This window comes from Celeribacter arenosi, assembly GCF_039539485.1.
Classification (GTDB): Bacteria; Pseudomonadota; Alphaproteobacteria; order Rhodobacterales; family Rhodobacteraceae; genus Celeribacter; species Celeribacter arenosi.
In genome coordinates this window covers 1,070,285-1,126,995 of record NZ_BAABDF010000007.1, presented here as the reverse complement: position 1 = coordinate 1,126,995, position 56,711 = coordinate 1,070,285, and the positions used below count along the sequence as shown (strand labels likewise).

General features: G+C 59.5%; 55 protein-coding genes and 2 tRNA genes (2 of these 57 running past the window's edge). 31 read left to right on the top strand and 26 right to left on the bottom strand.

Features of this window, described 5'->3' with window-relative positions; genetic code table 11:
- Positions 1–993, bottom strand: partial view of an ATP-binding protein gene (locus ABD815_RS13110; RefSeq protein WP_344847738.1) — the 5' portion only. Its footprint begins 330 nt before the window's first position; only the first 993 of its 1,323 coding nucleotides appear in the window; its start codon is at positions 991–993; the stop codon falls past the left edge of the window.
- Positions 994–1,034: 41 nt separating this feature from the next.
- On the opposite strand from ABD815_RS13110, the gene ABD815_RS13105 reads away from it, so the two are divergent.
- Both ABD815_RS13105 and ABD815_RS13100 read left to right on the top strand, forming a co-directional pair.
- Complete coding sequence (locus ABD815_RS13105) at positions 1,035–1,931, top strand: MBL fold metallo-hydrolase (RefSeq protein WP_344847737.1); 897 nt, start codon at positions 1,035–1,037, stop codon at positions 1,929–1,931.
- A gap of 80 nt (positions 1,932–2,011) precedes the next feature.
- Positions 2,012–2,086 (top strand) — tRNA-Asn (locus ABD815_RS13100).
- 208 nt (positions 2,087–2,294) lie between these two features.
- Here the strand turns inward: ABD815_RS13100 and ABD815_RS13095 are convergent.
- Positions 2,295–2,510 carry a YjiS-like domain-containing protein gene (locus ABD815_RS13095; RefSeq protein WP_344847736.1) on the bottom strand — a complete coding sequence of 72 codons (216 nt, stop codon included), beginning with the start codon at positions 2,508–2,510 and terminating at the stop codon, positions 2,295–2,297.
- A 239-nt stretch (positions 2,511–2,749) separates the two neighbouring features.
- On the opposite strand from ABD815_RS13095, the gene kdsA reads away from it, so the two are divergent.
- From kdsA to ABD815_RS13080, 3 genes are all read left to right on the top strand, one after another.
- A complete protein-coding gene (gene kdsA / locus ABD815_RS13090; protein ID WP_344847734.1) occupies positions 2,750–3,577 on the top strand; it encodes a 3-deoxy-8-phosphooctulonate synthase in 828 nt (275 codons plus the stop codon).
- A 270-nt stretch (positions 3,578–3,847) separates the two neighbouring features.
- Entirely contained in the window at positions 3,848–4,198 is a 351-nt protein-coding gene (locus ABD815_RS13085; protein ID WP_344847732.1) for a TfoX/Sxy family DNA transformation protein, read from the top strand.
- A gap of 64 nt (positions 4,199–4,262) precedes the next feature.
- Positions 4,263–4,439 (top strand): YqaE/Pmp3 family membrane protein, encoded by a 177-nt coding sequence (locus ABD815_RS13080; protein ID WP_344847731.1) that lies wholly within the window; start codon positions 4,263–4,265, stop codon positions 4,437–4,439.
- A 79-nt stretch (positions 4,440–4,518) separates the two neighbouring features.
- Here the strand turns inward: ABD815_RS13080 and ndk are convergent, their stop codons facing one another.
- The gene (gene ndk / locus ABD815_RS13075) at positions 4,519–4,941 is read right to left on the bottom strand and encodes a nucleoside-diphosphate kinase (RefSeq protein WP_344847730.1); all 423 of its coding nucleotides are present in this window, start codon (positions 4,939–4,941) and stop codon (positions 4,519–4,521) included.
- 197 nt (positions 4,942–5,138) lie between these two features.
- Between ndk and ABD815_RS13070 the strand changes: the two genes are divergently transcribed.
- From ABD815_RS13070 to ABD815_RS13060, 3 genes are read left to right on the top strand one after another with little or no spacing between them, the layout of a single operon-like run.
- A complete protein-coding gene (locus ABD815_RS13070) occupies positions 5,139–6,977 on the top strand; it encodes an ABC-F family ATP-binding cassette domain-containing protein (RefSeq protein ID WP_344847728.1) in 1,839 nt (612 codons plus the stop codon).
- 2 nt (positions 6,978–6,979) lie between these two features.
- Positions 6,980–7,606, top strand: a complete 627-nt coding sequence (locus ABD815_RS13065) for a MarC family protein (protein WP_344847726.1) — start codon at positions 6,980–6,982, stop codon at positions 7,604–7,606.
- A gap of 31 nt (positions 7,607–7,637) precedes the next feature.
- Positions 7,638–8,216, top strand: coding sequence for a retropepsin-like aspartic protease family protein (locus ABD815_RS13060; protein ID WP_344847725.1), 579 nt, complete (start codon positions 7,638–7,640; stop codon positions 8,214–8,216).
- 10 nt (positions 8,217–8,226) lie between these two features.
- On the opposite strand, the gene ABD815_RS13055 is transcribed toward ABD815_RS13060, so the two are convergent.
- Positions 8,227–8,670 carry a DNA polymerase III subunit chi gene (locus ABD815_RS13055; RefSeq protein WP_344847723.1) on the bottom strand — a complete coding sequence of 148 codons (444 nt, stop codon included), beginning with the start codon at positions 8,668–8,670 and terminating at the stop codon, positions 8,227–8,229.
- Between the two features lie 3 nt (positions 8,671–8,673).
- Positions 8,674–10,137, bottom strand: coding sequence for a leucyl aminopeptidase (locus ABD815_RS13050; RefSeq protein ID WP_344847721.1), 1,464 nt, complete (start codon positions 10,135–10,137; stop codon positions 8,674–8,676).
- Between the two features lie 153 nt (positions 10,138–10,290).
- Between ABD815_RS13050 and lptF the strand changes: the two genes are divergently transcribed.
- From lptF to ABD815_RS13015, 7 genes are all read left to right on the top strand, one after another.
- Positions 10,291–11,436 (top strand): LPS export ABC transporter permease LptF, encoded by a 1,146-nt coding sequence (lptF, locus tag ABD815_RS13045; protein ID WP_344847720.1) that lies wholly within the window; start codon positions 10,291–10,293, stop codon positions 11,434–11,436.
- Complete coding sequence (lptG, locus tag ABD815_RS13040; RefSeq protein ID WP_344847718.1) at positions 11,433–12,530, top strand: LPS export ABC transporter permease LptG; 1,098 nt, start codon at positions 11,433–11,435, stop codon at positions 12,528–12,530. The genes lptF and lptG overlap by 4 nt, the downstream gene beginning before the upstream one ends.
- Positions 12,527–14,653 carry an LPS-assembly protein LptD gene (locus ABD815_RS13035; protein ID WP_344847716.1) on the top strand — a complete coding sequence of 709 codons (2,127 nt, stop codon included), beginning with the start codon at positions 12,527–12,529 and terminating at the stop codon, positions 14,651–14,653. Before lptG ends, ABD815_RS13035 begins: the two co-directional genes overlap by 4 nt.
- Positions 14,654–14,759: 106 nt before the next feature.
- Positions 14,760–16,040 carry a peptidylprolyl isomerase gene (locus ABD815_RS13030; RefSeq protein WP_344847714.1) on the top strand — a complete coding sequence of 427 codons (1,281 nt, stop codon included), beginning with the start codon at positions 14,760–14,762 and terminating at the stop codon, positions 16,038–16,040.
- The gene (pdxA, locus tag ABD815_RS13025; RefSeq protein WP_425549861.1) at positions 16,041–17,039 is read left to right on the top strand and encodes a 4-hydroxythreonine-4-phosphate dehydrogenase PdxA; all 999 of its coding nucleotides are present in this window, start codon (positions 16,041–16,043) and stop codon (positions 17,037–17,039) included.
- Entirely contained in the window at positions 17,026–17,868 is an 843-nt protein-coding gene (gene rsmA, locus ABD815_RS13020) for a 16S rRNA (adenine(1518)-N(6)/adenine(1519)-N(6))-dimethyltransferase RsmA (RefSeq protein ID WP_344847712.1), read from the top strand. The genes pdxA and rsmA overlap by 14 nt, the downstream gene beginning before the upstream one ends.
- A 2-nt stretch (positions 17,869–17,870) precedes the next feature.
- A complete protein-coding gene (locus ABD815_RS13015; protein ID WP_344847711.1) occupies positions 17,871–18,299 on the top strand; it encodes a VOC family protein in 429 nt (142 codons plus the stop codon).
- A 15-nt stretch (positions 18,300–18,314) separates the two neighbouring features.
- Here ABD815_RS13015 and ABD815_RS13010 read toward each other — a convergent pair whose 3' ends face one another.
- The 6 genes from ABD815_RS13010 to ABD815_RS12985 form a co-directional block, all read right to left on the bottom strand.
- Positions 18,315–18,935, bottom strand: coding sequence for a DUF4167 domain-containing protein (locus ABD815_RS13010; protein ID WP_344847709.1), 621 nt, complete (start codon positions 18,933–18,935; stop codon positions 18,315–18,317).
- A gap of 249 nt (positions 18,936–19,184) precedes the next feature.
- Complete coding sequence (gene prmC, locus ABD815_RS13005; protein ID WP_344847708.1) at positions 19,185–20,042, bottom strand: peptide chain release factor N(5)-glutamine methyltransferase; 858 nt, start codon at positions 20,040–20,042, stop codon at positions 19,185–19,187.
- Positions 20,039–21,088 carry a peptide chain release factor 1 gene (gene prfA / locus ABD815_RS13000; RefSeq protein ID WP_344847707.1) on the bottom strand — a complete coding sequence of 350 codons (1,050 nt, stop codon included), beginning with the start codon at positions 21,086–21,088 and terminating at the stop codon, positions 20,039–20,041. The genes prmC and prfA overlap by 4 nt, the downstream gene beginning before the upstream one ends.
- A 57-nt stretch (positions 21,089–21,145) precedes the next feature.
- On the bottom strand, positions 21,146–21,559 hold the full coding sequence (locus ABD815_RS12995) for a DUF1499 domain-containing protein (RefSeq protein WP_344847705.1): 414 nt from the start codon (positions 21,557–21,559) through the stop codon (positions 21,146–21,148).
- Positions 21,560–21,564: 5 nt separating this feature from the next.
- Positions 21,565–22,527, bottom strand: a complete 963-nt coding sequence (gene speB, locus ABD815_RS12990) for an agmatinase (protein ID WP_344847704.1) — start codon at positions 22,525–22,527, stop codon at positions 21,565–21,567.
- A gap of 113 nt (positions 22,528–22,640) precedes the next feature.
- Positions 22,641–24,461 (bottom strand): ABC-F family ATP-binding cassette domain-containing protein, encoded by a 1,821-nt coding sequence (locus tag ABD815_RS12985; RefSeq protein WP_344847702.1) that lies wholly within the window; start codon positions 24,459–24,461, stop codon positions 22,641–22,643.
- Positions 24,462–24,613: 152 nt separating this feature from the next.
- Between ABD815_RS12985 and ABD815_RS12980 the strand changes: the two genes are divergently transcribed.
- On the top strand, positions 24,614–24,934 hold the full coding sequence (locus tag ABD815_RS12980) for an Hsp20/alpha crystallin family protein (RefSeq protein ID WP_344847700.1): 321 nt from the start codon (positions 24,614–24,616) through the stop codon (positions 24,932–24,934).
- Between the two features lie 56 nt (positions 24,935–24,990).
- Here ABD815_RS12980 and ABD815_RS12975 read toward each other — a convergent pair whose 3' ends face one another.
- Positions 24,991–25,737 (bottom strand): GNAT family N-acetyltransferase, encoded by a 747-nt coding sequence (locus ABD815_RS12975; protein WP_344847698.1) that lies wholly within the window; start codon positions 25,735–25,737, stop codon positions 24,991–24,993.
- Between the two features lie 143 nt (positions 25,738–25,880).
- Between ABD815_RS12975 and msrB the strand changes: the two genes are divergently transcribed.
- Positions 25,881–26,288 carry a peptide-methionine (R)-S-oxide reductase MsrB gene (gene msrB, locus ABD815_RS12970; RefSeq protein WP_344847697.1) on the top strand — a complete coding sequence of 136 codons (408 nt, stop codon included), beginning with the start codon at positions 25,881–25,883 and terminating at the stop codon, positions 26,286–26,288.
- Positions 26,289–26,299: 11 nt separating this feature from the next.
- On the opposite strand, the gene ABD815_RS12965 is transcribed toward msrB, so the two are convergent.
- On the bottom strand, positions 26,300–26,773 hold the full coding sequence (locus ABD815_RS12965) for an outer membrane protein assembly factor BamE (protein WP_344847695.1): 474 nt from the start codon (positions 26,771–26,773) through the stop codon (positions 26,300–26,302).
- Between the two features lie 80 nt (positions 26,774–26,853).
- Between ABD815_RS12965 and ABD815_RS12960 the strand changes: the two genes are divergently transcribed.
- From ABD815_RS12960 to ABD815_RS12925, 8 genes are all read left to right on the top strand, one after another.
- Positions 26,854–27,414, top strand: coding sequence for a YceD family protein (locus ABD815_RS12960; RefSeq protein ID WP_344847693.1), 561 nt, complete (start codon positions 26,854–26,856; stop codon positions 27,412–27,414).
- Positions 27,415–27,628: 214 nt separating this feature from the next.
- On the top strand, positions 27,629–27,835 hold the full coding sequence (gene rpmF / locus ABD815_RS12955; RefSeq protein ID WP_344847691.1) for a 50S ribosomal protein L32: 207 nt from the start codon (positions 27,629–27,631) through the stop codon (positions 27,833–27,835).
- A 15-nt stretch (positions 27,836–27,850) separates the two neighbouring features.
- Positions 27,851–28,981: a phosphate acyltransferase PlsX gene (gene plsX, locus ABD815_RS12950; protein WP_344847689.1), complete on the top strand. Its 1,131-nt coding sequence runs from the start codon at positions 27,851–27,853 to the stop codon at positions 28,979–28,981.
- A 17-nt stretch (positions 28,982–28,998) separates the two neighbouring features.
- Positions 28,999–29,973 (top strand): beta-ketoacyl-ACP synthase III, encoded by a 975-nt coding sequence (locus ABD815_RS12945; protein ID WP_344847687.1) that lies wholly within the window; start codon positions 28,999–29,001, stop codon positions 29,971–29,973.
- Positions 29,974–30,076: 103 nt separating this feature from the next.
- Positions 30,077–30,376: an integration host factor subunit alpha gene (gene ihfA / locus ABD815_RS12940; protein WP_344847685.1), complete on the top strand. Its 300-nt coding sequence runs from the start codon at positions 30,077–30,079 to the stop codon at positions 30,374–30,376.
- Between the two features lie 14 nt (positions 30,377–30,390).
- Positions 30,391–31,401 carry a MerR family transcriptional regulator gene (locus tag ABD815_RS12935; RefSeq protein ID WP_344847683.1) on the top strand — a complete coding sequence of 337 codons (1,011 nt, stop codon included), beginning with the start codon at positions 30,391–30,393 and terminating at the stop codon, positions 31,399–31,401.
- 71 nt (positions 31,402–31,472) lie between these two features.
- Positions 31,473–31,549: transfer RNA gene (locus tag ABD815_RS12930), tRNA-Pro, on the top strand.
- A gap of 96 nt (positions 31,550–31,645) precedes the next feature.
- A complete protein-coding gene (locus ABD815_RS12925; protein WP_344847682.1) occupies positions 31,646–32,716 on the top strand; it encodes a 2'-deoxycytidine 5'-triphosphate deaminase in 1,071 nt (356 codons plus the stop codon).
- A gap of 16 nt (positions 32,717–32,732) precedes the next feature.
- Here the strand turns inward: ABD815_RS12925 and ABD815_RS12920 are convergent, their stop codons facing one another.
- From ABD815_RS12920 to ABD815_RS12880, 9 genes are all read right to left on the bottom strand, one after another.
- Positions 32,733–34,127 (bottom strand): GGDEF domain-containing protein, encoded by a 1,395-nt coding sequence (locus ABD815_RS12920; protein WP_344847680.1) that lies wholly within the window; start codon positions 34,125–34,127, stop codon positions 32,733–32,735.
- Between the two features lie 138 nt (positions 34,128–34,265).
- Positions 34,266–34,475 carry a hypothetical protein gene (locus ABD815_RS12915; RefSeq protein ID WP_344847678.1) on the bottom strand — a complete coding sequence of 70 codons (210 nt, stop codon included), beginning with the start codon at positions 34,473–34,475 and terminating at the stop codon, positions 34,266–34,268.
- Positions 34,476–34,509: 34 nt separating this feature from the next.
- Positions 34,510–35,157 carry an SMC-Scp complex subunit ScpB gene (gene scpB / locus ABD815_RS12910; protein WP_344847676.1) on the bottom strand — a complete coding sequence of 216 codons (648 nt, stop codon included), beginning with the start codon at positions 35,155–35,157 and terminating at the stop codon, positions 34,510–34,512.
- Positions 35,157–35,951, bottom strand: coding sequence for a segregation and condensation protein A (locus ABD815_RS12905; protein WP_344847674.1), 795 nt, complete (start codon positions 35,949–35,951; stop codon positions 35,157–35,159). The genes scpB and ABD815_RS12905 overlap by 1 nt, the downstream gene beginning before the upstream one ends.
- 20 nt (positions 35,952–35,971) lie before the next feature.
- Complete coding sequence (locus ABD815_RS12900; RefSeq protein WP_344847673.1) at positions 35,972–36,913, bottom strand: glycoside hydrolase family 3 N-terminal domain-containing protein; 942 nt, start codon at positions 36,911–36,913, stop codon at positions 35,972–35,974.
- Positions 36,914–36,960: 47 nt separating this feature from the next.
- On the bottom strand, positions 36,961–38,067 hold the full coding sequence (locus ABD815_RS12895; RefSeq protein WP_344847671.1) for an SPOR domain-containing protein: 1,107 nt from the start codon (positions 38,065–38,067) through the stop codon (positions 36,961–36,963).
- 128 nt (positions 38,068–38,195) lie between these two features.
- Positions 38,196–39,935, bottom strand: coding sequence for an arginine--tRNA ligase (gene argS / locus ABD815_RS12890; protein WP_344847669.1), 1,740 nt, complete (start codon positions 39,933–39,935; stop codon positions 38,196–38,198).
- Between the two features lie 63 nt (positions 39,936–39,998).
- Positions 39,999–41,984 (bottom strand): cation:proton antiporter, encoded by a 1,986-nt coding sequence (locus ABD815_RS12885; protein WP_344847667.1) that lies wholly within the window; start codon positions 41,982–41,984, stop codon positions 39,999–40,001.
- Positions 41,985–42,026: 42 nt separating this feature from the next.
- Positions 42,027–43,199: a deoxyguanosinetriphosphate triphosphohydrolase gene (locus tag ABD815_RS12880; protein WP_344847665.1), complete on the bottom strand. Its 1,173-nt coding sequence runs from the start codon at positions 43,197–43,199 to the stop codon at positions 42,027–42,029.
- Positions 43,200–43,316: 117 nt separating this feature from the next.
- Here ABD815_RS12880 and ABD815_RS12875 point away from each other — a divergent pair, with 117 nt between their 5' ends.
- The 4 genes from ABD815_RS12875 (at position 43,317) to xth (ending at position 46,495) form a co-directional block, all read left to right on the top strand.
- On the top strand, positions 43,317–43,649 hold the full coding sequence (locus ABD815_RS12875) for a HesB/IscA family protein (protein ID WP_344847663.1): 333 nt from the start codon (positions 43,317–43,319) through the stop codon (positions 43,647–43,649).
- Between the two features lie 328 nt (positions 43,650–43,977).
- Positions 43,978–44,325: a hypothetical protein gene (locus tag ABD815_RS12870; protein ID WP_344847662.1), complete on the top strand. Its 348-nt coding sequence runs from the start codon at positions 43,978–43,980 to the stop codon at positions 44,323–44,325.
- 78 nt (positions 44,326–44,403) lie between these two features.
- Positions 44,404–45,603: a BaiN/RdsA family NAD(P)/FAD-dependent oxidoreductase gene (locus tag ABD815_RS12865; protein ID WP_344847660.1), complete on the top strand. Its 1,200-nt coding sequence runs from the start codon at positions 44,404–44,406 to the stop codon at positions 45,601–45,603.
- Positions 45,604–45,664: 61 nt separating this feature from the next.
- On the top strand, positions 45,665–46,495 hold the full coding sequence (gene xth / locus ABD815_RS12860) for an exodeoxyribonuclease III (protein ID WP_344847658.1): 831 nt from the start codon (positions 45,665–45,667) through the stop codon (positions 46,493–46,495).
- A 42-nt stretch (positions 46,496–46,537) separates the two neighbouring features.
- Here the strand turns inward: xth and der are convergent, their stop codons facing one another.
- The 3 genes from der to ABD815_RS12845 all read right to left on the bottom strand — a co-directional run bounded on the left by der (position 46,538) and on the right by ABD815_RS12845 (position 50,111).
- Positions 46,538–48,025, bottom strand: a complete 1,488-nt coding sequence (gene der / locus ABD815_RS12855) for a ribosome biogenesis GTPase Der (protein ID WP_344847656.1) — start codon at positions 48,023–48,025, stop codon at positions 46,538–46,540.
- 66 nt (positions 48,026–48,091) lie between these two features.
- Positions 48,092–49,423: a PQQ-like beta-propeller repeat protein gene (locus ABD815_RS12850; RefSeq protein WP_344847654.1), complete on the bottom strand. Its 1,332-nt coding sequence runs from the start codon at positions 49,421–49,423 to the stop codon at positions 48,092–48,094.
- A gap of 28 nt (positions 49,424–49,451) precedes the next feature.
- Positions 49,452–50,111 carry a tetratricopeptide repeat protein gene (locus tag ABD815_RS12845; protein ID WP_344847652.1) on the bottom strand — a complete coding sequence of 220 codons (660 nt, stop codon included), beginning with the start codon at positions 50,109–50,111 and terminating at the stop codon, positions 49,452–49,454.
- A gap of 638 nt (positions 50,112–50,749) precedes the next feature.
- Here ABD815_RS12845 and ABD815_RS12840 point away from each other — a divergent pair.
- The gene (locus tag ABD815_RS12840) at positions 50,750–51,985 is read left to right on the top strand and encodes an efflux RND transporter periplasmic adaptor subunit (protein ID WP_344847651.1); all 1,236 of its coding nucleotides are present in this window, start codon (positions 50,750–50,752) and stop codon (positions 51,983–51,985) included.
- Entirely contained in the window at positions 51,982–55,899 is a 3,918-nt protein-coding gene (locus tag ABD815_RS12835; RefSeq protein WP_344847650.1) for an efflux RND transporter permease subunit, read from the top strand. Before ABD815_RS12840 ends, ABD815_RS12835 begins: the two co-directional genes overlap by 4 nt.
- A 29-nt stretch (positions 55,900–55,928) precedes the next feature.
- Here ABD815_RS12835 and dusA read toward each other — a convergent pair whose 3' ends face one another.
- On the bottom strand, positions 55,929–56,711 hold the 3' portion of the coding sequence (gene dusA, locus ABD815_RS12830; protein ID WP_344847648.1) for a tRNA dihydrouridine(20/20a) synthase DusA. The gene runs 204 nt beyond the window's last position; 783 of the gene's 987 nt are visible here — the last part of the coding sequence; its start codon lies off the right edge, out of view; it ends in the stop codon at positions 55,929–55,931.

The window sequence follows — 56,711 nt, the reverse complement described above, 5'->3', positions numbered from 1 at the left end:
CCGCGCCATCATGTCGAGCGCGTGCTGCGGCATCGGGCCAAAAGTCACAGAACCGCCTGCCCGCTCGGCGCTCCCCACGCAGGTGCGCACCAATTCCACCACATCGATTTCGCTTGGCTCTTCCACGGTCGCGGCACGGGAAAAATCGAGAAAACCGTCGATCAGACGCTCCATCTCGTCAATATCGCCCATCATATCCGCCACCTCGTCGGCTTTTTCCGGATCATCGGCGAGCATGGACAGGCCCAGCCGCAGCCGCGTCAGGGGCGTGCGCAAATCATGGGAAACACCCGACAGCATGAGGGTGCGTTGTTCGAGATGGCGTTCGATCCGCGCGCGCATGTTCAAAAACGCCGCCCCCGCAGAGCGGACTTCGACGGCGCCACGCGGTTTATAGGGTTTGCTCTCCCCGCGCCCGAAGGCCTCTGCGGCTTTGGCGAGGCGGCGGATCGGGCGGAGTTGATTGCGCAGGTAGACAAAGGCGATCAACGTCATCAGCACGCCGGTGCCGAGCGTCAGGACGAGCATCTGGTGCGGGTTCGACGCCGATGCGCGTTCACGCGGCAGATCCAGAACGAGGCGCCCACTCTCCAAGTTCAGCGAAAACCGCAAACGACGCGGGTCCATCACGTTCACACCATCGAGTGTGGGAAAGGCAGACCTCAGGTCGTCTTCGATCACCCGCGAGCTGACGTCATAGAAGGGGCGCGCGGTTGTGACCGGCTGCGCCTGCGCACCGAATTCACTGCGATAGCCCAAGGTCTGATCCAATTGCGCCAAACCCGCATCGTCGCCGCGATTCGCCGCTGTGACGAAGAGCGCTGTTTCGGCCTTTACGCCGCGCATCAATTGATGCGTGATGTCGTTGAAATAGCGCTGCGAGAACGCGACGATAACCACCAACTGGATCACCACCACCGGCACCAGCAGGATCAACGCGGCCCGCCCATAAAGCCCGCGCGGCACATATTTTTTGAGCCATCCAAAGAACATGGCTATTGGTAGCCCTGCACGCGAGCGGAGGGAAAGCAAAAATGGCACTAAAGCGCCCCGAACAGATTACGCAGATGGATCGCGGGCTATGGCGCGTCTTGGCCGACAACCCTTCCCCGATGACATTCTGGGGCACGAACAGTTTCGTTCTTGGCGACAGGGCATCCCGGATTGTCATCGACCCGGGTCCCGACCTTGCGTCCCACCACGACGCGCTCATTGAGGCCCTTTCGGGCGCGAAGGTCGATGCGATTCTGGTGACCCACGCCCATCTTGATCACTCCGCTGGTGCCTCAATGCTCGCGGAGGCGACAGGCGCACCAGTGTTGGCCTTCGGTTCAGCCACGGACGGGCGTTCGGATATCATGAATGATTTGGCCGCGTCCGGGGCGTTGGGCGGCGGTGAAGGTGTTGATCATGCCTTTCGCCCTGATCAGCGTTTGGGGGATGGCGAGATACTTGATACCCCGTGCGGCACCGTCACAGCATGGCACACGCCCGGGCATATGGCCGGCCATCTTTGTTTCGCGTGGCGCGACGTCCTGTTCTGCGGCGATCATATTATGGGATGGTCAAGTTCCCTCATTTCGCCCCCCGATGGCGATGCGGCTGCGTTTCGAAATAGCTGCATGCGGTTGAAAACCTTGGCACCCGCCCGAATGCTCCCCGCGCATGGTGACGAGATCGAGGATCCGGCCCAACGGATCGATGATTTGCTCGCCCATCGCGGCGCCCGAGAAGCCTCCATCATAGAAGCCTTGCGAGACGGCATGCGCACGCTGAATGAAATCACGATGCGTGTTTATACAGACATCCCGCAAAGCCACCTGCCCGCCGCTTCGCGCAACACCTTTGCCCATCTCATTGATCTGGTTGAACAAAACAGAGTGTCCGCCTCACCCACCCTCGGCGAAAGCGCCACTTTTACGCTGCTGTGAGGGGTCGGTAAAAAAGTGAAACTTTTGTCACAATAGGCTCTTGCGGGGCCTTGGGGGGATGAGTATACAGCCCGACATGTTCCGGCGTAGCTCAGCGGTAGAGCAGTTGACTGTTAATCAATTGGTCGTAGGTTCGATCCCTACCGCCGGAGCCAAAAAATTCTAGGACTTAGCGCTCGCCCGCTAAGTCCTTTTTCGTTTCAAGCTGGAAACATGTTTTGCCGAAACCGGAGACGACCGTGGCGCCGCGCAGGTGCGACATTGCCAGCACGCAGACCGCGTGAACCTTCGCAAGACACGAAAAAACCCGCGGAGGCCCCCGCGGGTTTTGTCAGTTAGTAAAATTCGTCAGGGTCTGAGGGATCAGACCATGCGGCCCGCTTCGCGAGCGACATCGCCAATCTGGACCCGCGAGAGGTTCAGGTCAGCCAAGTCACGGTCTGTCATCGAGGAGAGTTCCGCATAAACGCGGTTCTCTTCGGCGCGTTGGGCACGGCGACGCATCCAGACGTCACGGACAGCAGAGATACGCTGCGAAAAGTTTGCGCGCGGGGCGAGGAATTCAGAAACATAGGCCATATCAGGCTCCTTTCGGATGGGGCGTCTCGGTCGGCCCCGTTTGATGGGCCATTTAACCGCGGCCCTTTGCGTTCGAGAGGAATATGCGCCTCCAAGCGCTTTGGCACCAGTCACAGTTTGGTCTTCCCGCTATGCACTAGACGCATAAGTTGCCCTGTTAACGCATGGGTAACATTTCCGTGCTCTTGCCCCCTGCCCGTTTTTCCCGCAACAAGACACCAATTCCCAAGGAGGATCACATGACCCAGGCCCGCGACGTAAACATCGGCTCCGTTAGCTTTTCCAACGCCCGTCCAATCGGATTGATCGTAGGACCATGTCAGCTCGAAAGTCTCGACCACGCGCGCATGCTGGCCGACCGGATTGCGCAGGCCTGCGAGGCGACGGGAACGCCATTCGTCTTTAAAGGGAGCTACGACAAAGCGAACCGGTCATCTCTGTCGGGCAAACGCGGGCTTGGCGCGCAAAAGGGCCTCACCATTCTCTCGAAGATCCGCGACGAGTTCGGCTGCCCCGTTCTAACCGACGTCCACGAAACACATCACTGTGCGATGGCCGCCGAGGTTGTCGACATTCTCCAAATTCCCGCGTTCCTGTGCCGTCAAACCGACCTGCTTCTCGCCGCGGGCGAAACCGGCAAGGCGGTGAATGTCAAAAAGGGTCAATTCCTCGCGCCATGGGACATGGACAATGTCGCAGAAAAACTCGCCTCGACGGGCAACGACAAGATCATGCTTTGTGAACGCGGCACGTCTTTTGGCTACAACACACTGGTCAACGATTTCCGCGGCCTGCCCCGTATGGCGCAAACCGGCTATCCGGTGATTTTCGATGCCACACATTCGGTTCAGCAACCGGGCGGACAAGGCACCTCGACGGGGGGAGATCGCACAATGGTGCCGCCTCTCGCGCGTGCGGCCGTAGCTGTTGGTGTGGCTGGCCTGTTCATAGAAACCCACGAAGATCCCGACAATGCGCCCTCTGACGGGCCCAATATGATCCGCATCGAAGACCTCGCACCGCTCCTGGGGACTCTGACGGCCATAGACCGTATCACAAAGGGGTGACGGGGAAAAAACCGCGACAAATTCCCTTTCATTGTCTTATTCCTGCCGTCATATCGACCATGAGGCACGCGATGATCATTCGCGTAAGTGGTAAAAAAACAGGTTCGATATGTTCACAGCACAGAAACCGGCACCAACACCGAAACCGGACACACCGGAACAACCCGTTCCCGTGACATTCCGCGACTGGGCCGCGCTCTAAATACGCGCATCCAGTTGCCGTTTGCCTGTCCCCCGTGACATAATTCGGGGGGTGCAAAAGGTGTCTTTATGGCTGGATCCTCCGTCTCCTCCATCCGAAATCTCGGACCCTCGTCAGAGGCAGAGTTCGCACGCGCAGGCATCCATTCAGCCGAGGAATTGCATGCCATGGGCGCGAATGCCGCCTATGCGATGTTGCTCGCAAACGGCGCGAGACCCCATTTCATTGGCTACTATGCGCTCGTTATGGGATTGCAGGGACGGCCATGGAATGACTGCAAAGGCAAAGAGAAAGAAGACCTGCGCCGCCAGTTCGATGGCCTCGTCTCGCAGGTGCGCGCAGACCCACATTCGGCGCCGACAGGTATTGAGGCGGAACTCGACCGGATAGGTACCGGCCTCAAACGCAGCAAGACCTGAGTGGAACATTTGCGCCCCGAGATGCGTTGAACATCAAACGCAACAACGCAAACGGAGCCCTCACATGGATATTCTACGCATTATCGCCGCCGTTATTTTGCCCCCGCTGGGTGTCTTTCTTCAGGTCGGTCTGGGCAAACATTTCTGGCTGAACATCCTGCTGACCTTGCTTGGCTATATTCCCGGAATCATTCACGCCGTGTGGATCATCGCCCGCGAACCGCAGGCCCGCCGCATCTGATCGCGTTGCAATCTCGTCATGAAAAAACCCGGGACCACGTCATGTGATCCCGGGTTTCTCATTTTCAAACGTGGCGGGTTTAGCCGACCAGTTCGAGACCGGAGAAGAAATACGCGATCTCAACGGCTGCGGTTTCCGGAGCGTCCGACCCGTGCACGGAGTTTTCGCCGATCGAGAGGGCGAACTCTTTGCGGATGGTGCCGTCGGCAGCATCGGCAGGGTTGGTCGCGCCCATCACGGCACGGTTTTTAGCGATGGCATCTTCGCCTTCGAGAACCTGAACCACGATCGGCTCGGAAATCATGAATTCGCAAAGTTCGTCAAAGAACGGGCGACCTTTGTGGACGCCGTAGAATTCCTGTGCCTGCGCCAGCGTGAGCTGGATGCGCTTGGACGCGACGACGCGCAGACCGGCTTCTTCGAACTTGGCGACAATTTTGCCGGTCAGGTTACGTTTTGTGGCATCGGGTTTGATGATGGAGAAAGTGCGCTGGATCGCCATGGGAGCCTCTTCACGGTTGAGCAATTGCATAGAACGGCCGACGGGATCACCCCGACCGGATCGCGCGCCGGATATCATGGGGGTTGTGAATTGAAAAGCAATGATTGGATCGCGCATGGTGGCGGTATCGTTCCTGATGTCCCGTGAAACGCGCGACACGGCTGGACCCCCAACAATTGCCCTGATAAGCGGCGCACATGCTCAAGATACAAGACATCACCTACGCCATCGATGGCCGCACGCTGATCGAAAACGCCTCCGTCACGGTTCCCACCGGCCATAAGGTCGGCATTGTGGGCCGCAATGGCGCGGGCAAAACGACGCTTTTCCGCATTATTCGCGGGGAACTGGTGCTCGAAGGCGGCTCGATCGAGATACCGCGCGGCGCCCGCATCGGCGGCGTTGCACAGGAAGTGCCCGGAAACGAGGTGTCGCTGCTCGACACTGTTCTGGCCTCGGACACCGAACGCGCCGCCCTCATGGCCGAAGAATCAGACGACCCGCACCGGATTGCCGAAATCCAGACCCGTCTGGCCGACATCGATGCATGGTCCGCCGAAGGGCGCGCGGCATCCATCCTGCGCGGGGTCGGATTTACCGAGGAAGAAATCCACATGCCCTGCTCCGCCTTTTCGGGCGGTTGGCGGATGCGGGTTGCTTTGGCGGGCGTGCTGTTTTCGGCGCCGGACTTTCTGCTCCTCGACGAACCGACAAACTATCTCGACCTTGAAGGGGCTTTGTGGCTCGAAAACTATCTCGGGCGCTATCCCCACACCGTGCTGTTGATTTCGCACGACCGCGCGCTCCTCAATCGTGCGGTAGGCGCGATCCTGCATCTGGAATCCAAAAAGCTCACGCTTTACACCGGCAACTACGACACATTTGCCAAAACCCGCGCCGCCCAACGCGCGGTTCAGGCCGCAGCGGCGAAAAAACAGGCCGCGCATCGCGAACACCTGCAGAGCTTTGTCGACCGCTTCAAAGCCAAGGCCTCCAAAGCCAAGCAGGCGCAAAGCCGCGTCAAGATGCTCGAAAAGATGGAGACGATCACCGCGCCCGAAGATGCCGCGCGGGTGGTTTTCACCTTCCCCGAGCCCGAAGAATTGTCACCGCCCATTATCAACATCGAAGGCGGCTCTGTCGGCTATGACGGCAAGGCGATCCTGCAGAGATTGAACCTGCGCATCGATCAGGATGACCGCATCGCGCTCTTGGGGCGCAACGGCGAAGGCAAATCGACCCTGTCGAAACTGCTCTCCAACCGGCTCGACGCGATGGGCGGAACTATCACGCGTCACTCCAAATTGCGCATCGGGTTTTTCGCCCAGCATCAGGTCGACGAATTGCATCTCGACGAGACGCCTTTGGACCATGTCCGTCGCGAACTCTCTCATCTCGAACCGGTCAAGCTGCGTGCGAAACTGGCGAGCTTCGGATTGGGCGCCGAGCAGGCCGAAACAGCCGTAGGTCGCCTGTCGGGTGGGCAAAAAGCACGTCTGTCGCTGTTGCTGGCGACGCTGGATGCGCCCCATTTGCTGATCCTCGACGAACCGACCAACCACCTTGACATCGAAAGTCGTGAAGCCTTGGTCGAGGCGCTCACCGCCTATTCCGGGGCGGTTGTTCTTGTGTCTCACGACATGCACCTGCTGAGCCTTGTGGCTGATCGTCTCTGGCTGGTCAAAGACGGGGCCGTGACGCCCTATGAAGAGGATCTCGACGCCTATCGTCGTTTCCTTCTGAGCGGTGATGAAAAACCCAAAGCCGCCAAACAGGCCGCACCCGCGCGCCGCAAAGCGACCCGTGAGGAATTCATGGCCGCACGCTCCGAGGTGCGCAAAGCCGAGGCGCGCATTGAAAAGCTGACCGAAATGAGCGAGAAATTGCAGGTCAAACTCGCCCGTCCCGAACTCTACGAGAACAAGGGCGAGGCGATCATCTGGCAAAAGAAATACGCCGAAGTTGTCGAAGCAACCGAGCGCGCTGAGGCCCTATGGCTCGCCGCTCTCGACGCGCTGGAAAAGATGGAAAGCTAAGGGTGGACGTCCAAACACTCATCACGGCCTTCTTCACGCTCTTTGTGGTGATTGACCCCATTGGGCTGGCCCCTTTGTTCGTCGCTTTGACGGCAGGCGCGACGCGCGATCATCGCCGCAGCGTGGCGGTGCGCGCGGTGTTGATTGCGTTTGGCATTCTGCTCGCCTTTGGGTTTTTCGGTGAGGCTGTGTTGGGGTTTGCGGGCATTTCGATGGCTGCGTTCCGCATTGCCGGTGGGGCGCTGTTGTTTTTGACCGCGCTCGACATGTTGTTTGAACGGCGCACCAAACGGCGTGGCGAACAGGCGCACCGCGAAGAAGAAAACGACAACGACCCATCCGTCTTCCCCTTGGCCACACCGCTCATCGCGGGGCCTGGTGCGATTGCATCGCTGATCCTGCTGGTCGGTCAGTCGGGGTCGGCGCTCGAAACGGCGGCGATTTTCGGGGTTCTGGTCGCGGTTTTGGTCCTTGTCCTCGTGTTCTTTCTCCTTGGCGGATTGCTCGAAAAGGCAATTGGCGAGACCGGCATCAACGTCGTGACCCGCCTTTTGGGCATGCTTCTCGCGGCTCTGTCTGTCCAATTTGTGATCGATGGTGTGCGCGATATCGGGCTGATGGCGGGGTGACATCGCCACCTCGCGCCCCTATCTCTGAGACATGACAGCCGATGACTCCGCACGCATTTTGTACCTCTCCCTCCTTTTAGGGGCGATTGGGTTCTATTTCCTCGTCGCCAACCGGCGGCGCATGGGTCAGATGGTGCGCCATGCGGCCCTATGGGCGTTGATCTTCATCGGTCTTCTGGCGGCTGCGGGCCTCTGGCAAGATGTGCAGACCCGCATTGCCCCCGCCCAGATCGTGAGCGGCGATGGTGTCGTTGAGGTGCCGCGCGACCGTTCCGGACATTATGTGGTTATGGCTGAACTCAATGGAACTTCCGTTGAATTCCTCGTCGACACGGGGGCGTCAAATGTCGTCTTGTCGATGGAGGACGCGGAACGCGCGGGAATTGACGTGGACAACCTCGCCTTTCTGGGACGTGCAGAAACCGCGAACGGGACCGTGCGCACGGCACCTGTCTGGGTGAAAGAGTTGAGCTTCGGTGGCATCGTCGATCATGACGTGCGCGCCTATGTGACCGACGGCGACCTCTTTGGATCGCTACTCGGAATGGATTATTTGCAGCGCTTCGAGCGGATTGAAATCACGCGTGACCGTCTTATCCTGACGCGGTAACAGCCTGTTTTCACGCCTTTTTCGTCCAACGCCCACTTTCTTCCGACCAATACTGCGCGGCGCATCCTGCATCGGTGAGCGTTTTCCATTGCTGTCGGGCGGTTTGCACCGCGTCGGGTGCGTGGCCATCAAACAGGATGCAAGTCCGCTCCAGACGCCCGATTTCGTCGGGGGTGACATCCGCCCCCCCGACGCTCATCAAACAGGTCGCGTCATTGCCACCCGTCATCGTGGTCAAAAGCACCGGCTGATCGCTGTCGTGCTCTCCCCCCGCAATGCCATGGGCGAGAAACCCGTCGCGTTCCCATAGGCGGGCACTTAGCGCAGACAGGGCGTCCGGCGACGTGCCGCGCACCTCGACACGCCAATCCGCCGCAAGCGAGCGTTCGATCAGCGTGCCTAGCGTCACGTGCAGCGGATTGCGCGTGATGTGGTAGAAATAGACCTCGCCCAAGGGTTAAACCGCGAGATCATCGACAAGTCGGTCCAGCGCCAGGACGCCCCAGCCGGTCGCGCCCTTTGGCGCAAGCGCGGTCTCGGATTTCACCGATGCCACACCTGCGATGTCGAGGTGGATCCAAGGCATGTCGTCTTTGACAAACCGCTGCAGGAACTGCGCGGCGGTGATGGACCCGGCAGGCCGCCCGCCCACGTTTTTCATGTCCGCAATGTCGGATTTCAACTGTTTGTCATAGCTCTCGCCGAGAGGCATGCGCCACGCACCCTCGCCCTCAGCCTTCGCGGATTTGAGGAAGGCATTGCAGAACGCATCATCGTTGGAAAACACGCCCGCATTGTCATGGCCGAGCCCGATAATGATCGCACCGGTCAGTGTGGCAAGATCGACGATGGCGCGGGGTTTGAATTTCTCCTGTGCATACCAGAGCACATCGCACAGAACGAGCCGCCCTTCGGCGTCGGTATTGATGATCTCGACGGTATCGCCCTTCATGGAGCGCACCACATCGCCCGGACGGATCGCGTTGCCGTCGGGCATGTTTTCAACGAGACCCACCAAACCGATCACGTTTTTATTGGCTTTGCGCAGGGCGAGCGTTTTCATCACGCCAGAAACAACACCGGCGCCGCCCATATCCATGGTCATGTCTTCCATGCCGGCTGCCGGTTTGATGGAAATACCGCCCGTATCGAAGACCACACCTTTACCAACGAGGGCCAGCGGCGCGTCGCCCTTTGCGCCGCCATTCCATTGCATGACGACCACTTTGGAGGGGCTCACCGAACCCTGTCCCACACACAACAGCGCCCGCATGCCGAGCTTTTCGAGGTCGGCCTCTTCGAGCACCTCAACCTTTACCCCGAGGTCGCTCAGTGCAGAAAGGCGCGCGGCAAATTCGGTGGTGGTGAGGACGTTGGCGGGTTCGGACACGAGGTCACGAGTGAAATAGACCCCCTGTGCGCGCGCATCGACACTGGCGATATCGAGCGTTTCGGGTTTGGTCATGGCAAAAGTCACGTCCATTGCCGCCTGTTTGGCACCCGCGCCCTTGTGGTCGCAGAACGCATAGGCGCGCAGCGATACGCCGAGCGCCAGATCGTCAACGCGCTTCAACGTGCCCGGGATCACTGTCCCGCCTGTTTCGTCCAACACCTTCCCGATTTCGGCACCACCTTTGCGCGCGTCCTCAACGCTTGCCTGATTGCCGAGTTTCACCACGAGCAATCCTGTGCAGGCGAGGCCCGTCGGGTAGGCGAGTTCACGCGCTTTACCTGTTTCGAGCTTTTCAAAGGCGTCGCTTTCCACGAACCGCGTCAGTGCCCCCTTAGTCAGCCTATTGATGCGACGCGCGGCCTGTCCGAGTTGGCGAGACGGCGGGATGACGATCGCAAGCCGCCCCGTCATTGTAGCAATCTGGTCGAGATCTAGCTGCGAGGCCGTGAGACGGGGTGTGAGGGTCATGTTGGTTTCTCCGCGAATGTGTGTTGCCCTATTGGTAACGAGGGCATCGGGGGCTTTCCAGAGCACTTATGGGCTTTCTGAAACCAACGGGGACGGTTATGGTCCGCGCGCACGCGGCATGCAGACCGCGCCAGACTGCGGAGGCCGCGTAATTTGGGGAAATTCGACAGATACCTGCTTCAGCAATTGCTGATGCTGTTCGGGTTTTTCTGCCTGCTTCTGACGTTGATCTTCTGGGTCAACCGCGCGGTGACACTGCTCGATTGGCTCATGGGCGACGGTCAGAGCGTGGCGACGTTTTTCCGCCTGTCGCTGTTGTCATTGCCCGGTGTCATTGTGAATTTGCTGCCGATTGCGGGGTTTATTGCTGCAGTCTACGCCACCAACCGTCTGTCCTCCGAGAGTGAATTGGTTGTTGTGCAGGCCGCGGGGTATTCGCCCTACCGGATGGCGCGACCCGTTATCATCTACGGCCTGATCGTGACTGCAATGGTGGCCATGCTTGCGCATGTTCTCGAACCACTTGCCAACCGCGAACAGGAAGTGCGCCGTGTCGAGATTTCGCGCGATGTGACCGCGCGTCTCCTCACCGAAGGGACATTTGTGCATCCGGTTTCAGGCGTCACATTCTATGTGCGCGAAATCACGCCGGCGGGCGAATTGATCGATGTCTATCTCTCCAACAGCCGAAACGCCGATCAACGCCAGAGCTTTACCGCGCGCCGCGCTCTCATCGTCGAAGAGAACAACGAACCGCTTCTGTTGATGTTCGACGGGGCGGCGCAGGTCTACAATCTGGAAACCAAGGCGCTCGCGATCACCCGTTTTGAAAGCTTCGCCTACGGATTGGGGGATTGGCTGCAGCCCGCCGACACGCCTCGCTGGCGCACCCGAACCCTGACAACGGCCCAGTTGATATCCCGTCCGGCGGATGTTCTCGCGCAGTCTCAGGCAACGCCGCAGGAAATGGTGACGGAAATCCATTCGCGCAATAACCGTGCCTTCATGGGACTTGCGGCTTCGCTACTCGGGTTCTCCGCCTTGCTGGTCGGTGGGTTTTCACGCTTTGGATTGTGGCGGCAAATCTTTCTGGGCGTGGTGATCATGGTTGCGATCAAGAGCCTCGATAACTCCGTCGCGGCGATGGTCGAGCGGACGCCCGCAAAATGGCCCCTTCTCTATCTGGTCAATGTGATCGGCGTCGCGGCGAGTTTCGGGTTGCTCTGGCTGGCCGCGCACCCCCATCTCGATCTCGGGCGCGCGCGGCGGGCACGGGCCGCGCGGATGGAGGCGTCATGAAGCTCGACCTCTATTTCGCGCGCCGCTATGCCCGTGCGCTGCTCATGGTGACGGCGATCTTTGCCGCGCTCATATTGATGGTGCAGTCGGTCGAGGAAATCCGCGTCCTGTCCAAAGCCGGCGTTGGTGTTGGGGCGTCCTTTCGCGTCGCAGTCCTCTCCGTACCGACGCGTCTTTACGAAATCCTGCCCATCGTGGTGACCATCGCCACGCTCGTTCTCTTTCTGGGTCTGGCACGGTCGTCCGAACTCGTCGTCGCGCGGGCGGCGGGGCGATCCGCGCTGCGCTATCTGGTACCCCCTGTCGTCGTCGCCCTGTTGTTCGGGGTCCTCAGCGTCGCGGTCATCAACCCGATCGCCGCCACGACAGAGCGCCATTACGAATCCCTGCGCACGACCTATCTGGATGGCGCCCAGCAGGTGTTTTCTGTCTCTGACGAAGGGCTGTGGCTGCGCGAAGGGAATGCGGATGGCCAACGGGTGATCCGCGCGACGCGCTCCAACCTCGACGGCTCCGAACTCTATGATGTGACATTCCTCGGGTTTGATGCCGAGGGCGTTCCCCTCGAACGCATCGAGGCCGCAACCGCGCGCATTTCCGACAGCGACTGGGTGTTGGAGCGGGTCAAAAAATGGCCACTCGAGGGAAGTCTGAACCCGGAGGCGGATTCGATCCAGCTCGACACATTGAACCTGCCCACCACGCTCACGCTGGACGAAATCAGAGACCGGTTCGGATCGCCTAAATCGGTTCAAATCTGGGAAATGCGCGCCTTTATCGAGCGGTTGGAAAGCGCGGGTTTCTCGGCACGGGCCTATAAGATGTGGCTGCAATCGGAACTTGCACTGCCGCTGTCTTTCGTTGCGATGGTTCTCATCGGGGCAGGCTTTACAATGCGTCACGCGCGCCTTGGATCGAATGCAGTCAACGTGATTACGGCCATAATCCTCGCGTTCGGGTTCTTCTTTCTGATTTCCTTCGCGCGTATTCTTGGGGAGAACGGCGAGTTGCCGATCCCTGTTGCCGCCTGGGCACCGCCTATCGCTGTCATCCTCGCGGCGCTGGCTCTTTTGTTACATCTGGAGGACGGATGATGCGCCGGTTCCTGTTTGTTTTTGTCTTGCGCGCAGTGATGGCATCCTGCCTTATGGTGGTCGCATGGCCCCAATCCGCGCGCGCCCAACAGGAAACGCCTGTCACGCTTTTGGCCGATACCGTCCGCTTTGATGGCACGACGCTCACGGCCTCCGGCGCTGTTGAGGTCTTTTTCCAAGGGCGCCGTTTGCAGGCCAGCAAAATCATCTACAACAATGCGACCGGTGATCTTGAGGTGCTGGGTCCAATCCGTCTGACGGAGGCGGGCGGCAACACCATCATCCTCGCCTCGCAGGCCGCAATCGACAGCGATCTGCAAAACGGAATCCTCACCTCGGCGCGCATTGTCGTTGACCGGCAATTCCAAATCGCGGCGGCCCAGCTCGACCTGATCAACGGTCGCTATACCCGCGCGGCACGGGCCGTGGCCTCGACCTGCGAGGTGTGTATCGGCCAACCCGTTCCGATCTGGGAAATCCGCGCTGCGGAAGTCATTCGTGATGACCTCGAAAAACAAATCTACTTCAATGACGCGCAATTCCGCCTCTTCGGGGTGCCGGTTTTGTATTTGCCGCATCTGCGCGTGCCCGACCCGTCGCTGGAGCGCGCCACCGGTTTTCTGGTGCCGGTCATCCGCTCGTCTTCCCGACTGGGGCTCGGGATCGAGGTGCCGTATTTTGTCACGCTGGGCGATCATGCGGACCTGACCTTTACGCCATATCTGTCACGCGAAAGCCGATCACTCGACCTGCGCTACCGGCGGGCAACGCCCCGTGGCGGCTATGAAATCAACGCTGCAATCAGCCGCGATTCCTTGGTCGACGACATGCGCGGATACGCATTCCTGCAAGGCGCATGGGACGTTGGACGCGGCCTTACCTTCGGGGTAGACCTGCGCACCACCTCCGACATCGCCTATCTGGTAGACTATGGCATCTATGACGGGGACCGCCTGCCCTCGCGGCTGACATTGTCGCGATATGGGGCCAGCGGTGCGGTGGATGCGGAGATCATCGAATACCGCACCTTGCGTGAATCCGAGGTCGCCATCGCCGACACCCTGCCATTTTTGATCGGGTCCGTGCGCTACGAAACACGCGTTGAGCCCGCAAATCTGCCCGGTCGTCTGACCTTTGGCCTCTCCGCGTCAGGGTCGTATCGGGTTTCTGACGCCGATGTTGAGGGAACCGATATCCTGCGCGTCGGAGCAGACGCCACATGGCAGGTCGGCACGATTGTCGGCCCCGGGATAACGCTCGATACGCGCGCAGCCATCGATATCGATGCCTATAGCCTGCACCAGAACTCCGAGTATGACGAAACAGCCCTGCGGGTGACACCGGCTGCGGAGGTTCAGATCGGCTGGCCGATGGTACGCGCGACCCGAAATGGCGCGGTACAGGTGGTTGAGCCATTGCTCCAACTCGGCTGGTCGCAAACCTATGGCGGCGATGTCCCAAACATCGACTCCTCGCTCATCGAATTTGAAGAGGGCAACCTTCTCACCCTGTCGCGCTTTCCGGGCGCGGACCGGCGGGCCACGGGGCTAGCAGGCGCGGTTGGTCTACGCTTTACCCATACGGACTCCGATTTCACCGCCTCCGGCACCATCGGTCGGGTTGTCTCCGCGGCGGCCGATCCGGATTTCTCGCAGGCCTCCGGCCTGTCCGGTGTGACGTCCGACTGGCTCCTCGCGGGGCACCTGTCATTTCCAAAAGGCGTCGCGGTCGATGCACGTGCGGTGATTGACGAAACCTTCGGCGTCACCAAATTCGAAACCCGCATGTCGATCGACCAACCGACCTACGGCATCGGCGCGCATTATGCGTGGGTCATCGCGGATGCTTTGGAAACGCGCGACGAAACGCTCAGTGAGTTGGGACTTGATGCGCGTGTCGACCTTGGTTCGAACTGGTCGGCGGAGGCACGCTATATCTACGACTTCACCGCGCAGGAGGCCACGCGCGCAGGGGTTGCGATTGCATTTGAAAACGAATGTGTCCGGATGCGGTTTGATGTATCGCGCCGCTATTCCGAGACCGAGGCCCTGTCGTCCAACACGGACTATGGCTTTACCGTCGGCTTTGGCGCATTCGACGGGCAAAGCGGATGTCGCCGATAGACCGGCGGACGCGCGCGCGCCCACGGCCGGAAACGCGCTTGGCGGGGCCGCAGAAACCCCTTAAGTATGGGCAAAACCAAGGGTCGAAAAGGACGCGAGGATGGGCATGACGGCAAATACTCTACACCGGTTGATGGCGCGCCATCGGCGCACACGCGCCACGACCCTGCGTCTGTTTGCGGGCCTGTGGGCCGTAGCAATGGCCTGTGCGCTGACAACTGGCGCCATGGCACAGCAGAACCTTTTTTCTCCCGTGGCCCATGTTAATGACAGCGTGGTGACGCGCTATGAATTGAACCAGCGTATTGCGCTGGGCGGCGTGCTGGCCGGTGGAATTTCCCAAGAAGACGCCCTGAACGCTCTCATTGACGAACGTCTGCGCCTGCAGGCGGCTGCGCGCGCCGGCGTTGTGGCATCAGAAGAGGAAATCGCCCAAGGGATCGAAGAATTCGCCGCCCGCGGATCGCTGTCGACCCAAGAGCTTCTTGACGCCCTCGGGCGTCGCGGCGTGGCGGCGGAAACGCTGCGCGATTTTGTGTCTGCGGGGCTGATCTGGCGGACCTACATCCGCGCGCGTTTCGCATCGCGGGTCAATGTCACAGAGGCCGAAATCGACCGCGCCCTCCAGCAGGTGCGCCCGGGTGGCGGCCTTACGGTCGCTATGTCGGAAATCTTCCTGCCTGCACGCACCCCGTCCGAGCGCGCCCAGTCAGAACGTCTCGCGCAGCGGATTGCCAGCAACGCGACCATCGGCTCGTTCGCAGCCGCCGCGCGGCAATATTCGGTTGCGCCATCGCGCACATCGGGCGGGCGCATTCCCTCCGCCCCGCTCGGCAACCTGCCACCACCCCTGCGCACCGCAATCCAAGGCCTCTCACCGGGCGAAGTGACCGCGCCGCTCTCGACGCAAAACGCGATCGGGATTTTCCAGTTGCGGGCTTTGTCCGAAACAGACACGCCCACACCCGATGCGGTCGCGATTGAATACGCCGCCTATTACATTGCCAATGGCCAAGATGCCTCCGGATTGGCGAAAGCGGCCAAAATCAAGGCCGATATCGACACCTGCGACGACCTCTACGAAATCGCCAAGGGCCAGCCGGAAGAAGTCCTGCAAATCGACACCCTGCCCGTGGGCGAAATCCCCAATGACGTGGCCTTTGAATTGGCCAAACTGGACCCGGGCGAGGTTTCGACCGCTCTGACACGCGCAGATGGCGCAACGCGGGTGCTATTGATGCTCTGCGGGCGGTCCTATGATGCATCCGACAGCGAGGCGCCTGATCGCGAAGCCTTGGCCAACAACCTGCGCAGCTCACGGTTGGCCTCCATCGCAGACAGCCATCTTGCCGAGCTACGGGCCGATGCAATCATCCTGATCGACTAGATGCCACACCTGCGCCCCCCAATTGCGCTGAGCTGTGGTGAACCGGCCGGCGTTGGCCCCGAACTCGCGCTTAGAGCGGGCGAATTGTTGGATGGCGAGGTGCCGTTTTTCTGGATCGGCGATCCACGCCACCTGCCCGATGGGGCCCGCATCCATACCATTGAGACGCCGCATGAGGCGCATTCGATCCCGCGCGGACATCTGGCGGTTCTCCAACATGACTTCCCTGCCCCTGTGACGCCGGGCACGCCCGACCTTGCCAATGCCCGTGGGGTCGTGGAGGTATTGGAGCGCGCGGTGACCTTGGTACGTTCGGGCACTGCCAGTGCGCTATGCACGGCACCGATCAACAAAAAGGTCCTCAAAGACGGCTGTGCCTTTGCCTACCCCGGCCACACCGAATTTCTGGCGCATTTGGGCGGTGTCGAGCGCGTCGTGATGATGCTGGCTTGCCCGCAATTGCGTGTCGTGCCCGCCACCATCCACATCGCGCTGTCAGAAGTTCCCACTGCCTTTACCCCTGAACTGCTCGAAGACACCATCCGCATCACGGCCACCGATCTGCGCCGCTACTGGGGGCTGGCCTCGCCGCGTATCGCTATCGCCGGTCTCAACCCGCACGCGGGCGAAGGCGGTGCGATGGGGCGCGAAGAGATCGATTGGATGGCAGGCCTCATAGCGCGTCTTCGCAAAGAGGGATTTGACCTGCGCGGCCCGATGTCACCCGACACGATGTTTCACACCCGCGCTCGCGAAGACTATGATGTGGCGATTTGTGCCTACCACGATCAGGCTCTGATCCCGATCAAGACGATCGATTTTGCCGGTGGGGTCAATGTGACCCTCGGCCTGCCTTTCATCCGCACCTCTCCCGATCACGGAACGGCATTTGATATCGCAGGACGCGGCATTGCCGATCCCACATCCCTGATCGCTGCTCTGCGAATGGCGTGGGAGATGGCGCAAACCACCGAGGACACCTCCCATGGCAACGTTTGACGGACTTCCCCCCCTGCGTGAGGTCATTGATGCGCATGGCCTCGTGGCGAAGAAATCCATGGGGCAGAACTTTCTGCTCGACCTGAACCTCACCTCAAAAATTGCGCGCATGGCAGGCGATTTAACGGCCTGTGATGTGCTGGAGGTCGGGCCCGGCCCCGGCGGGCTCACACGGGGTCTTCTCGGCGAAGGGGCGCGCAAAGTGCTCGCTGTGGAAAAGGACCTGCGTGCCATGGGGGCGCTGGCGGACATTGCCGCGCGCTATCCCGGGCGGCTCGACGTGCTCAACGCCGATGCGCTCGATATCGACCCCTTGGAGCGGCTCGAAAAACCGGTGCGCGTGGTGTCCAACCTGCCCTACAACATCGGCACAGAGCTCCTGGTGCGCTGGCTGACGCCGCCGGAATGGCCGCCCTATTGGTCGTCCCTCACGTTGATGTTCCAGCGCGAAGTGGCCGAACGCATTGTCGCCCAACCGGGTTCAAAAAAGTTCGGCCGTCTCGCCATCCTGAGCCAGTGGAGATCCACTGCGCGCATCGTGATGGAGCTGCCGCCCGAGGCCTTTACGCCCCCGCCGAAGGTGCATTCCAGCGTGGTGCATATCGAGGCCCTGCCCGCCCCCCGATTTGAGGCCGATCCAAAGGTTCTCGAACGGATCGTCGCGGCGGGTTTCAATCAGCGGCGAAAGATGTTGCGCGCCTCCCTGAAAGGCATTTCTGCCGATATCGAAGACCGTCTCACCGCGGCGGGTATCAAACCCACCGACAGGGCCGAACAGATTTCAATTGAGGCATGGTGCGCCTTGGCGCGCGAGGTCGCACGGGGGTAAAGATGCTGTCGCATTTCGGGGTCGGGAGCCGTGATCTGAAACGCTCCGAAGCCTTCTATGACGCTGTTCTTGCGTCGCTGGGTTTGCGGCAACGGACCGTCGAACCCGACGGCTCTGCGCCATCGCTATGCTGGGTTCATCCCGACCGGCCCTTGCCACGGTTCTACGTCTATACGCCATTCAATGGCGATCCGGCGACTGCGGGAAATGGTGTGATGATAGCCTTCATCGCACCGTCAATCGATGCGGTCGATGCAGCCCATAAGGCGGGTTTGGAACACGGCGGATCGGATGCGGGCGCACCTGGCCTGCGCCCCCATTATGCACCCGACTATTACGGGGCATATCTGATTGATCCCGATGAGAACAAAATTCACATCGTCCATCGGGAAGAATTGGTTCGGGAATTGGAAAAGACCGCGCGCCTTTAACTGCACGCGGTCGTTTTACTCTGCCGCAGCGGGTGCGTCGTCGCCGGAACCCTCAGATGCACCGCGATCAGTGGATTGATCCGAATTCTGATCCGCGGGTTTTTGGTTCGAAGATTCGTCTTTTGGCTTTCGCGGCTTTCGCGGGCTGCGCGCGCGGCGTGGCTTCTGTTCACCCTCGGGCGTCGTCACCAGACCGGCATTTGCATCGGGCTGTTCGCCGTCGCCGTCGACGAAGACCACGTTGGAATCCTTGCCCGCATCATCGGGTTTACGACCCGAGCGTGCATCTTCTTCCTCACGCCGTTTCTGGCGCTCGAGGCGTTCACGTTCCTGCTGATCGCGACGCTCGTTCTGTTCTGCTTCTTTGGCGAGACGTTCGGCTTCCATCTCTTTCTGGGCCTGACCCAGAAGCCGCAGATAGTGCTCTGCGTGTTGTTGGAAGTTTTCGGCGGCGACGCGGTCATTGCTGAGCTGCGCGTCACGGGCCAACTGGTTATATTTGTCGATGATCTGTTGCGGCGTGCCGCGCACCTTACCGTCAGGTCCTGAACTGTCAAAAACACGGTTCACGACATTGCCGACGGTCCGGTTGCGGTTATTGTTCTTCGACCGCGATCGATTTTTCGAGGATCTCATAAATGCTTATCTTTCGAGCCTGTGTGGGCCTGCCAAACAGGGCGGCCAAGTCGTCATGTGGCTTGTTTTCCCTAGCTCCCTAATCGGCGGAGCGTTCAGCGTCTTGCCTATGTGCTGGGGCGCGAACTGCGGGACCTCCATCCTGCGGTTGCCCGTTCAGTAATCATGCTACCGCGTTCAAGACAAGAAGTTTTTACCAAAAATGGGCTTTACGCTGCGATGTCGCGCCGTTTTATGGCACAAAACACGCTATTTACCCACATTTCGCGGATGCGGGTTTGGCAATTGCGCCCGCACGACGCGGTCACGTCCGTCCAGATCGCTGAGCACCCTGACTGCCTTAAATCCGGCCGCCAGCATCATGTCGGCAACCGCGCTGCCCTGTGTGGGACCGATTTCAACGATGAGCCGACCCCGCGGGCCCAAAAATCCGCGCGCCTGTGAAATGATTGTGCGAAAGGCCGACAGACCGTCCGCCTCATCGGTCAAGGCGCCGCGCGGTTCATGTGCCAGTTCGGGTGACAATGCATCCATTTCATCGGCGGCAATATAGGGCGGGTTCGACACGATCAGGTCAAATGTTCCCTCGACGCCTTCGAACCAATCCGCGCGCAACCAACGGGCACGCGATCCGACCCCGATGTGCTCTGCATTGCTGCGCGCGACGGCCAGAGCGGCCTCGGACGTGTCGGTGCCGAGCCCCTTGGCGAGCGGTTGTTCGGCCAAAAGCGTCAAAAGGATCGCCCCCGATCCGGTGCCCAGATCCAAGACGGCGGTAAAGGGTTTGGCCAGCGCTTCGATGACCAGTGTTTCGGTTTCGGGGCGCGGATCTAGAACATCACCGGACACTATGAAATCGCGACCGTAGAATGAACGCCGGCCGAGTATATGCGAAACCGGCACACGGGAAAGGCGCCGGTCCAGTGAGGTGGCGAACCGTTCGGCGGCCTCTTCGGGCATGGGATCAGGCAGGACCAGTGTCAGACGGTCGGGCGCAATGTCGAGCGCATGAGACATCAAAAGGCGCGCGTCGCGCCCTGCCCCCTCGATCCCCGCACCCGCAAGCGTTTTGGTCGCGGTGACAAGGACATCGCGAACCGAATTCACCCCTCCATCTCCGCCAGAAGCGCCGCCTGATGATCGGAAATGAGCGCATCCACGATGTCGTCCAGATCGCCGCCCATGATCGCATCCAGTTTGTAGAGCGTCAGGTTGATACGATGGTCCGTCATGCGGCCTTGGGGGAAGTTGTAGGTGCGGATACGTTCGGATCGATCGCCGGACCCGACTTGGGATTTCCGGCTGGCCGAGCGTTCATCGTGCAGTTTCTGCCGCTCCATATCGTAAAGGCGCGCCTTGAGAACATTCATCGCAATCTCGCGGTTGCGGTGCTGGGATTTCTCGGAGGATGTGACGACGATGCCAGAAGGAATATGGGTAATGCGCACGGCAGAGTCAGTCGTGTTGACGTGCTGTCCGCCGGCCCCGCTGGCGCGCATCGTGTCGATGCGGATGTCATTGGCGGCGATTTCGATGTCGACGTTCTGCGCCTCCGGCAGTACCGCAACCGTCGCCGCCGAGGTATGGATACGTCCGCCGCTTTCGGTTTCGGGCACGCGTTGCACGCGATGCACACCGCTTTCGAACTTCATGCGCGCGAAAACACCGTCGCCGGAGATATTGGCAATCGCTTCCTTCACACCGCCGAGTTCGGTTTCCGCAAGTTCGATCATCTCGAACTTCCAGCCGCGCGCTTCAGCGTAGCGTTGATACATCCGCAAAAGGTCACCGGCAAAAAGCGACGCTTCATCACCACCCGTCCCGGGACGGATTTCCAGAATTGCCGAACCTTTGTCCGCAGAGTCTTTTGGCAGGAGCGAAATCTGCAGCGCTTCCTCGGCTTCGGGCAATTGGGATTTGAGGTCGGGGAGTTCTTCCTCGGCCAACTCGCGCATGTCGGGATCGGCCAACATCGCTTCTGCATCGCCGATCTGGCTCAACAGGTCTTGGTAGGCGCGGATTTGGTCGATCACCGGCTTCAACTCGGAATACTCGCGCCCCAGGGCGGCGATATCGCCGGTCCCTTGGGACATGGCCGCTTCGATGTATTCAAAGCGTTGGAGAATTTGGTGCAAACGATCTTCGGGTATCATGCGTGATCTGTTGCCCTGAGAGCGGCGATGGGTCAAGCGGTGTTTGTATTTGACCGTCTAGAGGCCCGCGCCCTCGATCCATGCAGACACGCGTTTTCCGTTCACCCCGAGATCCGCGGCACCAAAACGCAGTCGCGCCAGAATGGCAATTTCAGCGCCCGCATCACTGCTGCGCACACCGATCGTCGTCAAATCGGGAAAACCCCAAAACGCGCTACGCGTCACGAATGTCATCCGCTGTTCGCCCGCACTGCCCGCGAGCACGCGCGTGCGTGGCGTGGTCTGTGCCTCATTTGCGAGCCGTTCAAAGGCCTCCACGGGCGGGTATGGCACCTCAAGGCGGCGCAAATCGCCCTTTCTATCGGGATCGGGTGCCGCGAAGGGGTCAACATGCCAGCGCTCCGGATCAAGGGGCGACAAGCGCACATAGGCCTGTGCTGCCGCGAAAAGCGCAAGAAGAACCCAAAGCATCCGCATCATCCTTTTCGACGGGTCCACCCGTACAGACAGATCAGTTCCATGGCGACATGGGCGCCCGCAATCGCAGTTGCACCGGTTGTGTCATAGGGCGGGGAAACCTCGACGACGTCGCCGCCTTTGAGGTCAATACCGGCCAGATCGCGCAACAACGCCGCCGCCTGCCAACTGGCCAGCCCGCCCCACACCGGCGTCCCGGTGCCCGGGGCAAATGCGGGATCGAGCGCGTCGATATCAAAGGTGAGGTAACACGGACGCTCGCCCACGATCTCTTTGACCCGCGCGGCGACAAAGCCCGTGCCCTTTTCGTGAACCGTGCGGGCATCCAGAATTTCGATCCCCATGGTGTCTGGGTTGTCGGTGCGGATACCGATCTGCACAGAGGTCGCAGGGTCGATCACGCCGGTTTTCACCGCCTTGTAGAACATCGTGCCGTGGTCGATCCGCGTCATGTCGTCATCGGCCCATGTGTCGGAGTGGGCGTCGATGTGGATCAGGGAAATTGGTCCGAACTTCTCCGCGTAAGCCTTTAAAATCGGGAAAGAAATATAGTGGTCACCGCCCAAGGTGATGCTACCCGAACCCGCGGCGAGGATGGTCGAAATGTGGTCTGTCAGGCGCTGCGGGAAAGCGGCAACATTGGCATAGTCAAAGGCGAGATCACCGTAGTCGACGACGTTCAATTCATCGAGCGGCGAATAGCCCCAACCATAGGGCGCATCAAAGGCCTGCAGAGCCGATGCCTCACGGATTGCGCGCGGGCCTAAACGTGTACCGGGGCGATTGGTCACCGCCTGATCAAAGGGCACGCCTGTCACGGCCAGATCAACACCTGCGAGGTCTTTGGTGTAACGGCGGCGCAAAAACGATAGCGCGCCTCCAAAGGCATTCTCAAAGGCCAATCCCCTGCCCGAACCGGTGAAAGCGAGGTCGATTTGTTCTTTCGCATCTTCAAGCGCCATGTGCCGCTCCGTTAATTGATTTTGGTTCACCCTAGCGCGCAGAGCGGCCATGGCAATTGTTCAAACACTTGGCGGCATGATCGGGGACCGTGCCCGTGTTTCGCCCGCCCGCCTCAGCTCGCGGCGGCCTTTTCCTCTAGGCGCAGCCATTCTTCTTCGGCTTGCGACAGCGCATTTTGCCGCTCTGTGAGCATTTGCGTCGCCTTGTTGAACTTCACCGGCTCACGCGAAAACAGCTCCGGATCAGAGAGCAATTCGGACAGCTTTGCAATCTCGGCTTCAATGCGCGAAATCTCTGCCGGGAGTGCTTCGAGACGGTGCTTTTCTGTGAATGACAGGACGTCTTTGGCCTTTGGAGCCTCTGATGTTGCGGTCTGCGGGGCAGTTGCCTTGGCGGGTGTATGCTTTGCCGTCTCACGCACCTTTTCACCGCGCTGCGAGAGGTAATCTGTCCATCCGCCCGCGTAGGCCGTCACCACACCCTGCCCCTCCATCGCAATGGTCTGCGTAGCGACGCGATCAATGAAATCACGATCGTGGGAGACCAACAGAACGGTCCCGTCAAAGTCGGTCAGAAGTTCCTGCAACAGGTCGAGCGTTTCGATGTCGAGATCGTTGGTCGGTTCATCGAGCACCAGCAAGTTCGACGGCTGCGCCATGATTTTAGCGAGAAGAAGCCGCGCCTTTTCACCGCCCGAAAGCGACGCGACGGGCGCGCGCGCCTGCGCATCGGTGAACAAAAATTCCTTTAGATAGCCGACCACATGTTTGGGCGTGCCCCGCACCATGACCTGATCGGCCTTGCCCGACACCCGCAGATCCTTGTCAGAGGTCATCGCCTCCCACAGGGTGAGGTCTTCGCGAATATTGGAACGTGCCTGATCAAAAATGGCCATCTCCAGCTTCGTGCCGAGTTTGACGGTGCCGGAATCAGGGGCCAGTTCGCCGGTCAACATTTTGAGCAGCGTGGTTTTGCCGATACCATTGGGCCCGACAAATGCGACCCGATCGCCACGCGCGATTTTGATCGAAAAATCACGCACGATCTGTTTGTCACCAAATGATTTGGTAATGGCTTCCGCCTCCACGACGCGTTTGCCGGACTTTTCGCCGACTTCCAACGCCATCGCCGCCGTGCCCTGCCGACGAATCTGGCCCGCGCGTTCGGCGCGAAGGTCATGGAGCGCGCGCACGCGGCCCATATTGCGTTTGCGGCGTGCCGAAATGCCTTCGACGGCCCATCTCGCCTCGGCCTTGATTTTGCGGTCGAGTTTATGGCGCTGCATGTCCTCTTCTTCGATCACCTTGTCGCGCCAGTCCTCGAAGGCCTCGAAACCCTTTTCCTGACGGCGCACCTGACCGCGGTCGATCCACAAGGTCGCCCGTGTCAGGTGGTTGAGAAACGCACGGTCGTGGGAAATCAGAACAAACGCCGCTTTGGTTTGACGCAATTCCTCTTCGAGCCAGGCAATCGCTTCGATATCGAGGTGGTTGGTCGGTTCGTCCAAAAGCATCAATTCGGGCGCTTCGGCCAAAAGCTTAGCCAAGGCCGCGCGCCGCCGCTCACCACCAGACGCGGTTGCAATGGGACCATAGGGATCGAATTTGAGCCCCTCGGCCACCATGTCGACCCGATAGGTTTCAGACGGGTCCAGACCGGAGGATGCAAAATCGCCCAGCGTTTCGAAACCCGACATGTCGGGGTCCTGCTCCATATAGCCGACCGAGGCGGACGGGCCGAGGACGCAGGTGCCTTGGTCGACTTCGACCAGTCCTGCCATGACCTTCATCAGCGTGGATTTACCCGATCCGTTTCGCCCGACGAGAGCAACGCGATCGCCCTCCTCCACGACAAGATCGAGACCTGCAAAGACGGGATCGCCCCCAAAAGTGAGGGAAATACCGGAGAGCTGTAATAGGGGTGCGCGTGCCATGCCATCCCGCTACTGCGCGGCGCGTGAAAGGTCAACGGATCACACGGTGGCAAACTGCGTGCCCCGTGCATTCCAGGCAGGAATGACGTCAAAGCCGCCCCTGTATTTTGGCCCTATCGTCGCGCGTAACCTTCAATCAGGAGGATTGAGTGATGAAAGCGAGACAAAGGCTTGCGACTTCCTGGCTTGGCACCAAAGGCGAAGATCATCCGCTCATGGCCCCACGTGACCAGATTGAGGATGTCTTCGACACCTTTGACGACGGGCTTTTCCAGTTAAAACCCCACTTTGGTATGCACAGCGACATTAGCGAAACCGACGAGGAGATTCGCATCACCGCTGAGCTACCCGGCATGACGTATGAGGATTTTGATATCACCGTGGATGGTCACAGTCTGACCATTGAAGGTGAGCAAAAACCCGAAGGCGCGGCGACAAAAACCCGCAAAATCGAGGTTAAAAATGTCTATTAACCAACTGATTTAACGTCAATAAAACGCCAAGAGTTGCAAAGCCGGACTGTGGCGGACTACCCCGCCACGGCCCGCAAAAGCTTTTTGCGTGCAGGTGGAATAGCGCCAATCTCCACCCCCGTAAACACGTGCATCGTGCCCAGATCACGGTCGACCACGGCGTGGTCGGATACCCAGCCTCCCATCATCAGATAGGTTTTCAACAAAGGCGGCATTTTCAACATGGCGCGTTTCGCATTGGGTTTGCGACGCAGCAGGGCCGCGAATTTGAAGACGTTCGGCGCCTTCACCTTTGGCAGGAACCGTTTCGGGCCGATGTGGCGGTGTTTAAGCATCGCGAGAGCGTCGGCGTGATCTTTCCATTCGGTGCCGTGGAAAGATGAACACCCGAAGAGCAATTTGACGCCGCGATCATCGACATAGGTCGTCATCGCCCCCCACGCGACGCGTAGAATATCGGGATCGCGCCAGTCGGGGTGTATACAGAAACGCCCCATCTCCAACATCCGGCCCTCAAAATCGGCGAGACTTTCGAGCCCATAATACTGTGCAGAATAGCACCGCGAAATGTCACTCCCGCGTTCAAGATCGAGAAACCGGAAAGTGCAGACGAGCGTGCCGGATTTACGCTCTTCGATCAGGACGTGCTGACAAAGGTCGTCAAATTGGTCCGCATCCAGACCCTGTGGGTGCGTTTGAGAGTCGGCCAGAAACGCACGGTAGCGCAGGCGCTGGGCCGCCACGATATCCGCAGGGGTCTGTGCAAAGCGTACCGAATACCGCCCTTTTCGTAGAGATAGCATCGTGTTTCCCTCTCAAGCCAGCCCCATGAATATGGTTTCGCAATCACTAACCCGCAAGATGTGACGGTTTCTTGACCACGCGCCGCTTGTCGTCAGAAATCAACCGCCTATTTCTACTGACATAGGCTTGGCCAGAGGATTTCATGAGCAAAATCACCAAAACCGACGAACAGTGGCGTCAAGAGTTAGATGCCGAAACCTATCGCGTGACACGCGAACACGGCACCGAACGCGCCTTTTCCCATCCCGGGTTCCCGAAATCGGAGGGGCTATTTACCTGCGCGTGCTGTGGTGCGGCCCTGTTTACCCAAGAGTCGAAATACGAATCCGGCTGTGGTTGGCCATCATTCTATGCGCCAAAACCCGACGCACCCGTCGCCGAAAGCCGTGACACGACCTTTGGCATGGTGCGCACCGAGGTCCATTGCGAGGAATGTGGCGCGCATCTGGGCCACGTATTTCCCGACGGGCCTGCCCCGACCGGCATGCGCTACTGCATCAACGGCGTGTCGATCCGGTTCACACCGTCCGAAAACGCCACCGAGAACTGAGGCCCCGTAAGTTACTGGATCAGCTGGTCGGCCGAAACGCGGCCAAGGTTGCCAAAGAGCTGCTGCAGGAACGTAACGCCCTGAACATTGGACTCCGTGACGCGCCGTGAAAGCGCGATTACACGCCCCTGTTCCAACCCGAACCGCTCGATATTGGTCACAACGCCACGATCATCAAAGGAAATGGCGACGATTTGGCGGTCGACTTCCTGTGGTTCGAAAGCGCCCAAGGTTTTGAAACGCGACCGCACGTAGTACCACCCCGAAGAGGCCAATAGCCCCTCTGTCCCGGGCTGGCCGATCACATCGGCCACGGTATCTTTGGAGTCGACCCCGACAATCACCTCGGAAAGCATTTCTTCGGAGGGAACATATCCGTGGTTGCGGAATTGGGCGACACAGGCGGTGAGAAACACGCATACAAACAGCGCCATACCCAGTCGCGTGCCGGATCTGACCGCGTGGAAGTTTGCTTTGCTCGTCATCTGCCCCTCTTGCCATATGCGGCCCTGATCCGTAATCGGCTTATAGAACTACCGCGTGGCGATCAAGGAGGCTCGGGCCAATGGCTCTCAACGGATTGACCGAATGGAACACATCTTTGCGAATTGCGGACCTTAAGGGAACGCGCACGCATCGCTTCACGATTGTTCCCGATGCCGAGCACATGAATGCTCTCGCAGAGGAACTCGATATATCCGCCCTGCGCAAAATGCGGTTTTCAGGCGAAATTCGCCCCTTTGGTAAAAGCGACTGGGAAATCGTCGCCACACTCGGCGCGACGGTCGTGCAGCCCTGCGTGGCCACGCTCGCGCCGGTGACCACGCGCATCGAGACGCCCGTTGAGCGGCGGTATCTGGCCGAGCTGAACGAGGAAATCGACGAGGACAGCGACGTCGAAATGCCCGAAGACGACACGATCGAGCCCCTTCCGGCGACGTTGAACCTCTCGGATCTGGCCGCAGAGGCCCTCGCGCTCGCCCTGCCCGACTACCCGCGCGCCGACGACGGGGCCCCGGTTTCGCTTCAGGTGACAGAGGCGGGAAAAGAGGCTATGACGGACGCCGACGCCAAACCTTTTGCGGCCCTGAAAGCCCTGCGTGACAAGCTGGGAAAAGACGGCTGAAAAGGTCGAAAAAAAAGGCTAACAAAACACTTGCAACCAACGCGATTCCGAGTATGTTCCCGGCTTCGTTTACCCCGCAGCCTCAGGCGGTCGGCCAATCGGCCGAACCCACCGTTCAACGGCGGCGACGGTTGCAAAGAGATAGAATTGAAACGGGACTAGATCGGATGCGCGATGCGCCCTCCGCGGCCCCTAAAATGACCGAGGTTGTGACATGGCTGTCCCCAAGAGTAAGATCACCCGTTCGCGCCGCAATATGCGTCGCTCCCATGACTCGCTGGTTGCTGGCAACCCGTCCGAGTGCCCGAACTGCGGCGAGCTCAAGCGCCCGCACCACGTTTGCGGCGCCTGCGGCCACTACGATGATCGTGAAATCGTCGCACAGGCCGACGAGATCGACCTCGACGAAGACGCAGCATAAGTCTACGCTCCTGTCATGAGCGCCACACCCTCGAAGACCGGTTCAAATCCCTCCGTTTCAACGGATGGTTCGGTCAAAGGGCGTTTGGCCGTTCGCGCCGGAATCAAAGTTACATTGGCGATTGACGCCATGGGTGGCGACCGCGGACCTTCCGCGGTCGTCGCTGGCATTTCGCGTTCTGCGAAGAAAAACCCCCACGTCCATTTTATTGTTTTCGGCGATGCCGAGGTTCTGGAGCCCCTGATCGAGCGCCGTCGTTGGCTGCGTGATCGGGTGACTTTGCGTGGAACCACAGGCGTTGTCACAATGGATGAAAAGCCTTCGCAGGCGATGCGGCGCGCCGATACATCGATGCGCGGCGCGATTGACGCGGTGCGTGACGGCGAAGCGCAGGCGATCGTATCCTGCGGCAATACCGGTGCGATGATGGCAACCGCGATGATCCGCCTGCGCCGGATCGAGGGGGTGAACCGCCCTGCTATCGCCTGCCTGTGGCCATCACGAAATGAAGGCGGCTTTAACGTGATGCTGGATGTGGGTGCTGATATCCGCGCCGACGCCCGCGATCTTTTGCAATACGCGATGATGGGCGCCTCTTATGCCCGCAATGGACTGGGCATCGACAATCCGCGTGTCGGCCTGCTCAACGTTGGCACGGAAGAACACAAAGGCCGCGCCGAAATCAAGGAAGCCCAAGACCTCATCGATCAGGCGAGCGGCATTGGCAGTTACAAATATGTCGGCTTTGTCGAAGGTGGCCATATCCCGTCTGCCGATGTGGACGTCATCGTCACCGACGGCTTCACCGGCAATGTGGCGTTGAAAACCGGCGAAGGCACCGCCCGACTCGTCGGTGACCTGCTCAAAGAAGCGTTCAAAGCGACTCCTTTGTCCCGTATCGCCGCCCTGCTCGCGCTCACCTCCATGCGCCGCCTGCAAAAACGAATTGATCCGCGACGTGTGAATGGCGGCGTGTTCCTCGGTTTGCGCGGAACGGTTGTGAAATCGCACGGCTCCGCCGATGCCACCGGCATTTCGTCCGCAATCAAATTGGCATACGAATTGGCGGCATCCGGCTTCACCGACAGGCTCGCGGCACGGGTTGCATCTGCTGCAGCGTCAGCGCAAACTACGCCTCAAGAATAATCAAAGACTGGACTACCATGGCCGTTCGGGCAGTCATCACCGGTGTGGGACACTATCTCCCCGAACGGGTCGTCGAAAACGCTGAGTTCGAGAAAACCCTCGACACGACGGACGAATGGATTCGCACCCGTTCCGGTATCGAGCGTCGCCATTTCGCCGCCGAAGGCGAAACCACCTCCACGATGGGTACTGCCGCGGCAAAGGCCGCGCTGTCCGATGCGGGGTGTGCGGCCGACGACATCGACGCGGTGATTGTCGCCACCTCCACGCCCGATCTCACCTTCCCGTCTGTCGCCACGATGATCCAAAAAGAATTGGGCATGGTGCGCGGCTTCGGCTTTGACGTGCAGGCCGTGTGTGCCGGGTTCATCTATGCGCTCTCCAATGCCAATGCACAGATCGTTTCCGGTCAGGCAAAGCGCATTCTGGTCATCGGCGCCGAAACTTTCAGCCGGATCCTCGACTGGACGGACCGTTCAACCTGCGTCCTTTTTGGCGATGGCGCTGGCGCGGTTGTCGTCGAGGCACAAGAAGGCCAAGGCACGTCATCCGACCGTGGCATTCTCGCCGTTGACCTAAATTCGGACGGCAATTATCGCGACATGCTCTATGTCGATGGTGGTGTGTCGACCACGGGCACCGCTGGCAAACTGCGGATGCAGGGCAATCCACTCTTCCGACAGGCCGTGCAAAAACTGGCCTCGACTGCCGAACTGGCCATTGAACGCGCCGGCATGGTGCCAGCGGATGTGGATTGGATTGTGCCCCATCAGGCCAACATCCGCATCATCGAAGGCACTGCCAAAAAGCTCGGGCACTCGATGGACAAGGTAGTTGTGACGGTCCAGGACCACGGCAATACCTCTGCTGCATCGATCCCTCTGGCCATGTCGGTCGGGCGAGATCGCGGCCAGATCAAAAGAGGCGATGTTATCGTCGCCGAGGCGATTGGTGGCGGACTTGCATGGGGCGCGGTCGTTCTGCGCTGGTAAAAGTCGCGCCAGAGTATGCCGATACAACGTCCGCCAAGTCATTGATATTGACGGATGCTTGGACGTCTGACACTCTCTGAGCGAACAAAGGTAGGGGAGTAAAATGAGCAAGACATTGACGCGTATGGACCTCAGCGAAGCTGTTTTTCGCGAAGTCGGACTTAGCCGCAACGAATCTGCTCAACTCGTCGAGAGCGTTCTGGACCATATTTCAGATGCGCTGATCGAGGGCGAAACAGTCAAGATTTCCTCATTTGGAACCTTCTCGGTGCGCTCCAAATCCGCCCGTGTCGGTCGCAATCCGAAAACCGGTGACGAAGCGCCAATCCCCGCACGTCGTGTTCTTACCTTCCGCCCTTCGCATTTGATGAAAGACCGCGTTGCGGCCGGAAACAAATCGTAAGGGACTGATTTGTAATGGAGAAGTCGCCCGACGCCTTCCGCACAATCAGCGAGGTTGCTGATTGGTTGGAAACCCCCGCGCATGTTTTGCGGTTCTGGGAAAGCCGGTTTTCACAGGTAAAACCCGTGAAACGGGCCGGTGGGCGCCGCTATTACCGCCCCAGCGACATGGCCCTTTTGGGTGGTATCAAAAAACTCCTCCACGACGACGGCATGACCATTCGCGGCGTACAAAAACTGCTGCGCGAGCAAGGCGTGAAACATGTCGCCTCCCTGTCGCCGGAAATTGATGGCGTCGCGCCGATTGAATCTCCTGCCATCGATTCCATTGACGTCGCGATCCCGTCCGCGCCAATGGCCGAGGATGTGCCGTCCCTGCCCGATCCTGTTGATGACGAACCGCGCGTGGTGCCTTTCGCGCCGATTTCCCAAAGCACGCCGCCAATTCGCACAGAGGCAGTGCCGCCGACTCCCGTCGAAACGCCCGAAGACATCGTCACGCCGCCACTGATGGACACGCAGGCGCTTGAAGCATCTGTCGAGGAGACACCGGACGCGCAGCCGACAGCACCCGCAGACTCTATTGAAGAACCGCACAATATCGAAGAGACGGCCGGCCCGCCCCCTGTGACCGAGAGCTTTAATTTCGACGCCGTTGAAACGCCGCCCGAGCCGGAAACATTTGGTGAAGTTGATGCTTCGCCCGTGGTTGAAGATGTCTCTGGGGCTGATGAAGAAGGCGTTGAAGAACTCGGTGATGTTTCCAATGTCTTCGCCTCCTCACAGCAGACCTATCCAGAAGACACATTTGGTCTAACCGAAGCAGAGGCGACGCATAATGAACCGACGACGCCATCGGTGAATGCCGTTGATGTGCCCGCAGATCCCGAAGACCGCGATGCAGATTTTACCGCAATCGGGGTTCTGGGGCGCTATTCGGCGACGGATTACGCGCGAATTCCTGCGTCCGAACTGTCCGCGTTGGTCGCGCGTGCAGAGGCATTGCACGCACGCCTTAACGGGTAGAATTAACTCGCGCGCCTTGCGTGTTTTCTCCTTGCCCCGCTCCCGAAAATCCGTATGAAAGGGCACCACGTCGGGCTATAGCGCAGCCTGGTAGCGCGTCCGTCTGGGGGACGGAAGGTCGCAGGTTCGAGTCCTGCTAGCCCGACCAAAACACCCCGTAATACCGCCCGTTCGCGACTTCCGCGACGGGCGGTTTTGCGTTAGACATTCCCAAAGACCTTGCGAGCTGCGATTGGGGACAGAAATGGGTGTACTAGCCGACCATAAAATCCGCGAGATGATCGCTAGCGGCGCCTTGTCGGCATCCCCCGAGATTACGGATGCGCAGGTTCAACCTGCCTCACTCGACCTGCGTCTCGCAAACCGTGCTTGGCGGGTTCGCGCCTCATTCCTCACAGGTGAAAATCAAACGGTCAGCGAACGTTTGCGCGAATTCGAGATGCATCAAATCGATCTTACCGATGGCGCGGTTCTCGAAAAGGGTTGTGTCTATGTTGTGCCCCTGATGGAGACATTGGATCTACCTGACGATGTTCAGGCCGTGGCCAATGCAAAGAGCTCTACAGGGCGGCTCGATCTTTTGACCCGCTTGATCACCGATGGTGGCACCGAATTCGACCGTATCCCCGCAGGCTACAAGGGTCCCCTGTTCGCAGAGATTTGTCCGCGCTCTTTCTCTGTCCTCGTGCGTCCCGGAATGCGGCTGAACCAGATCCGGTTCCGCAGCGGGCATGCGGTCCTCTCGGATGAGGAACTACTTGCTCTGCATGAAGCCACGCCTCTGGTCGATGGCGACGCGGTTATTGATCAGGGTTTGGGATTCTCGGTCGACCTGAAACCGGCAGAGGGGGACCTCGTCGGGTATCGCGCCAAACCACATACCGGCGTGATCGACCTCGACCGGATCGGCCATTATGCGCCGGATGAATACTGGGAGCCTATTCATACGCGCGATGGTCGCATCATCCTCGATCCCGGCGCATTCTACATTCTTGTCAGTCGCGAAGCTGTCCATATCCCCCCGAATTATGCCGCCGAAATGGCGCCCTATCTGGCCATGGTTGGTGAGTTTCGCGTGCACTATGCGGGCTTCTTTGATCCCGGGTTCGGGCATGCGACCGCGGGCGGAACGGGGTCACGCGGTGTTTTGGAAGTCCGCTGCCATGAAGCGCCCTTTGTTCTGGAACACGGGCAAGTTGTCGGGCGATTGGTTTATGAGAAAATGGAGAGCGCCCCGGATCGCCTGTACGGTGCAGATCTGGCCTCCAACTATCAGGGTCAGGGCCTCAAGCTCGCCAAACATTTCCGGACGTGAGTGCGGGATGGGTTCGTCAGTTTAGCCGCAAGATTGGCGACTGAACACGGTTTCGACCGCTGAATTTGGCCATATAGAGCGCGGCGTCTGCTTCACGGATCACCATGTCCACCGAGGGAACCGCCGCGACATTGTACACCGCCACGCCCATGGACAGGGTCACGTGCACATTTCCGCATGCGGGATCGTGCCACGAAACGTGTTGCGCAACTGCGGAGCGCAACGATTCAGCGGTATCGAGTGTCCCCGTCAGATCGCAATCCGCGAGAAGGATCAGGAATTCCTCGCCCCCCCACCGAACCAACACATCAGAGGCGCGAAGGCATTCTTTCATCCTGCGGGCCACATCAATGATGACCTCATCGCCAACCTGATGGCCACTGGTGTCATTGACCCGTTTGAAATGGTCGATGTCTGCAAGGATCACACCGACTTTTCGCGCCGGATCCAAAGCCACGTCGGCCTTGTCAGGCGCGCTGACGTCATTGAGATAGTCAATCGCACCTCTTCGGTTCAACAGCCCCGTCATCGGATCCAACACGACCTTTCGTGCCAGTTCACGAGCCATCATGCGATTATCACGCTCCACGCGCGCGATACGGGGTCCCGAGACCAGAATGGTTACAATAAAAAACGAGATGACGGCGGAAAGCGTCCATTCACTTTGTCCCTCACTGATGATTTCAGTTCCGAGAAGCCCGATGACCCAAACCCCGAGGATCATCGCGGCGATCTGACCGCGCGCAAAGCGCGCCCAAACCGTATTGGTCAGGATCGGTCTCAAATAGGCAGTCCGCGAGAATGACAGAACCTTGGCAGCCGCCAATAACGTCAATGCCATCAGCGACATCGGAGACATTGCGCCATATCCGCCGCTTTGGCCCAACGTGTAGCTCAGAAATGCATAGGTAATCGGGATCAATCCCGCGAGCACGATAATCAAGGCGATGCGTTCGAACCGACGCCGCAATAGCGCGCCCAAAGACAGGGCTGCAATCACGATGGCTGTGTTGCTTCCAGTGAAAATGTCCGGATTGACGCCGCCGGTTACCTTTTCCACCGTCTCCATGATCCATCGCGTGCCCAGCACATTACTTTCATAGAGATGACCGCACGAAATCACGAAGCAACTCAGAAAGAGCGCCCGCCGCAGAGGGGTTTCCCGATTGAACACGCCGCCGCCGAGGATGGCGACTGACAACATGATCACCAAAAGAGCCGTAAGAGGATGGGTGCCGTTCGCCCATTTTACAACGGACAGATCGTTGAGTTCGCGAAGCACAAAAATGCCGATAATGGCGGCAAACAGAACGCCCAATCGCGCAATGGCCCAATGGGCGCGGATTGCAAAACGAACCGGCGCGATTTGCCAGCGGGTACCATGGGTCGTGGCAGGTCTTGGAACACTCATACTGGGAAATCGCATCCGTTCTAGTTGGTAAACCGGACATCCTGCCCTGTTCCAACTTCTACGACGGATGCTTGAAGAACCCATTAATCGACCCGCAAAAAAACGATGCGGCCGTGTGAACCGGATTGTCCCTGCGTGTTATTTTCGGCCCATGCGTCGGGCCATTTTCGCTGCACGCTTGGCATTTTTCACGGCGTCGGCGTCCATCTGCGGCGCGTTTTGAGAGGCCGCACCGGTTTTTGCACCGCCCTTGCGCGAGGCAACTTTCACCCCCGCATCGATCCCCTTGTTGACGAGTCGATTGGTGATCCTGCGGATTACCATGTTGATAATTCTATCTAAATTCATGTCTATGGTCCCTTCCCGTCAGACGTTTTCCAGATCACGCGTCATCCTCGAAGAGGTCGTCCTGATCTTCGTCTTCTTCGCCCTCATCGCCGAGTCCGGGCAAAGGTCGGCTCTCCAACAATCCTGCGGCGCGCAGTTCTTTCACACCTGGCAGATCTCGCGCGCTCTCTAGTCCGAAGTGATCGAGGAACGCGGGCGTTACCACATAGGTAACGGGGCGACCGGGCGACATGCGACGGCGCCCGAAACGGATCCACTCCAGTTCGATGAGCTGATCCAACGTCCCGCGCGACACCGAGACGCCACGGATTTCTTCAATTTCGGCCCGTGTGCAGGGCTGATGATAGGCGATAATCGCAAGGGTTTCGATGGCGGCGCGCGACAGTTTGCGCGTCTCCACCGTCTCCTTTTGCATCAGATATCCAAGGTCAGGTGCGGTGCGCAGCGCATAGGCGTCACCATTGCGCACCACGCGGACACCGCGCCCTTCATAGCGTTTGGTCAGTTGTTCAATGGCCACCTTTGCATCACACCCATGGGGCATGCGTGCGTTGAGTTCGCTGATGCTGACCGGTTCGGCGGATGCGAAAAGGACGGCTTCGACCATTCGTTCCTGTTCGGCCAATGGGGGTGCCTCGAACAGGCTTTCCTTGGCGTCTATTGCCTCTGCATCGTCCTGCATTAGTGACCTCGCGATTTGATCTCGATCGGGGCAAACATGCCGCCCTGCCGGATTTCGATTTTACCCTGTTTCGCCAATTCGAGTGACGCGGCAAATGTCGCCGCCGTGGCCGAGCGTCGTCGTTTCGGCTCTAACTCCCAGCCCTCGGGCAGATAGGACGACAGATCGGTCCAATCACCGGCATAACCGATTAATCCCCGCATCCGGTCGAGCGCCTGTTCGAGCGTGTAGACACTTTCGCGGTCCATCACGAAGGGGCGGAATTCATCCTTTGTGCGCACCCGCGCGTAGCCCTGCATCAGGTCCATGAGGGTGGCGGTATAAGTCACGTGGCGCAGACGCTCGACCTCTTCGGGAATGCCGCGTACAAAGAAATCGCGGCCCTTTTGATCACGCGCCATGAGTTTGGCCGCCGCTTCGCGCATCGCTTCGAGGCGCTGCAACTGGAACGCCAAATGGGCGGCCAGTTCGGCACCCGATGGTCCCTCATCTGCGGGATCGGGTGGCAAAAGCAGGCGTGATTTCAAAAACGCCAACCACGCCGCCATCACCAGATAGTCTGCAGCCAGTTCGAGACGAAGTTCTTTGGCCTTTTCGACGAACAATAGATATTGCTGCGCGAGTTGCAGGACCGAGATTTTCAGCAAATCGACCTTTTGGCTGCGCGACAATGTCAGCAAGAGATCCAACGGCCCTTCGAAGCCATCAACATCGACGACCAAAGCTTCCGCTTCGAGGCGTTCTTCAACGCTTAGCGTCAGAACATCGCTGTCAAACTGGTCCTCACCGGACATGGGCCCTGCGCCTGCTTTTTCTACCGCGTTAGCCTGTCAAATTCAGCGGCGAGCGCGGGGATGTCAATGCCCTGTGGTTTGGGGCGCGCGGTGGCGGCGCGATCGGAACGCTCATGCGCGGGGCCGGTCATTTTACCGATCTTCGCGATCGCGGCCATTTCGCCCAGGTCCCCGTTACAATGGAGAACCAAATCACACCCTGCAGCGATCGATTTTTCGGCCCGCGACAGGATCGTGCCATCGAGAGCCTCCATGGAAACATCGTCGCTCATCAGAAGCCCATCAAACCCGATATCCTCGCGAATGACGGCAATGACGGCGGGGCTATGGGTGGCGCAGGCCTGCGGGTCGATCGCCTCCATGACGATATGCGCCGTCATGGCCATGGATAGGTCGCTCAGCGCGCGGAACGGGGCAAAATCGTCGTCCAATTCGGCGCGGCTCGCGCTAACGCGGGGCAATTCGAGGTGGCTGTCGCTCGTGCCGCGACCATGCCCGGGCAGGTGTTTCATCACCGGCGCCACGCCCGCGGCGGCCATCCCGTCGACATGGGCCCGCCCAAGCACCGCGACCTTTTCCGGGTCCGTGCCATAGCAACGGTTGTAGAGAAAAGGATGGGTGTCGGGCTGGGCCACGTCGAGAAGCGGCGCACAGTTCACGTCAATTCCCAACTCGGAAAGCTCCGCACCAATCAAGGCACCGCGCAGCCACATCGCGCGCTCGGGGTCTGACGTCGCAGTGACCATGTCCAGCGGCGGTTGGTGTTCCTGCCATTGTGGACCGCGGAGCCGCTGGACACGCCCGCCCTCCTGATCAATGAGAATCGGCGCGTGCCACCCCACCGCTTCGCGCAGATCAGCGCACAGCCGGATGATCTGCGGCGCGGATTGAATGTTGCGCGCAAAGAGAATGAACCCCCATGGGTCCGCATCCCGAAAAAACGCCGCCTCCTTAGAGGTCAAAACGGGACCCAAACAGCCGAAAATATACGCGCCCTGCCCCATGTCGGTTACCGGTGAACCGTGGGCACACAAGGCGCGTTCATCGACGTCAGCGCAGCACAGAAACGATCTGCGTCCGCCGCATCGGCAAAGCCGGAGGCGCGCAGGCGATAGAATGTCTTGCCGCCGCTGGTCGCCTCTTCGATGACGCGGGTTTTTCCGTCCATGAAGTCAGAGAACCGGCCCGCGAGCTTTTCCCATTCCGAGCGGGCAACTTCGACATCCTGAAACGCGCCAAATTGGACGAGGCGTGCACCGGCCTCCAAATCCGCGCCCGAGAGTTCCGCCGTGCCGGTCAGTGCAGCCATGACATCGCCGGCAACGCCGTCGAGAGATGGCACACCGTTCGTGGGGGCCATGACCCGTTTTGCAGGTCGGGGAAGTGGGCGGGGCGAATTGACCACGCCGAAACTTGCGGTTGTGAGAGGAATGTCGGCAGACACAGGGGTGAAATCTTCCAGGGCGATCCCTTCGGCGTCAACGGAGGCCTCCACCAAAAGGGATGCGTCTACATCGCTTTCGTTTACGGTGTCAGAAGCCTCGACGGCGCTCAGAACCGGTTCGATTTCCGACAAGGCTTTATCTTCATCGCTCAGCGCCGCGGAATGCGGGGCGAGGATCAGACGATCGGCGGGTGGTGAGGCAGAACCATCGGCTGTCACCGAATTGACGGCGAGACCCTGATGCATGGCCAATTGCCCGCCCGGATCTTCGGGAACGAGGCGTGCCTCGCCCGCCAAGGCACGGATCACCGGCACACCGGATACATCGCGCACCATCAATTTGTAGCCCCAGACACCCAATCCGACGACGAGCGCCAATGACACCAACGCCCCGCCCCATTGGGTGGCCCCCAGACGGGGGCGATTGTCATCTCCGCCGGTTTCCGCGCCGCCATAAACATGGGCTGCAGAGCCGCTGCCATAGCCGTTTCCGCCGTGTGTTGGATGTGGCTCGAAACGCACAGTCTGGGCGTTGCGGACCGCTCCGCGCGCGGTGGGCTGATCAGAAATCTGGCCTGCTTCAGGGTGCGTTGCATAGGCCGTACGCGGCATCGAAGACGGCGCCGCCATGCGCGGCTCCATACCCTTTCGGGGATCATAGCTATGGGTCATGTCAATTTTCGCCTCGTTCTTCCGTCCCATAATAACCTTTTGGTACAATGGGTTACCTGCTCGATCTCAGGCTCGGGAGACGAAAATGAAATGCCGCCCGCGCCCAAGCGCCGGCGGCGGTGCGATTATCAGCGCATCTCTTCCGCAGGCGTTATGCCGAGCATACCAAGACCGGCAGAAATCACAACGGAAACGGCAAGCGCGAGCGGTATTTTCGACGCCTTGGGTTGATCGTGTTCGTCCAGGAATCGCAGCGACGTGTCTTCGTTGCCTTTGTTCCACAGACTGTGGAAATCGGACGCGAGTTCGTAAAGGTAAAACGCAATCCGGTGCGGTTCGTGGTTCTTCGCGGCGATCTCGACCTGACGTGGCCAGTCCGCGAGTTTACGCGCCACGGCGAGTTCGGCCGTATCAACCAGATTGGCATTATCGAGGTGCCCCGAAAGCTCGGCGGCCGACATATCGCCCCACCCGCCCTTGCGCAGCACAGACCGCACACGGGCGTGGGCGTATTGAACGTAGAAGACAGGGTTGTCTTTTGATTGCTCCAACACCTTGTCGAAATCAAAATCCAGCGGCGCGTCGTTTTTGCGGGTGAGCATGACAAAACGCGTCACATCCGCGCCAACCTGATCAACAACGTCGCGCAGCGTAACAAAGGTACCGGCGCGTTTGGACATCTTGAACGGCTCGCCGTTCTTGTAGAGCTTCACAAGCTGGACGAGCTTCACGTCACAGGCCACTTTGCCATCGGAGAGCGCGGAAACCGCTGCCTTGATCCGTTTGACATAGCCACCGTGATCGGCACCGAAGATATCGATGATTTCGTCGAACCCGCGCTGCACCTTATCGTAGTGATAGGCGATATCGGGCGCGAAATAGGTCCACGACCCGTCGGATTTCTTCACCGGACGATCCACATCATCGCCGAGATCGGTTGATCTGAACAATGTCTGCTCGCGGGGTTCCCAATCCTCGGGCATTTTGCCTTTGGGTGGCTCCAGAACACCTTCGTAGATCAGCCCCTTTTCATCCAGCTCGGCAATCGCGCTTTCGATCCGGTTGGTGCCGTAGAGGGACTTTTCGGAGAAGAAATTGTCCATCGACACGCCAAGCGTTTCGAGATCGCTGCGGATCATATCCATCATCTGGTCGGTGGCAAATGTGCGCACCTCGTCAATCCATTGATCTTCGGGCGTACTCAGAAGGCTTTCGCCGTATTTCGCCTTCATCGCCTCGCCAACCGCGCGCAGATAGTCACCGGGGTACATGCCCTCGGCAATCTCGGGGTTGAACCCGCAGGCTTCGCGGTAGCGTTCAAAGGCAGAGCGGGCCAACACATCGACCTGCGCGCCACCGTCGTTGATGTAGTATTCGCGCGTCACATCGTAACCGGCGTATTGCAGCAGCGACGCCAGCGCGTCCCCGAATACCGCACCACGGGTGTGACCGACGTGGATGGGACCGGTCGGGTTGGTGGAAACGAACTCGACGTTGACTTTACGCCCCTGCCCCATGCGCGAGCGACCGTAGCCTGTGTCTTGTTGCAGGATCGTGTCGATGGCATTGGACCAAACGGCATCGGACAGGCGCAGGTTGATAAAACCCGGGCCTGCGACATCGACGCTTTCCACGCGCATGTCGGCGGCCAGTTTTTCGGAGAGTTTCGTCGCGATCTCGCGCGGGTTCGCGCCCGCCGGTTTCGCCAGAACCATCGCCGCATTGGTGGCCATATCGCCATGAAGCGGGTCACGTGGCGGCTCAACCGCTACGTTGGCAAAATCTAGCCCCGAAGGCAGTACCCCTTCTGTGACCAGAGTGTCGAGCGCATCGATCACAAGCACACGGATATCGGCAAAAAGGTTCATGGACGGTTCTCCTGCTGTCGCGGGCGGGTTTACCACGGTTAGCGCCCGCGTCAACGCCCGCCCTTAGCTGGGAAGCTCACCATGAGGTTTGGGCTCCAGTTCGGCGGAACTGCCGACCGCTTCTTCTTTCTTGTCAGGTGCAACGATGGAAATGAGGCGCATGCCTTTGCCCAGTCGTGCGCGGGCCGCTTCCTTGCGCGCTTCTGTGCGCCGCTGGCTGAGTTCTTCGCGCGCGGTGGCACGACGTTCTTCGGGCATTTTGTCGATCTCTGCATCGGCGCGCGTCGGGAACAAAAGCTCGCCGTCGCCCCGTGTGAACCGCTCGAACCCGCCACTATCGGTTATGCGACCGAGCAAAACGGCGTCGGGGCGTTTTTTGCGCCAGTCATCAAAGGTGAACTCTTCGGTCAATCGGGTCACGCGGATGCGCCAGCCGTCAATGAACCGCTTCTCGATGTCTTCAAACGACAGGCTCCCGCCGAAGGCACGTCCACCGAGCTGGCTTGGCAGGGCATGACGCACCCCGTCGGCCTTGGCCCGCGCAATTTGCCAGACGTTTTCACGCCCGAATTCCGGACCGAGATCGGTTGCGACCAAGGTGTTATAGGCGTCGTTTTCCGTCGCCGCGATCACGGTGCGATAGGTGAGAACCTCCAGATTGGCCTCGGCCGCTTCGCCCAAAACATCACCGTAAAACACCGGCAGACCTTCCGAACGCGGGCGCACGAGGCGGGCGTGGTTGGGTTCGGCGACGAGAACAGGAATATCCTCTTTCTTCAACGCCGCGCCAAGTGCGGTGGTGAAACGCGATCCCCCGACCAGCAGAACACCGGGATTACCCGTGGTCGCCAACCCGAGCGCGCGCGCCAGCGGGGCAAAAGTGAACCCGTGCAGGACAACAGTGGCCAGCACCAGTACAAAGGCGAGCGGGCCGATCACCGCGCCATCGTCAACACCCGCGGCGGCCAGGCGTTCACCGAACAGACCCGCAACCGCGACGAGCACCACACCACGTGGTCCGGTCAGCGCCAAGAGCGCCCGTTCGCGTTTTGGCAAATCCGTGCCGATGAGAGAGATTAGAACGGTCAGAGGACGCGCGACCATGACAACCAGCACGATGAACAATCCCGCGCGCCAGTTAAGCGTGCCAAGCGAGGCAAAATCCAGAGAGGAGGCCAGCAGGATGAATACCCCGGACACGAGAAGAATTGTCGCGTGTTCCTTAAAACGGCGCAGCTCGACGAAGGACGGCAAGTCGGCGTTCGCAATTACGAGGCCCATCACCGTCACGGCCAAAAGCCCGCTTTCATGCAGCACCAGATCGGGCACCGCAAAGGCGACCAGAAGGACCGCAAAGAGCACTGGCACCTTCATATATTCGGGCACATAGGCACGACGAAACGCGACCGCGATCCCTGCCCCGGCGGCAAAGCCGATGACACCCGCCACAAGAACGCCGATCAACAATTGCCCGACTGCGGCGCCGAAACTCTCAGCCGCGCGGCCCACCAGCACGAATTCAAAGGCCAGAACAGCCGCCAGCGCGCCCACGGGATCGTTCACAATCGCTTCCCATTGCAGCAGGCTCGCAGGGCGACGTTGCAGTTTGGCCTGACGCAGGAGCGGCGCGATCACCGTGGGTCCGGTGACAACCATGATGCCCCCGAAGACCGCAGAGGCTTCCCACCCTAAGCCTGCTCCCCAATGCAGGGCCGAGGTCGACAAAAACCAACCCAAAGGCGCTCCGATGACGACCAGTCGCTTCACGCCTTGGCGCGCATCCCCCAATCGGTGCAAATCGAGCGTCAATCCGCCCTCGAACAGGATCACGGCAACGGCGAGGGATATCAGGGGCTGAACCAGAGGCCCGATGTCACGCGCGGGATCGAGAATACCCGAAACCGGCCCGACCAGCAGACCCGCCGCAAGCATCAGCACGATCGCGGGCAAATGGAACCGCCACGCAACCCATTGTGCCCCCACCCCGAGCGCGCCAACCAATGCAAAGGCCTCAACCGGGCTCATTCCAACCGACGTTTCAATCGCCATTATCGTATCCTCTACCGGCCCTTCAGGTGGCCTTTTTGTTCTTTAACCGAAAAAATGATCGTATTGCTGGATCGCGAAACGATCTGTCATCCCTGCAACGTAATCAAGAACGATCCGCGCCAGTTCCGTTTCCGAATGCGCGGCTTCGATCTCGGTCACCCATTCCTGCGGCAGCAGTTCGGGTTTTTCCATATACATCGGAAAGAGAGAATTGATCATCTCTGTGACGCGGGCCCGTTCCTTGACGACCTGAGGCGCGCGATACATGCGCTTGAAGAGGAAGGACTTGATCGCTTTGAGGTTCTGAAAGAACGGCTTTGAGAACCGGATGATGGTGCGATCCATGTCGCGGATGTCCTGCGCTGTCTCGGGCTTTGCGCTATCCAGCCTATTGGTCGCGATGGTGATGACGTCCTCCACCATATAGCCGAACACGCGGCGCAATGCTTCGTGGTCGCGCCGCGATGCCTCCAGGTTCGGATAGAGGGCATCGACCTCCTCATAGGCACGGTCGGTCAGCGGCAATTCCATCAAATCGTCCGCGGTGAACAGCCCTGCGCGCAATCCATCATGCAGATCATGGTGGTTGTAGGCGACATCATCGGCGATGGCGGCGACCTGCGCCTCGGCGGAGGCAAAGGTGTGTAATTCGAGATCAAAACTCGCGTTCACTTCGGCCAAGGCATAAGGCAGCTCCCCACCCGGCGGGTGCTTTTTGGGATCCGCATCGGGTCCGGTCACCGGCCCGTTGTGTTTGGCGATCCCTTCGAGGCTCTCCCACGTCAGGTTCAGCCCGTCAAAATCGGCGTAGTGTTTTTCAAGCTTGGTGACGATCCGCAATGCCTGCGCGTTGTGATCAAAACCGCCATAAGGGGCCATCAGCACCTCAAGCGCATCTTCACCGGTGTGTCCAAAGGGCGAATGGCCGAGATCATGGGCCAGTGCGATGGCCTCTGCCAAACCCTCATTGAGGCCGAGCGCGCCCGCAATCGTGCGCGCCACCTGCGCGACCTCTATCGAATGGGTCAACCGCGTGCGATAGTAGTCGCCTTCATGTTCGACAAAGACTTGGGTCTTGTGTTTGAGGCGACGAAACGCGCTCGAATGGATGATCCGGTCGCGGTCGCGCTGAAATGGCGAGCGAAAGGTCGATAGTTTCTCGTCAAAGAGGCGCCCACGGGTCTCGAAAGGCTGGCTTGCGTAAGGCTTCAACATCACGTGTATCGCTTGTCCTTGTCGAGTGTATCCGGGGCCCTTATATTGAACCTAACCGCCGACGACAAATGGATGACACGCGGTTTGTCCGCCTAACCCATCAGATTTGCGAGAAAAATGACTTTTTCCCTTCCCCCCACCGTTACTGACCGCGCCTACAACCGGCTTGCCGAGATCATCGAGGCAACCGGCGAGGTAAAAGCGCTGCGTGTGGCGGTGGATGGTGGCGGCTGTTCGGGGTTTCAATACGACATCACATTGGATGATCCCGCTGAGGATGATCTGTGCCTTGAAAAAGACGGGCAGATTGTGGTCGTTGATCCCGTATCTCTTCCCTTCCTCGAGAACGCTGTGATCGATTTTTCAGAAGAATTAATCGGCGCCCGCTTTGTGATCGAGAACCCCAACGCGACGGCGTCCTGCGGCTGCGGCACATCTTTCTCGATGTAATCATTTCCCGACCCGATCTGCACGCATCGCCTTTGGGCGATTTTTTGCCGTGACCCCACCAAATTTGCCCAAAAATCGGGCCCTGAAGGGCGCATGGTCACCACTGCGCAAGTCACTCAGAAATGGGGACGGACCGATGCGATCGCTAGGTCCCCAAATGCACAGTGAACTCCACACCAATGCACACACAAAACAGTCAATTTTTGCTCCGTTTTTCGTGAATTATGAAGCCCTTACAATTTTCTACCTGCCCCCCAAATCTCTAACACCGGCCCAGACAACACGGACCGATTTTAGAATTTAAACCAGCAAGTAAGGAACTTTGAAAATGACCTCCTCCCTGACAAAATCCATCCTCGCCGTAACTGTTGCAGGCGCTCTGGCTGCTCCCGCTTTTGCCGCAACCGATCACATCTTTGCAGACTACTCGCAGGACACCCGCACCCAGATCGAACTGGACCTGGTGCGCGCAACTGCGGACGGTCAGATTATCGTCTATGAATCCAATGCTGACGGCCTTGGCAGCATTCTGGGCGAAGCCGAAGTTCACGCCGGCGTTAACCCCCACGTGAAGGTCAATTTCCAGTCCGGTAACATCGGTGATGTGGTTGCCGTTCTCGTCCCGAACGACGCCAACACCCCAAGCACCGTTTTCAGCATCTCCGCTGACGACTAATTCTTCGGTCTTTTAGACCACTACCGCGACAGGAGGGGCACGACGCCCCTCCTTTTTTATTGCCCTGACGACGGGATCATGCTCAATCGCGGCATGGAGACCTACGACACAATCATCCTTGGCGCCGGTGCCGCAGGTCTGTTTTGCGCCAAGTTCGCCACCGCCTCAGGCGGGCGCGTTCTGGTCATCGATCACGCAAAGCGCCCCGCCGAAAAGGTGCGCATATCGGGCGGCGGGCGGTGCAATTTTACCAACCTCTACGCAGCGCCGGACAATTTCCTGTCCCGCAATCCCCATTTCGCCAAATCAGCCCTCGCCCGTTACACCCAATGGGACTTCATTGACCTGCTCGCTGAGCACCAGATCACATGGCACGAAAAGACATTGGGGCAGCTGTTTTGTGACGGCAAATCCCAGGCCATCGTCAACATGCTACTCGCCGAGGCGGGTGCCGCAGAGATCCGCCTTTCGACAACAGTCGATAAGATTGCGCGCGACGGTGGTGGTTTTCGTCTCACACTTTCGGGACAGGAGGTTTTCGCGCGAAACCTCGTCGTGGCCTGCGGTGGGAAATCGATCCCGAAAATGGGCGCAACCGGTCTGGGGTACGACATTGCGGCACAGTTTGGCCTGCCAATCGAGGACACACGCCCTGCCCTCGTGCCCCTGACATTCGCGCCCCATGAACTCGAATGGATCGCCCCACTGGCGGGAACCGCGCTGCCCGTGAGGATATCGGCAAACGGCACGACATTCGAAGAAGCGCTGCTGTTCACACATCGCGGGTTGTCAGGCCCGTCGATCCTGCAGATTTCCAGCTATTGGAAGGAAGGCGACACGATTGTCGTCGACTTGGCACCGGACAGGGATATTTTTGAAGACCTGCGCAATGCGCGCGCCGAAAACGGGCGCCGTCAGATCGGCACCGCGCTGGCAACCCTCTTGCCCGCAAAACTCGCCACTGTGATTGCATCGCGCCTCGAATTGTCCGGCAATCTGGCCGATCAATCCGACAAGTCGCTTAAATCATTGGCCGATGCGCTGCACGCATTCGCTTTAAAACCGACGGGATCAGAGGGCTATCGCACCGCCGAGGTCACATTGGGCGGTGTGTCCACCGACGCACTCGATGCGCGTACGATGGAGGCCAAAACGGTCCCGGGGCTGTTTTTCATCGGCGAGGTCGTGGATGTGACCGGCTGGCTGGGCGGATACAATTTCCAATGGGCATGGGCCTCCGCCGCAGCATGTGGTCGGGCAATCGCCGAACGCAGCTAAACCAGCTTCCCCTTTGCCCCTCGCGTCCCTAAAAAGAGGGTGACCACAGGGGAGACGTGACGTGAAAATTGCCAGTTTCAATATAAACGGGATCAAAGCACGCATCGAGGCTCTGACTGACTGGCTTAAAGAAGCCGACCCTGACGTGGTTTTATTGCAGGAAATCAAATCGATCGACGAAAATTTCCCGCGCGAACACTTTGAAGACCTCGGCTATATCGTTGAAACCCATGGGCAAAAGTCCTTCAACGGCGTGGCCATTCTATCCAAACTCCCGCTGGAGGATGTCACACGCGGATTGCCCGGCGGTGCAGGAATGGGACGTGAAGGTGCCGATGACATTGAGGCCCGTTACATCGAGGCTACCGTGGTCGGCGACCACGATGCCCTGCGCGTCTGCGGGCTCTATTTGCCCAATGGCAACCCCGTTGACCTGAACGCTGATGGAACCCCTGTCGCGGGATCGAAATACGACTTCAAGCTCAAATGGTTTGCCCGTTTGCAGGCGCGTGCGGAGGAACTGTTCGCCGCAGAAACTCCGTTCCTTATGGCGGGCGATTTCAACCTCATCCCACAGGCCGAAGACGCCAAACGCCCCGATGCATGGCGGCAGGATGCCCTGTTTCGCGACGAAAGCCGCCGCGCGTGGCGAAACCTCGTGAACCTCGGCTTTACCGATGCATTAAGAGCGCGCGATAACACGCCGGAAACATTTACTTATTGGGATTATCAAGGCGGCGCATTCGATAAAAACGACGGCATTCGGATCGACCACTTCCTGCTATCCCCGCAGGCCGCGGATTACCTGACCGACTGCAAAATCGATGTCTTTGCGCGTGCAAAAACCAAACCCTCAGACCACACGCCGATCTGGGTCACGCTGGACATCTAACCTGATTTTGAACGCGACGAAAATGGCCGCGGCCCCCGCGAATTAGCGTTTCTTGGGGGCGTCAGCGCGATCTTTGCCCATGTGCTTGCGTAGGCGTGATGGCGTGGATTTCGTCCGGTTCTTGAACGGGTTTTTATCCGATTGCGAGCGGACAAAGAGCCGGATCGGTGTTCCCGGCATATCAAAATCCTCGCGCAACCCATTGATAAGGTAGCGTTTATAGGACGCATTCAATTCATCGGGATGGCTACACATGACCACAAACCCCGGGGGCCGGGTCTTTGCCTGTGTCATGTAGCGCAACTTGATGCGCCGACCGCCCGGTGCGGGGGGCGGATGCGCCTCCGTCATCGCAGAGAGCCACGAGTTGAGGCGCGAGGTCGGCACACGACGGTTCCAAACCTGATGGGCCTGCAGGATTGCTTCCTGCAGCTTGTCGAGGTTCTTGCCGGTTTTGGCCGATACCGTGACCAATGGCGCGCCGCGCAACTGGGGAAGCAAACGCGCGAATTCCTCGCGCAACTCACGGGCTTTATTCGATTTATCGTCTTCGACGTCCCATTTGTTGACCGCGATGACGACAGCGCGCCCTTCGCGCTCCGCAAGATCGGCGATACGCAAATCCTGCTGCTCAAAGGGGATCGACACATCCAGGAGCACGACCACCACTTCGGCGAATTTAACCGCGCGCAGACCGTCGGCAACGGAGAGCTTTTCGAGCTTTTCCTGAACCTTCGCCTTTTTGCGCATGCCGGCGGTGTCGAACACACGCACTGGCACGCCGGCCCAATCCATAGTTACAGAAATCGCGTCACGGGTAATGCCCGCTTCTGGACCGGTCAAAAGACGGTCTTCCCCCAGAAGTTTGTTGATCAGGGTCGATTTACCGGCATTGGGACGCCCCACCACCGCGATCTGCAGCGGTTTGGTCAGCGTGAATGTGCGCGATGCACCGGCTTCGTCACCGGCCTCGGCCTCTTCCTCGGTCAGATCGATGTCTACCTCGGGGGCTTCCTCGGCGGCACGTTCTTCGAACCCTTCGGCGAGTGGCCTCAGGATGGAATAGAGTTCCGGCATGCCTTCGCCGTGCTCGGCAGAGAGCGGCAGAGGTTCGCCAAGGCCCAGAGAGAAAGCTTCGAGGTAGCCTGCCTGACCAGCGGCGCCTTCGGATTTATTGGCCGCCACGATGACATGCTTGGCCCGTTTGCGCAGGATCTCGGCAAAGACCTGATCGGCGGGCAAAACGCCGGCTCGTGCATCAATCATGAATAGACAAACGTCAGCCATATCCACGGCCCGCTCGGTCAGACGCCGCATCCGGCCCTGAAGGCTCTCGTCGGTGGCCTCTTCCAGACCTGCCGTATCGATCACGGTGAACCGTAGATCGACAAGGCGCGCTTCGCCTTCGCGGATATCGCGGGTCACACCCGGCTGGTCATCGACCAACGCAAGCCGCCGCCCCACAAGGCGGTTGAAAAGCGTGGACTTACCGACATTCGGGCGTCCGACAATGGCGAGTGTGAAACTCATGTCACGTAACCTTCGTTTGCGAAGTCGCCGCGATACACCCGAACGGACCCAGCCCGCAAGGGCCGATCACCGCAGCGCGGCTATTTCACCATTGGAGAGCAGGAGATACATCACCCCGCCCACCACAATTGGATCCGATGCTGCCGGCGCTGGCAGAGATACCTGCGAAATCAGGGCACCGCTCTGGGGCGAGAACCCGCGCAGAACACCGTCGGACGACGCAACCCAGAGCCGCCCCCCGGCCGCAACGGGGCCGAAGTGGGCAAAGACCTCTTTGAGGCGGCGCGGTTTATCGGTTGTGAAAAGTGGCATCTGGACACCCCACACCCGCGCCCCATCGGAGGCGCGCAGACGCACCAGCTGGTTTTGGTCCGTGACGATAAATACACTGCCCCCGACCACAGCCGCCGGGCTATAGGCGCCTTCTTTGGCCGACCACAGGCGCACACCGCTCTGCGCATCAAAGGCAGCAAAACGGCCGGACTGGTTGCCCATATAGACGGTGCCACCCGAAACCACGGGATCGCCGGTGATGTCGGATGTATTGGCATAGACCGCGCCCGCGCGTTGACCGGCGAGTGTGGCCTGCCACAGCTGGACGCCCCCTTTGCGGAACAATCCGTAGAGATCACCCGCCGCGAACGGAACCAGAGCAAACTGATCCGTGATTGCAGGCGATGCGGCACCAGTGCGCGAGGCCAAGGTGGCCGGACCCGAAATCTGCCATTTCACGCGGCCATTTGCCGTGTCGATGGCCCAGACGCGCGCATCGGCGCCAACCACATAGGCCAGACCATCGCGAACGGCCAAACCAGCAGCGCCCGCGGCATCCAACCGCTGACGCCAACGTTCGCGACCTGTGCCGAGGTCCAGCGCGACAAGCTCACCAAAGCCGGTGGTCGCAAAGAGAGTATCGCCCGAAATCGCGAGGGTTCCGCCCGTGGCATCACCTTCGTTTTCCTCGGGCGGCGTCAAATCTGCGCTCCACGCCAGTTGGCCTGTGGTCGCCGACACCGCACTCAGACGGGTTCCCGCATCCATCGCGAAGACCAATCCGGCGGCCGCAACGGGATTGACGGTCAGGCGACGGCGGCGGTTTTCGCCCTGCCCTATGGGAGCCGTCCACGCCAAAGCAGGGGTGCCCGATGTAAAGGCATTGTGGCCCGCATCGTGTAGATAGGTGCCGCCGATATGCGTCCATGCGGAGCGCGACACCTGTTGGCCCAGGTTGATCGCGACGCTTTGGTTTTCAACCGCCTGCGCGGCGGGCGCGCTGGCCAGACCCGCGCGCGGATCGAGGCGCTGACCGGTCAGCGGAATGTCGCGTGGCGCACCACAGGCCGACAGAGCAACCAAAAGCGTGGCAAGGCACGCAGATCGCGGGGAAAATAGCTTCATCTGCACGCTCCCTACACTGCCTGCATTTTTAACCGGCATCCGGATCGCCGCCAAGCGCCACGATCATTTGCAGCGCGCGACGGCGCAATCCATCGGATACTTCCGCATCGGAGATGATAGCGCGCAATCCACCGATCGCGGCCTCGGTTTCACCCATTTCGATTTGCGCGGCGGCAATTTGCTCTTCTGCGAGCAACCGGTACGGCGCGCCTGCGGCGGCGATGCTGGCCAGTTTTGCAATGCGCACATCGGGCGCCATGGTCGACGCCCCGATCATCGTTGATTTGAGCAAAGCCAGATCACGGTAGACCGGATCAAGCATGGCATCCGTCGTCATCGGCGTGAGAATCGCAATCGCGCCGTCTATATCACCCACATCAAACAACTCGCCTGCCCGCATAAAGTCCGCCAGATAGCGCGCGTCGGAATCAATAGTCGCACGTGCATCGGCGAGAGCCGCAGCACGGCTTTCGGGTTCGCTGCTTTCGAGAGCGGCCTGAATGCTGTCACCTGCGGCCTGCGCTGCGGCCTCGCTCTGGGCTTTGGAATATTCGTTATAGGCAGCCAATCCGACCAGACCGACAACACCAACGACGGCGATCCAGCCATAGCGCCGCATCATGGCAAATAGACGGTCGCGACGGACCTCTTCTGTGACTTCGTCAATGAATGAATCAGTATTGCTCACGCCGGGCCCCGTAGATTGTTGTTTTACGTCCTCAGACGATCCGCTCCCTCTTACCCCGTTAAACCGTGAAATGCCAAGAGGTAGCGCGCCGACACCTCGTGTGATCCGCACCATTTCTGACAGGAAGAGACTGCTAAAAAGGGAGAGACCTTCGCACTTGTGCAAAAATATGCGATCCCCTAAAGTGAACCGACTGGTTTATTTCTGCGCCGCCGCATGTCGAGTAGTGCTTCTCTCTCCGGTGGCTGGCCTCAGAATGCGCTGGTTTGCATGGACAGAAAGCGAACCATCGACCCGGATCTCTCACGGCACAAGGGAATCAATCAAAGCGCATTGGGTGCGGTAATTGCGCCCATGGGACAAGAAAACCACGATCCGGAGACTTTCGGGAAACCTATCTGAACAAAATTCGAGCTTGTGCCTTGCAACATCGGCCTAACTTACCCATTTAGGGCCAATGTTAATGGCATTAACTATCCCATTCAGTGGATCTATGGTATGACCCCCAAAATCGCGCACCTCAGTCCGATCGCTCTACCTGACAAGGTGGAACACTCGAATTGGATGTGCTTGGGGTCCCTGTCCCTGCCGAACCATAAACCGACCAATTTCCAAGACGGGCCCGAAAAGGTGAAATGATGCGCATCGTACCCATTATAATTGCGGCAATAACGACCCTCACACTCTACCTTTTCGTCTTTCAGCGCGACATGTTGTTCGACATCGCGACCCCGGACTCCGCAAGCCCCGCCGTGGTGCAGGAAATGGATCCAGAGGACGCAGAAACGGCGCAGACCGAAGATAATTTCGCGCCCCCCGCCGAACAGGCCAAAGCCGAAGTCGTCCCCATCCCCGTTGTTGCACGACATTCTGTTTCGCGCGTTCTGGATCGCGCCGTGGTTTTGCGCGGCGAAACCGAAGCGGCGCGTTCCGTGAATGTGTCCGCCGAAACCTCTGGTCGGGTGATTTCGGAACCTTTGCGAAAAGGCACTTATGTGGACGCGGGCACATTGCTGTGCGAATTGGACCCCGGCACACGGCAAGCGGCACTTCTGGAGGCCAAAGCAGCCCTGCCAACCGCCGAGGCCCGTGTCGCAGAAGCCAATTCGTTCCTGTCGGAAGCCGAAACCAACCTCACCAATGCTGAACGGCTGGCCGAAGGTGGCTATGCCTCTGACACCCGTGTGATCTCCGCCCGCGCCGCGTTGGAAAGTGCGCGCGCAGGCATCTCCGCCGCCGAGGCCGGTGTGCAAAGCGCGCGGGCAGGCATTGCAGCATCCGAGAAAGAAATCGAACGGCTGACCATTCTGGCCCCGTTCGCCGGTCTTCTGGAAACCGATTCAGCAGAATTGGGCGCCTTGATGCAACCCGGATCGGTCTGTGCCACCATCGTGGAACTCGACCCGATCAAACTCGTCGCCTACGCGCCCGAGACCAACGTCGATCTTGTCGAGGTCGGGTCCATCGCCGGTGCACGGCTGATCTCCGGACAGGAAGTAACGGGTCGCGTGTCATTCCTGTCGCGCTCGGCGGACCCTGCTACGCGGACGTTCCGCGTCGAGGTCGAAATCCCCAACCCCGACTTTGCAATCCGCGACGGGCAGACCGTGGAAATGGTCATCGCCGCCGAAGGCACCAAGGCGCATCTGGTCGCGCAATCGACCCTGACACTGGACGACGATGGCCAGATCGGCGTGCGCATTGTGGGGCCCGATAACGTGGTCGCCTTTAACGCGGTGGAAATCCTGCGCGACACGCGCGAGGGCGTCTGGGTCGCCGGACTGGCTGATGAGGCCGATATCATCACCGTGGGGCATGAATATGTGCGCGCGGGCGTTTTGGTTGACCCACACTATCAGGAGATCACCCAATGACCGGCATCGTCGACTGGGCGGGCGAACGCGCCCGAATGATCCTCGCCTTCATCGCGCTCACGCTGATCGCGGGTGCTGCGGCCTATGTAGGACTTCCAAAGGAAGGCGAGCCGGATATCGAAATTCCGGCTCTTTTCGTCTCTGTGCCCTTCCCCGGCATTTCGGCCGAGGATGCAGAACGCCTGTTGGTCAAACCGATGGAAACCGAGCTTAGCGACCTCGACGGGCTGGATCGTCTGTCTGGAACCGCCGCCGAAGGCTATGCGGGTGTCGCGCTCGAATTCGAATTCGGCTGGGACAAAACCAAAATCATCGCGGATGTACGCGACCGCATGGGCCGCGTCGAGAGCCAGTTCCCCGCAGGGGCGGACAGCTATTCGATCAATGAAATCAACTTTTCCGAGTTTCCCGTCGTCATCGTGAACCTCTCCGGCCCGCTGCCGGAACGGACCTTGGTCAAATATGCGCGCGAGATGCAGGACCGCCTCGAAGGTCTGGAACCGGTGCTGGAGGCGCAACTGACCGGCCACCGCGACGAAATGGTCGAGGTGGTGATCGATCCGCTGCGCCTTGAGGCCTATAATGTCACCGCGCAGGACCTGATATCCGTTGTGGTCAACAACAACCAATTGGTGGCCGCCGGCGAAGTTCAAACCGATCAGGGCACATTCTCGGTCAAAATCCCGTCGAGCTTTGATGACCAAAGCGACGTTATGGGCCTGCCAGTAAAGGTGAACGGCGACCGGATTATTACGCTCGGGGATCTCGCCGATATCCGGCTGACGTTCGAGGACCGAGAAGGCACTGCACGCTTTAATGGCGATGCGACGGTCGCACTTCAGGTGGTAAAACGCAAAGGGTTCCCGATTATCGACACCGTCGCCCTGATCAAATCAGAGGTGGACGCAGAGGTCGCCACATGGCCGCAGGAATTGCAGCAGGCCATCGTCGTGGGCACCTCCAACGACCAGTCGCGTCAGGTCGCCTCCATGGTCAGCCAACTCGAAGGCTCGGTCATTACCGCCGTGGCGCTGGTCATGATCGTGGTTCTGGCGGCTCTTGGTATCCGCTCTGCTCTACTCGTGGGCTTTGCCATCCCGACCTCCTTCCTGCTTTGTTTCATCCTGCTCGGGATCATGGATATTACGATTTCCAACATCGTGATGTTCGGTCTCATCCTCGCGGTGGGGATGCTCGTCGACGGGGCAATCGTGGTGGTGGAATATGCAGACCGGCGGATAGAAGAGGGCGAAGGCCCGATGTCTGCCTTTGTCGAAGCGGCCAAACGGATGTTCTGGCCAATCGTCTCCTCCACGGCGACGACGCTCTGTGCCTTTTTGCCGATGCTGTTCTGGCCCGGCGTTGCGGGTGAATTCATGGGCATGTTGCCGGTCACGATCATCTTCGTGCTCTCGGCCTCGCTGATCGTGGCCCTCGTCTACCTGCCTGTCATGGGCGGTGTATCGGGCCGCTTGTCGCGCAGCCTAGATCGCGCCTCGGACACCCTGCGCGAAATCGCGCCATGGTGGCTGCGCGCCCTTTTGGTGCTGCCTGCGGTGGCGGTGATGATCCTCGGCCTCCTGCAGCTCTTCAACAGCGGCCTGATCTTTGGCACCACCCGCGACGCAAGCCCCCTCCCCGGCGCAATGGCCTATTTGCCCGGCGCGGTCCTGTTCCTCGGTGGCTCGCTTTTGACCGCCATCACCGGATCGGCTGCACGCATCGAGCGCAAAAAGAAAAAGATCGAGTCGGGCTACAAACGCTCGCCCTTCGGTTGGTTCACCTGGTTCATTGCAGGTAACCCCGTCATGCCGGTCGTGGCGGTTCTCACCGTTGTCGGTTCGGTGGCTTTTGTCTTCAACTACTATGGCAACAACAACAAAGGCGTCGAATTCTTCGCCGCGTCCGAACCCGAGCAAGCGATCGTCTACGTTCGCGCGCGTGGGAACCTGTCGCTGGCCGAAAAGGACGCCTTGGTGCGCTCGGCTGAAGAAATTGTGCTCTCCCAACCCGGTGTCGCGAACGCTTTCGCCTTTGCCGGTGCAGGTGGGTTGAATGCCAACACAGGCGGCGCATCGGGTCCGCGCGATACGGTTGGCCAAATTCAGGTCGAACTCATCCCGTGGGAAGATCGCCCGTCGGTTTCTGTCGACACGAAACTCCTCGGCATTATCCCGTGGACCAGCACCCATATTCAGGACGAATACGACGGTGATTATGTTCTGGCGCGGCTGGAAGAGCGTCTGGCCGAATTGCCCGGCATCTATACTGAAATCCTGTCGCTCTCGATGGGTCCGGCTTCCGCAAAACCCGTCCATCTGCGCATCAAGGCCGATGATTGGGATACTCTGGAGGCTGCAACCGCCATCGTGCGTGAGAAATATGATGTCACGCTGGGTTTGACAGACACCGAAGACACCCGCCCCCTGCCCGGCATTGACTGGCAAATCGACGTGGATGTTGAAAAAGCCGGTCGGTTTGGCGCGGACGTGGCCACGGTCGGCGGTATGATCCAACTCGTGACCCGCGGTATTTTCCTCGACACGATGCGCGTCCCCTCTTCGGATGAAGAGGTCGAAATCCGTGTTCGTCTGCCCGAGAAAGATCGCGTTCTGTCCACTCTGGACACGCTCAAGGTGCGCACGCAGGACGGTCTTGTGCCGCTGTCGAACTTCATCACCCGTGAACCTGTTCCCAAACTGGCCCAGATCGATCGCGTCGACCAGAAACGCTACTACGACGTGAAGGCGGCCGTCACCCCCGACCTGACACGCGATGATGGTGTGGCGATTACGCCGACCGAGCGCGTCGAAACACTGACAGAGTGGTTGGAAACAGAAAACCCGCTGCCCATTGGTGCGTCGTGGGAATGGACCGGCGACGACGAAGAACAAAAGGAAACCGGGGCCTTCCTTGGCAAAGCCTTTGGTGCGGCCTTGGCCCTCATGTTCATCATCCTGCTCGCGCAGTTCAACAGTTTCTATAACTCGGTTCTGGTGCTGCTCGCCGTGGTCATGTCGACTGCGGGTGTGCTCATCGGCCTGATGGTGATGGACATGTCGTTTGGCATGATCATGACCGGCACGGGGGTCGTGGCGCTCGCGGGGATCGTGGTGAACAACAACATTGTTCTCATCGACACCTATCAGGAATATTCGCGCTACATGCCGCGAATTGAGGCCATCGTGCGCACCGCCGAGGACCGTATCCGTCCCGTGCTTTTGACCACCATCACGACGATGGCGGGCCTGACACCGATGATGTTCGCGCTGTCGCTCGACTTCATCAACGGCGGCTATTCGGTCAATTCTCCGACGGCTGATTTCTGGACGAACCTCGCGACCGCCGTTGTCTTTGGCCTCGGTATTGCGACCATTCTGACCCTGATTTTCACGCCCGCGATGCTCGCCCTGCGGGTCTGGTTCTGGGATATCGTGCACATTGTGTCGATGAATGTTGGCGCCCTGATCGGGCGGCGCACACGCACCGCACGCGACAACCGCCTGCGCCAGGAAGCCAAACGTGCCAAAAACCCTGAATTCATCTGGGCGACCGGCGCAGAGGCCTGGGGCGCACCCGGTTGGGAAGATGCCGTAGCGCTCGGCGCCCGTCAGGCCGACGAAGCCCGCGCATGGGCAGATGCTGCGCGCGATGCAAAAGACACGCCTCCGTCTGCGTCCTCAGAGGGCGCGGCTGAGACGTCTGCAACTGTGGAAAAAGCGCAGATCGAACCCGAGGCGGAAACCACTCCCGAAACGGATGATCAGGCGGACAAACCACGTGCGCGGGGCGCGCGCCTGTGGTTCCTCGGACGCGATCGCACCATCCCTGCGGATAAAGCCAAAGCGGATAAAACGTCTGACACGGACGAGAGTGACAAAGGCGGTAGCGGCGGCATTCAAGCAGCCGAATAGAATCGAACGGAAAACCCCGCCGCGCGTACTCAGGCTGCGCGCGGTGGCAATGCCTCGCGCAAAAGATCGAAACTTGCGCCGTCGCGATGGCCGCCATCCGATAGAATGCGTTTCCAACGGCGCGCGCCCGGTTGGCCTGCGAAAATCCCGAGCATATGCCGCGTCACCTGCGCGAGCTTGCCACCAGCCGCAACATGGGCACCGATGTAATCCTCCATAGCGAACACCGCATCCTCACGGGTGAGTACAGGATTATCCACCGAATAGACCCGACGATCAGCATCGGCGAGGATGTCATAGGGTTGGTGATAGGCCGCGCGTCCAACCATGACGCCATCCATCACCTTCAAATGATCCATCGCCGCATCCAAAGTCGCAATCCCGCCATTGATCGACAGGTGCAGATCGGGGTGCGCCGCCTTCATCCGATGGACAAGGTCATAGTCGAGCGGCGGGATATCGCGGTTTTCTTTTGGGCTGAGCCCCTGCAACCACGCCTTTCGCGCGTGGATCTGGATGCGTGTGATCCCTGCCGCCTTTAGCCGCGCTATAAAATCGGGCAGCACCACATGCGGGTCCTGATCATCCACCCCGATGCGGCACTTCACGGTCACCGGCACGTCACCTGCCGCGCTTTGCATAGCCTCTACGCAGGCGGCGACCAGATCCGGAGACTTCATTAGTATTGCCCCGAAGGTCCCCGATTGAACGCGATCCGACGGGCATCCGACATTCAGGTTCACCTCGTCATACCCACGATCCACCGCCATTCTCGTCGCCTCGGCGAGTTCGCCGGGATCAGATCCGCCGAG

Excerpts from the sequence above, each read along its gene's own strand:
- ABD815_RS13105 (WP_344847737.1), top strand. The coding sequence starts at position 1,035 with ATGGCACTAAAGCGCCCCGAACAGATTACGCAGATGGATCGCGGGCTA.
- ABD815_RS13095 (WP_344847736.1), bottom strand. The coding sequence starts at position 2,510 with ATGGCCTATGTTTCTGAATTCCTCGCCCCGCGCGCAAACTTTTCGCAG.
- kdsA (WP_344847734.1), top strand. The coding sequence starts at position 2,750 with ATGACCCAGGCCCGCGACGTAAACATCGGCTCCGTTAGCTTTTCCAAC.
- ABD815_RS13085 (WP_344847732.1), top strand. The coding sequence starts at position 3,848 with ATGGCTGGATCCTCCGTCTCCTCCATCCGAAATCTCGGACCCTCGTCA.
- ABD815_RS13080 (WP_344847731.1), top strand. The coding sequence starts at position 4,263 with ATGGATATTCTACGCATTATCGCCGCCGTTATTTTGCCCCCGCTGGGT.
- ndk (WP_344847730.1), bottom strand. The coding sequence starts at position 4,941 with ATGGCGATCCAGCGCACTTTCTCCATCATCAAACCCGATGCCACAAAA.
- ABD815_RS13070 (WP_344847728.1), top strand. The coding sequence starts at position 5,139 with ATGCTCAAGATACAAGACATCACCTACGCCATCGATGGCCGCACGCTG.
- ABD815_RS13060 (WP_344847725.1), top strand. The coding sequence starts at position 7,638 with ATGACAGCCGATGACTCCGCACGCATTTTGTACCTCTCCCTCCTTTTA.
- ABD815_RS13050 (WP_344847721.1), bottom strand. The coding sequence starts at position 10,137 with ATGACCCTCACACCCCGTCTCACGGCCTCGCAGCTAGATCTCGACCAG.
- lptG (WP_344847718.1), top strand. The coding sequence starts at position 11,433 with ATGAAGCTCGACCTCTATTTCGCGCGCCGCTATGCCCGTGCGCTGCTC.
- ABD815_RS13035 (WP_344847716.1), top strand. The coding sequence starts at position 12,527 with ATGATGCGCCGGTTCCTGTTTGTTTTTGTCTTGCGCGCAGTGATGGCA.
- ABD815_RS13030 (WP_344847714.1), top strand. The coding sequence starts at position 14,760 with ATGACGGCAAATACTCTACACCGGTTGATGGCGCGCCATCGGCGCACA.
- pdxA (WP_425549861.1), top strand. The coding sequence starts at position 16,041 with ATGCCACACCTGCGCCCCCCAATTGCGCTGAGCTGTGGTGAACCGGCC.
- rsmA (WP_344847712.1), top strand. The coding sequence starts at position 17,026 with ATGGCAACGTTTGACGGACTTCCCCCCCTGCGTGAGGTCATTGATGCG.
- ABD815_RS13015 (WP_344847711.1), top strand. The coding sequence starts at position 17,871 with ATGCTGTCGCATTTCGGGGTCGGGAGCCGTGATCTGAAACGCTCCGAA.
- ABD815_RS13010 (WP_344847709.1), bottom strand. The coding sequence starts at position 18,935 with ATGAGATCCTCGAAAAATCGATCGCGGTCGAAGAACAATAACCGCAAC.
- prfA (WP_344847707.1), bottom strand. The coding sequence starts at position 21,088 with ATGATACCCGAAGATCGTTTGCACCAAATTCTCCAACGCTTTGAATAC.
- ABD815_RS12995 (WP_344847705.1), bottom strand. The coding sequence starts at position 21,559 with ATGCTTTGGGTTCTTCTTGCGCTTTTCGCGGCAGCACAGGCCTATGTG.
- speB (WP_344847704.1), bottom strand. The coding sequence starts at position 22,527 with ATGGCGCTTGAAGATGCGAAAGAACAAATCGACCTCGCTTTCACCGGT.
- ABD815_RS12985 (WP_344847702.1), bottom strand. The coding sequence starts at position 24,461 with ATGGCACGCGCACCCCTATTACAGCTCTCCGGTATTTCCCTCACTTTT.
- ABD815_RS12980 (WP_344847700.1), top strand. The coding sequence starts at position 24,614 with ATGAAAGCGAGACAAAGGCTTGCGACTTCCTGGCTTGGCACCAAAGGC.
- ABD815_RS12975 (WP_344847698.1), bottom strand. The coding sequence starts at position 25,737 with ATGCTATCTCTACGAAAAGGGCGGTATTCGGTACGCTTTGCACAGACC.
- msrB (WP_344847697.1), top strand. The coding sequence starts at position 25,881 with ATGAGCAAAATCACCAAAACCGACGAACAGTGGCGTCAAGAGTTAGAT.
- ABD815_RS12965 (WP_344847695.1), bottom strand. The coding sequence starts at position 26,773 with ATGACGAGCAAAGCAAACTTCCACGCGGTCAGATCCGGCACGCGACTG.
- ABD815_RS12960 (WP_344847693.1), top strand. The coding sequence starts at position 26,854 with ATGGCTCTCAACGGATTGACCGAATGGAACACATCTTTGCGAATTGCG.
- rpmF (WP_344847691.1), top strand. The coding sequence starts at position 27,629 with ATGGCTGTCCCCAAGAGTAAGATCACCCGTTCGCGCCGCAATATGCGT.
- plsX (WP_344847689.1), top strand. The coding sequence starts at position 27,851 with ATGAGCGCCACACCCTCGAAGACCGGTTCAAATCCCTCCGTTTCAACG.
- ABD815_RS12945 (WP_344847687.1), top strand. The coding sequence starts at position 28,999 with ATGGCCGTTCGGGCAGTCATCACCGGTGTGGGACACTATCTCCCCGAA.
- ihfA (WP_344847685.1), top strand. The coding sequence starts at position 30,077 with ATGAGCAAGACATTGACGCGTATGGACCTCAGCGAAGCTGTTTTTCGC.
- ABD815_RS12935 (WP_344847683.1), top strand. The coding sequence starts at position 30,391 with ATGGAGAAGTCGCCCGACGCCTTCCGCACAATCAGCGAGGTTGCTGAT.
- ABD815_RS12925 (WP_344847682.1), top strand. The coding sequence starts at position 31,646 with ATGGGTGTACTAGCCGACCATAAAATCCGCGAGATGATCGCTAGCGGC.
- ABD815_RS12920 (WP_344847680.1), bottom strand. The coding sequence starts at position 34,127 with ATGAGTGTTCCAAGACCTGCCACGACCCATGGTACCCGCTGGCAAATC.
- ABD815_RS12915 (WP_344847678.1), bottom strand. The coding sequence starts at position 34,475 with ATGAATTTAGATAGAATTATCAACATGGTAATCCGCAGGATCACCAAT.
- scpB (WP_344847676.1), bottom strand. The coding sequence starts at position 35,157 with ATGCAGGACGATGCAGAGGCAATAGACGCCAAGGAAAGCCTGTTCGAG.
- ABD815_RS12905 (WP_344847674.1), bottom strand. The coding sequence starts at position 35,951 with ATGTCCGGTGAGGACCAGTTTGACAGCGATGTTCTGACGCTAAGCGTT.
- ABD815_RS12895 (WP_344847671.1), bottom strand. The coding sequence starts at position 38,067 with ATGACCCATAGCTATGATCCCCGAAAGGGTATGGAGCCGCGCATGGCG.
- argS (WP_344847669.1), bottom strand. The coding sequence starts at position 39,935 with ATGAACCTTTTTGCCGATATCCGTGTGCTTGTGATCGATGCGCTCGAC.
- ABD815_RS12885 (WP_344847667.1), bottom strand. The coding sequence starts at position 41,984 with ATGGCGATTGAAACGTCGGTTGGAATGAGCCCGGTTGAGGCCTTTGCA.
- ABD815_RS12880 (WP_344847665.1), bottom strand. The coding sequence starts at position 43,199 with ATGTTGAAGCCTTACGCAAGCCAGCCTTTCGAGACCCGTGGGCGCCTC.
- ABD815_RS12875 (WP_344847663.1), top strand. The coding sequence starts at position 43,317 with ATGACTTTTTCCCTTCCCCCCACCGTTACTGACCGCGCCTACAACCGG.
- ABD815_RS12870 (WP_344847662.1), top strand. The coding sequence starts at position 43,978 with ATGACCTCCTCCCTGACAAAATCCATCCTCGCCGTAACTGTTGCAGGC.
- ABD815_RS12865 (WP_344847660.1), top strand. The coding sequence starts at position 44,404 with ATGCTCAATCGCGGCATGGAGACCTACGACACAATCATCCTTGGCGCC.
- der (WP_344847656.1), bottom strand. The coding sequence starts at position 48,025 with ATGAGTTTCACACTCGCCATTGTCGGACGCCCGAATGTCGGTAAGTCC.
- ABD815_RS12850 (WP_344847654.1), bottom strand. The coding sequence starts at position 49,423 with ATGAAGCTATTTTCCCCGCGATCTGCGTGCCTTGCCACGCTTTTGGTT.
- ABD815_RS12840 (WP_344847651.1), top strand. The coding sequence starts at position 50,750 with ATGCGCATCGTACCCATTATAATTGCGGCAATAACGACCCTCACACTC.
- ABD815_RS12835 (WP_344847650.1), top strand. The coding sequence starts at position 51,982 with ATGACCGGCATCGTCGACTGGGCGGGCGAACGCGCCCGAATGATCCTC.